We start from the raw sequence: 56858 nt of genomic DNA, 5'->3' as shown, positions 1-56858 counted from the left end.
CTGTGGCCCTATCGTCCCTTCTGGAACCAGCCACAAGAGGACACCACCCGCGACGTCCTGCATGCCGGCGTCAACGAATCCCTGAACATCCTCAGCGTATCCGCCATTCCCTTGATCGCGCCTTTGCTGCCGAACCTGGGCATCTGGCCGAGCCACTGGCCGCTGGCCTGGCAGCTGCTGCTGGCCATCCCCATCGCTGACCTCGGCATCACCCTGGTGCACTACGCCAGCCATCGTTCGGCGCTGCTGTGGCGCCTGCACGCGGTGCACCACAGCGTCACCCGGATGTACGGCTTCAACGGCCTGATGAAGCACCCGCTGCACCAACTGCTCGAAGCCCTCGGCGGCACCCTGCCCCTGCTGCTCTGCGGGCTGCCACAGGAGACCACGGCGCTGCTGGCCTTCGCCATCGCCATCCAGTTGCTGCTGCAGCACAGCAACGTCGATATGCGCCTCGGTGCGCTGCGCCATGTCTTCGCCTGGGCACCGGTGCATCGCCTGCACCACCTGAAGTACGGGCGCAATGGCGATGTCAATTTCGCCCTGTTCTTCAGCGTCTGGGATCGTTTGCTGGGCACGGCTCTGCATCTGCCCGACTACGAGCTGGCCGACGATGACCTCGGTATCGGCGATTGCCCCGACTACCCGGTGGCCTACACCAAGCAGTTGCTGCAGCCCTTCGTCGGGCCCCAGGCCAGCCATCCGCCGGCAGCGCTGCCACCCGGGTTGCGCGATGCGCTAGCCGATCACGCGCAGCTCTAGGTGGCGCAAGGTGTGGTCGCCGCGGATACCGAAGTGCCGGCGGATAGTGCGCGACAGATGGGCGGAATCGGCGAACCCCGCCGTGGCGGCGGCGCGGGTCAGGCTGTGGCCGGACAGCGCCAGTTGCAGGGCCAGGCGCAGGCGCTGCCAGAGCACCAGGCGGCGCACGGAGACGCCCAGTTCGCCACTGAACAGGCGCTCCAGCTGGCTGAGGGACAAGGCGGCCGCACTGGCGAGCTCGGCGGCAGGCAAGGCGTCGGCATCGAGCTCGCGAATGCGCTGCACGGCCTTGGCCAACCGGGGTTGCAGCGTGCGGCGCGGCAGCCGCGACAAGGCGCCGACCAGGCCCTCGACATCCGCGCCGACGCCTTCGCACACCGTGCGCAGCAGGGGCAGTTCGAAGGCCAGCGGCTCGGCGTACAGGCTGAGCAGGGACTGCTCGCCAGTGAGGATGGCATGTTCCCGGCCCGACTCGATCAGCAGCACCGGGCCGCGCTCGGCCTTGCCGTCGACAAGGGCTTCGACCTCCCCGGATCGGGCAATCAGCACCTGGTGAGGATAGTGGGCGTGGCTGCCGGTGTGTCCGGCCTGGCCGACGATCAGGCAATGATCGGGGGCCAGCCAGAGGGTGCCGTGCCAGTGGGGTTGGAGGGGTTGCAAGGTCGGGCTCCGCCTGGGCCATGGGTGGGCAACAGTAGCATTTTCCCAGGCTTGCACGACCTCATCGCGGGCAACGCCCGCTCCCACGGAGTTAGCGGTGCATGCGGTCTCTGTGGGAGCGGGCGTTGCCCACGATGAGGCCGCCAATGTCACGCACAGTCAAACCGGCTGGCGCTGACACTCAAGACAGCCTACCGCTCGTTAGTAAAACTTCCCCCAGTCCCTCCGGACGCCTGCGAAAGCAACGATGCAGAGACGTCGCCCGTCCTCGTCGACCATCCAAAAATGCCCGCCGTACCACGAGATCGCCCCATGACTACAAAAATCGACTTCATCTACCTTTCCGAGCAGGACATGATCCGCGCCGGTGTCACCGACATGCCGGCCTGCGTCGACACCATGGAGGAAATGTTCGGGCTGCTGTACCAGGGCGACTACCGCATGGCCGGGCCGAACAACGATTCCCACGGCGCGATGATCACCTTCCCGGAGAACTCGCCGTTCCCGCACATGCCCAAGCCCACCGCTGACCGGCGCATGATGGCCATGCCCGCCTACCTGGGCGGCAACTTCCGCACCTCCGGCTGCAAGTGGTACGGCTCCAACATCGCCAACCGCGAGAAAGGCCTGCCGCGTTCGATCCTGATGTTCACCCTCAACGACGCCGACAGCGGCGCACCACTGGCCTACATGTCGGCCAACCTGCTCTCGGCCTACCGCACCGGGGCGATTCCCGGCGTCGGCGCCCGCCACCTGGCGCGCAAGGACTCGAAAGTCATCGGCCTGCTCGGCCCCGGCGTGATGGGCAAGACCACCGTCGCCGCGTTCATGGCCGCCTGCCCGCTGGTGGACACCATCAAGATCAAGGGCCGCGGCCAGCGCAGCCTCGACAGCTTCATCACCTGGGTCAAGCAGACCTACCCGCAGATCACCACCATCAAGGTGGTCGACAGCCTGGAAGAAGTGGTGCGCGATTCCGACCTGGTCACCTACTGCAGCACCGGTGAAGTCGGCGACCCGAGCAAGTACCCGCTGGTCCGTCGCGAGTGGGTCAAGCCCGGCGCCTTCCTCGCCATGCCGGCCCCCTGCAGCATCTGCGAGGGCATGGAACAGGACGATATCCGCAAGGTGGTCGACAACACCGGCCTGTACCAGGCCTGGTTCGAAGAGCTGCCCAAGCCCGCGCACAACTACGTGCCGCTGGTGGGCGTGCGCTACATGGACATGATCGCCGAAGGAAAACTTTCGGCCGAGCAGGTCGAGGACATCGGCAAGATCATCGCCGGCGACGCGCCGGGCCGCCTCAACGACGAGGAAATCATCCTGATGTCGGTCGGCGGCATGCCGGTGGAAGACCTGGCCTGGGGCACCGTGGTGTACCGCAAGGCCGTCGAGCTGGGCATCGGCGTCAAGCTCAACCTGTGGGACACCCCGGTCCTCAGCTGATCCCCTTCCTTTACCTAGATACGAGGCAATCCCCATGACCCAGATCGTCAAGGTCAAAAGCGGTTCCATCTTCGAAGAAAAAGCCAGCTACTCGCGGCTGGTGGTGGTCGACAACTGGATCTACGTATCCAACACCGCCGGGCGCAACCCGGACACCAAGCTGATCCCGGAAGACGTGATCGAGCAGGCCGAGCAGGTGTTCCAGAACATCGAGCGGGCGCTGGCCGCGGTCGATGCCAGCCTGGCCGACGTGGTCTGCTCGCGGGTGTTCATCCAGGACCCGGCCGATGTGCCGAAGGTCATGGACTTCATCGGCGGCAAGTTCCGCGGCATCGACCCGGCCAGCACCGTGACCTGCCCACCACTGGGCTCGACGGTCTACAAGGTCGAGCTGGAAGTCACCGCCTACCGCGGTGCCTCCAAGGCCGAGGCCGTGTACATCAACCTCGGCCAGTGATCCCCTGAGCCGTCATCTTCGCGCCAACGCAGAGCACTCCATGTCGCCGACCATCGACCCCGTACAGACCCAGCAGCAACTGCCGCCCGCGACCACCGTGGTGATCATCGGCGGCGGCATCATCGGCCTGACCGCCGCCCTGACCCTTGCCGAGCGCAAGATTCCCGTGGTGGTCCTGGAAAAGGGCCGGATCGCCGGCGAGCAGTCGTCGCGCAACCTCGGCTGGGTGCGCAAGACCAGCCGTCACGCCGACGATATCCCCCTGGCCCTGGCCGCGGATCGCCTGTGGGCGCAGATGCCGGAGCGGGTCGGCGCGGATGTCGGCTACCGCCAGGCCGGGATCATGTTCATCGCGCGCAACGAAGCGCAGATGAACATGCATGCCAACTGGCTGAAGAGTGTCGAGCACCTGGACCTCGATACACGTCTGCTCAGCGCCCGGGAAATCGCCGACAAGGTGCCCGGCGGCAAGGGCGACTGGCTGGGTGGCATCTTCACTCAGTCCGATGCCCGCGCCGAACCGACGCTAGCCTCCAGCGCCATTGCCAGAGCGGCGATGGCCAAGGGCGCGGTGATCCTCGAGAACTGCGCGGTGCGCACCCTGCAGACCAGCGGCGGGCGCGTCAGCGGGGTGGTCACCGAGCGCGGCGAGATTCGCTGCGAGCAGGTGCTGCTGGCCGGCGGCCTGTGGTCGCGGCGCTTTCTCGGCAACCACGGCATCGACCTGCCGACCCTGCCGCTGGTCTGTTCGGTGCTGCGCACCCAGCCCATGGAAGGCCCGACCGAGACCGCCGTCGGCGCCCCGGACTTCTCCTTCCGCAAGCACAAGGACGGCGGCTTCATCATCACCCAGCGCGGCAAGCTGGACGCCTTCCTCACCCTCGATCACCTGCTGCTCGGCCGCCGCTACCTGCCGCAACTGAAAGCGCAGCGCGACTTCCTGAAGATTTCCTTCGGCAAGTACTTCTTCAACGACCTGGCCCTGGCCCGGCGCTGGAGCGCCGACAGCGTGAGTCCGTTCGAACGGGTGCGGGTCACCGACCCGGCAGCCAATGCCACGCTCAACGGTGACGCCCTGCGCAACCTGCGCGCGGCCTGGCCGGTGTTCGAGAAAGCCGAGATCGCCCAGGCCTGGGCCGGGACCATCGACGTGACGCCGGATTCCAACCCGGTGATCGGCCCGGTCGCCGCCCTGCCCGGCCTGACCCTGGCCACCGGCTTCTCCGGCCATGGCTTCGGTACCTCGCCGGCCGCGGGGCACCTGGCGGCGGACCTGGTGTCCGGCGATACGCCGATCATCGACCCCGCGCCCTATCGTTTCGAGCGTCTGGCTTAAGGTTTGCGCAGCCCTGCCCGGGATTCCGGCCAGGGCTTTGGCTTAAGGGGCTGAAACGAATCACTTTTCCGACCCATTCAGTCAACAATTCGCGGTACTCTTGGGAACGATGTCAATACGACATCATCGAACGAAGGCTTCAGCCGTTTCCCAAGGAGTTTCCATGCAGTTCAGGCAAATCAAAATCGGCAAGCGCGCTGCCGCCATGTTTACCTTGCTCGGCCTACTGGTTCTGGCGCTCGGCCTGATATCGCTCTACGAGACCCGGCAGATGGACCGGGCGTCCACTGAAATCCGCATGACCTGGCTGCCTGCCGTGGTGTCCCTCGGCGAGGTCGGCACCGACGTCAACCGCGCCCGCGCCATGACCCTGCGCAGCCTGCTCGAAGAGCAGCCGCAAACCCGCGCCGCGACCCTCAAGCGTGCCGAACAGCTCAACCAGAACCTCAAGGACACCCTGGACGCCTACGAAAGAACCATCTTCGAGGCGCAGGACCGCACCCTGTTCAACACCTTCGTCAGCGCCCGCGAGCACTATGCGCAGATCCAGGCCAGTGTCAGCGACGCGGTGCTGAACAACCGCCTGGACAACGCCCGGCAACTGATCAACGGACCACTGGGCGAAGCCACCGACGCCATGCAGGCGGCGCTGCGTGCCCTGGTCGCGTACAACGCCGAGGGTGCCGAGAAGGCCTCGCAGCGCAGCGCCGATGCCTCGCAGGAGTCGTTCCTGCTGATCATCAGCACCCTGGTGCTGATCATGCTCGCGCTGGCCGTCATCGCCACCTTGCTCACCCGCAGCATCGTGGTGCCGCTGGCCGAGGCGGTGGACGTGGCCGAGCGTATCGCCACCGGCGACCTGACCCGCGACATCGAGGCCGCCGGCAAGGACGAACCCGCCCTGCTGCTGGGCGCCCTCAAGCGCATGCAGGGCAGCCTGCGCTCGACCCTGGCGCGGATCAGCGCCTCGTCCGATCAACTGGCCTCGGCCTCGGAAGAACTGCATTCGGTGACCGAGGACACTAGCCGCGGCCTGCACCAGCAGAGCGCCGAGATCGACCAGGCGGCCACCGCCGTCAACCAGATGACCGCTGCCGTCGAGGACGTGGCGAACAATGCGGTGAGCACCGCCGATGCCTCCAAAGGAGCCGACCAGACCACTCGCGATGGCCGTGAGCGGGTCAACCAGGCGCTGCACTCGATCCAACTGCTGGTGCACGAGGTGACCGGCACCGCGGGGGATATCGAGAAGCTGGCGACCAGTGCCAACGAGATCAGCCGGGTCATGGACGTGATCGGCGCAATTGCCGGGCAGACCAACCTGCTCGCCCTCAATGCCGCCATCGAAGCGGCGCGGGCCGGCGAGGCCGGCCGTGGTTTCGCCGTGGTCGCCGATGAAGTGCGCGCCCTGGCCCATCGCACCCAGCAGTCCACCGGCGAGATCGAGCAGATCGTCGCCGAGATCCAGAGCGGCACCGGCCGCGCCGTTGAAGCCATGCAGAGCAGCCAGGGGCGTGCCAGCGGCACCCTCGACGTGGCCCGCGCCGCCGGCGAGGCGCTGGAACTGATCGCCGCAGCCATCGCCTCGATCAACCAGCGCAACCTGGTGATCGCCAGCGCCTCGGAACAGCAGGCCCAGGTGGCCCGCGAGGTGGATCGCAACCTGGTGAACATCAGGGATCTGTCGCTGCAGACCTCGGCCGGGGCCAACCAGACCAGCGCCGCGGCGCAGGACTTGTCGCGCCTGGCGGTGGAGCTGAACGGGATGGTGGCGCAGTTCAAGGTGTAGGAGCGCAGCTCGCCCGCGAAAGGCCTGCACAGCAGGCCCAATCCAGTCTCCGCCGAATTGGGACCGCTACGCGGTCCTTTCGCGGGCAAGCCACGCTCCTACGGGGATCGCGTCGGTAAAAAGGGCCTGCAGGGATTGCACAAGGCCATGTGATCCGGCTTAATGCCCGCCTCTCGCCTCGGGCTACTCCATGCTTTCACGCCTGCGCACCCACATCATCCTGCTCGCATGCCTCGCAGTGCTGTTCAATCTGCTGGCCATGCCGCTCGACCGTGCCTTGCGCCCGCCCACCGTGGATAACCAGTCACTGATTCTCGGCAGCTTCTGTACCCTCCACGGCGTGCAGAGCCTGCCCAAATCCCTGCTGGCGCAACTCAAGGCGGAACTGCCCGAACTCGACGGCCAGACCAGCAGCAAGGTGCAAAGCGGCGACTGCTGCTGCGGCCATGCCGCCCACGCCGCGCTGCCCGGCGAATACGTCCGGCACCTGTTCCCGCGCTTCTGGCCCGAGACCCTGCTGCTCGACCCCGACCACCTGCTGCCCCTGCCCCGCGAGCAGTGGCCCAGGCTCAACCCGCGCGCCTCCCCCGCTTCCGTCGCTGTGATCTGACATCGCTACGCCTGCCTGCCTTTAACCGGGCGGGTCGCGCGAGCCTATCCAAATCAAGCCAGGAAGCCTTTGCATGTTTCGCCTGACCACCCTGGCGCTGCTGATCAGCAGCGCCACTACCTGCGCCTGGGCGCAGGACGACAGCCTGACCCTGCCCGCCAGCCAAGTGACCGCCAGCGGCGATACGCCCGCCGAGGGCACCCGCCTCGACCTCGATCGCCCCATCGACAGCGGCTCGCGCCTGCACCTGAGCCCGCGGGAAAACCCCGCCTCGGTCAGCGTCGCCGACCGCGCGACCATGCAGAGCATCGGCGCGCGCACCTTCCAGGACGCCGCCAACGCCCTGCCCGGGGTCAACGCCTCGGCACCGCCAGGCTTGGGCGGCTATGTCGCCTATCGCGGTTTCAACGGTGCGCAGATCGCCCAACTGTTCAACGGCATCAACCTGCAATATGGCTCGGCCGCGCGACCGGTCGGGGCCTGGATCTACGACCGGGTCGAACTGCTCGGCGGGCCGTCCTCGTTCCTCAACGGCAGCGGCGCGGTCGGCGGCAGCCTGAACATGGTCACGCGCCTGGCCAGCCGCGAGGCGGACAGCTTCGAAGGCCGGGTCAGCTATGGCCGCTACGACACCCGGGAAACCGCCATCGGCATCAACCAGGCGCTGAACCAGGGTGACGGCCCACGTCACTACGCGCGCCTGGACTACAGCCGCACCGGCAGCAACGGCTATATCGATCGCCAGGAAAACAATGCCGGCAACCTGGCCTTTTCCCTGCTCAGCGACTTCAACGAGCGCCTGTCCCACACCCTGGCCATCGAATACCTGGAAGAACAGGAAGACAGCCCGTACTGGGGCACGCCGGTGCTGCGCCCGCTGTCCGGCACGCTGCACATCGACAAGCACCAGCGTTTCAACAACTACAACGTCGAAGACGGCCGCTACGAGCAGCGCACCCGCTGGCTGCGTTCGATCACCGAGTACCGCTTCAGCGACGACACCCAATTGCGCAACACCTTCTACCACTACGAAGGCCAGCGCGATTACCGCAACCTCGAGGCCTACCGCTACAACGCCGGCAACAGCGCGATACTGCGTTCCAGCGGTTATCGCCAGCGCCACGACCAGGAAGTCAACGGCAACCGCCTCGAGCTGACCCACCTCGGCGAGCTGTTCGGCCTGGCCAGCGACTGGGCCTTCGGCCTCGACTACAACCACAACCGGCAGACCAACTACCCGCTGTCCAAGGGCGCCTTCGACACGGTCGCTCCGGGCGCCTTCGAACCGGGGCACTTCCTCGATATCCCGGGGATGGCCGCGCCACGCGCCAAGGGCCGCAGCACCACCACCGATACCTCGTCGGCCTTCGTCGAGAACCGCACCCGCCTGACCGACCGCCTGGCGCTGGTCAGTGCGCTGCGCTACGACCATATCGACTTCGATGTCGTCGATCATGTCGCGCGCACCGGGCTGGACCGGCGCTGGGATGCGATCACCGGACGCCTTGGCCTGGTCTACGACCTGACGTCGAACCTCAGCCTCTACACCCAATACAGCACCTCGGCGGAACCACCGGGCGGCGCCCTGACCAGTGCGTCGATCAGCCAGGTCGGTGACTTCGACCTGAGCCGCGGCCGGCAGGTCGAGGTGGGCAGCAAGTTCGACTTCCTCGACGGTCGCGGCAGTGCCACCGCGGCGGCCTACCGCATCGTGCGCAAGAACATCTCGGTGCCCTCCTCGACCCGCGCCAACGTCACCGAACAGGCCGGCCAGCAGACCTCCACCGGCATCGAGCTGGCGGCCTCGTTCAAGATCACCGAGCAGTTGCTGGCCTCCGGCAACTTCGCCTGGGTCCGCGCCGAGTACGACGAGTTCAACGAGACCATTGGCGGCGTGGTGTACTCGCGCAAGGGCAAGACCCCGGTGAACATTCCCGAGCGCACCGCCAACCTGTGGCTGACCTATGACGTCGCCCCCGGCTGGCAGGTTGGCGCCGATGCGCGCTACGTCGCCTCGGTGTACGCCGATACCGCCAACAGCATGTGGGTGCCGTCGTACACGCTGTACGGTGTATCCGTGAGCCATGACCTGGACAGGCACACCAAGGTCAGCGCGCGCCTGCGCAACCTGACCGACGAGGTCTATGCGAGCTTCATTCACCAGAGCAATACCCAGTACTACCTGGGCGAGCCGCGCAGCCTGGAAGTGGCGCTGGACTGGAAGTTCTGATCGGCCAGACGCCGGCATAGGCAGGGTGGACGGCGAGACGCTAAACTCGCTGCCACCCCGCATCGGCATAGCCTCTTCGTCCATGAGCAAGATCGACCAGTACCTGCAGGCCGCCGTCCGCGACAACACGCGACGCAGCTACCGTTCTGCCATCGAGCATTTCGAAGTGACCTGGGGCGGCTTCCTGCCCGCCAGCGCCGACAGCATCGCCCGCTACCTGGCGGACTTCGCCGGCGAACACTCCATCAATACCCTGCGCCAGCGCCTCGCCGCGCTGGCGCAGTGGCATCTCAGCCAGGGCTTTCCCGACCCGACCAAGGCGCCGCTGGTGAGGCAGATGCTCAAGGGCATCCGCGCCCTGCACCCGGTGCAGGAACGCCAGGCCGCGGCCCTGAGCCTGGAACACCTGCAACGGACCGTCAGCCATCTCGAACGCTGCGCCGACGAGGCCCGGCGCGAACAGCGCCTGGCCGATCTGCTGCGCGCCCGGCGCGATGCGGCGCTGCTGCTGATCGGCTTCTGGCGCGGTTTTCGTGGCGATGAACTGGCGCGGCTGCGCGTCGAGCATATCCAGGCCCAGGCCGGTGGCGGCATGCAGCTGTACCTGCCGCGCAGCAAGGGCGACCGCCAGGGACACGGGGTCACTCACCGCATGCCGGCGCTGAAGCGCCTGTGCCCGGTACAGGCCTACCTGGAATGGATCAGCATCGCCGGGATTGCCCACGGGCCGCTGTTCCGCAAGCTGGATCGCTGGGGCAACCTGGGCGAGGAGGCGCTGCACAGCGGCAGCCTGATCGCCCTGCTGCGGCGCATCTTCGCCGACGCCGGCGTCCCCGCGGACCTCTACAGCGCCCACTCGCTGCGCCGCGGCTTCGCCACCTGGGCGGCGGCCAGCGGCTGGGACACCAAGGCGCTGATGAGCCATGTCGGCTGGCGCGATGTGAAGTCGGCGCTGCGCTACGTGGACGCCAGCGCCTCGTTCGGCGAACTGGAACTGCTTTCTCCGCTACTGCCGCGTCTGCCGCAGTGAATCAGATGCCCCTGGCGACCTGCCACAACCGCGCGATATCACCGGCGCGGGCCGCCAGCAGTTCGCCGGCATCGCTACAGGCCTGCTGCAGGCTCATCGGCCCGCTGGCGATGGCGAACGCGGCATCGATGCCATGTGCGTACAGTGCCTGGTAGCCCTCGCCCAGGGTCCCGGCCAGGACCAGCACTGGCACGCCATGGCGCTTGGCGATGCGCGCCACGCCGAAAGGCGTCTTGCCGCGCAGGGTCTGGGCGTCGAAGCGGCCTTCGCCGGTGATCACCAGATCGGCGCCCTGTACCGCGCTGTCCAAGCCGGCCAGCTCCGCCACCACCTCGATTCCCGGACGGAACTGCGCGTCGAGAAACGCCTTGGCGGCGAAGCCCATGCCGCCTGCGGCGCCGCAACCGGGGAGGTCGCGCACGTCGCGCCCCAGCAGTTGCGCGCAGTGATCGGCGAAATGGCCCAGGGCATGGTCGAGCAGTTCGACCTGGGCGGGACTGGCGCCCTTCTGCGGACCGAAGATCGCCGAGGCGCCATTGCTGCCGCACAGCGGGTTGTCGACGTCCGCCGCGACTTCCAGGCGCACCCCGGCCAGGCGCGGATCGAGGCCGCTGGCGTCGAGGCGGCCAAGGTTGCACAGGGCCAGGCCGCCCTCCTCCAGTTCCGCGCCCTGGGCATCCAGGGTACGCAGGCCGAGGGCGCGGAGCATGCCGCTGCCGGCATCGTTGGTGGCGCTGCCGCCGATGGCGAGGATGATCCGCTCGGCGCCGGCATCCAGCGCCGCGCCGATCAGTTGGCCGGTACCGTGGCTGCTGGTACGGCAGGCGTCGCGCTGGCTCGGTTCGAGCAGTTGCAGCCCGCTGGCCTGGGCCATTTCGATGATCGCGGTGCGCGACCCGGCGAGCCAGCCCCAGTGGGCGCTGACCTCATGGCCCAGCGGCCCGCGGACCGCCAGCGTGCGCCGCTCGCCGTGACAGGCGGCGACGATGGCTTCCATGGTGCCCTCACCGCCATCGGCCATCGGGCAGCACAGCAGTTGCGCCTCGGGCAGCACGGCGGCGATACCGCTGGCGATGGCCGCGGCCACCCCTTCGGCGCTGAGGCTGTCCTTGAACGAGTCGGGGGCGATGACGATTTTCATGAAGGGCTCCTGTTGCAGATGCCAGCATCCTGCCAGTTGTTGCGCGGGTCGGCTTCTGTCGAGTGCACAAGACGCGGGGGGCTTGTTTGTTCAGTTGGACAAGTACTGCTCTTTGCCGACGCTCCAGCGGCCCGCGGCGGGCCTTCATGAAGCACCGATTAAGATAGTTTCACCCAAACGCCCCCGCTGTTTAATTGAACCGCCGGCGGCCGCCGGAGATCATGAATCGCTCCTTTCATTCCCCCGCAAGCCCGCCGGATACAGGACCCGGCGGCAGAGGGCCGTGCCCGCCAAACCTGTCCGCGGACGCTGCCCCGGCGCCTGAAACGATGCAACTTCTTCGACTATCCCGGTTAATCCAGATGTTCCGGCACAAGGCCATGAACCATGGGCAAGCCACTCTTTCCAGGAAACCTGTGCACATGCAAGCCGCCCCTATCCCCTGCAACGAACGCATCCTGCTGACCGGTGCCACCGGTTTTCTCGGCGGTGCGGTCGCAGCGCAATTGCTCGCCGCGGGCCACGGCGCCAACCTGGCCTTTCTGGTGCGTGCCGAAACCCGCGAACAGGGGCTGCTGCGCGTACGCGACAACCTGCGCCAGCATGGCGTCGGCGAGCCGCGGTGCCTGGCGCTGGAGGCCACGCAGATCATCTGCGGCGACTTCCTCGATACCGCCTGGCTGCCCCGGGAGACACCGCGCCTGATGCAGATCGAACGGGTGATCAACTGCGCCGCCGTAGCGTCCTTTTCGAAGAACCCGAGCATCTGGCCGGTCAACGTCGAAGGCACCTTCGCCTTTGCGGCGCTGATGAGCCGCTCCAAACGCCTGAAGCGCTTCCTGCATGTCGGCACCGCCATGTGCTGCGGCCCGCAACAGACCTCGCCAATCAGCGAATCCTGGGATTTTCCGCAGGAAGACGAACAACTGGTGGACTACACCGCGTCCAAGGCGGAAATCGAGCGTCGCCTGAGCGAGGAATTACCCAGCCTGCCGCTGGTGGTGGCGCGCCCTTCCATCGTGGTCGGGCACCGCACCCTGGGTTGCCAGGCGTCCGGCAGCATCTTCTGGGTGTTCCGCATGGGCTTCGCCCTGGAGAGCTTCACCTGCGGGCTGGATGAACGGATCGACGTGATCCCGGTGGACTACTGCGCCGAAGCGCTGATCGGCCTGGCACTGAAACCCGGGCTGGAGCACAACCTCTATCACATCTCCGCCGGCCATCATGCCGCCTGCACCTTCGCCGAGATCGACAGCGCCTTTGCCCAGGCCAATGGCGCGGCACCGGTGGGCGAGCGTTATCGCAAGATCGGCGTGGACGATCTCAAGTCCCTCGCCGGCAGCTTCGCCTCGCGCATCGGCCCGGCCAATCCACGCCTGGTCCTGCGTGCGCTGCGCCTGTACAGCGGTTTCGCCGACCTCAACTATCTGTTCGACAACAGCCGCCTGCTGCAGGAAGGCATCGCCCTGCCGCCACGCTTCACCGACTACCTCGATGTCTGCGTGCGTTCCTCCAGCGGCGTCAGCATCGCCACGCAAATGCAGTGGGATTTCAAATAGATAGGTCGCGGATATTTCCGCCGGACGGATGGGACGGACGTGCAATAGCGAGTGAATTCGGCCATGCCCTGCGGTACCCTAGCCGGCGAATTTCGCCAGATACCCGCCCATCTTGAATACCCGATCCCTGACACCCCGCGAGGCCTACCAGATTCTTCGTGACATCGCCCAGGGCATCCGCCCGATGCGACGCATCGGTGAGCAGAACTGGACGCAGGTGCGCAACGGCCTGCTCACCGTGGAAGTGGATGGCTGGGTCTTCACCCTCTACAACGATGGCGATGCCCTGGGGCACTGCGACCGCTGCTACAGCCCCGCGGGCGAGGCCTATATCTTCGATGCCGCGCATCCCTACGGGAGCAACCCGGTGGAGTTCATGAGCCAGTGGGAGCGGCAGCAGGTCGAGGGCATGCTCAGGCATCTCTGAGTACACCCTCGACTGCCAGGCCGCGAGCACGCCGCGGCCTGTTTCGTCTAGCCGGCGACGGCCTCGTAGGACACCACCCGGTTGCGCCCGCCCTGCTTGGCCTGGTACATCGCCTGGTCGGCCTGGCGCAGCAGGTGCTGGTAGTCCGGGTGACCGTTGTAGGTGGCCACGCCGATGCTCACCGTCACCGGGTGCCGGCGGCCTTCGGTGAGATTGAGCGGTTCCGCCTCGACCTGGCGGCGCAGCTTTTCCGCGACCTTCAGTGCGTTGGCGTGGTTGATGTCGACCAGGATCATCAGGAACTCCTCGCCGCCCATGCGGAACACGTAGTCGCCGGCACGGCTGTGGCTGCTGAGGATTTCCGCGGTCTGCTGCAGGATCAGGTCGCCGGCATCGTGGCCGAAGGTGTCGTTGATGTACTTGAAGCGGTCGATGTCCACCGCCAGCACCGAGAAGCCCTGGGCACTCTTCTGCGCGATGGTGATCTCGTTGCCGATCACCACCGGCAGGAACTTGCGGTTGAGCATGCGGGTCAGCACGTCGCGGCCACTTTCCAGCTCGTTCGCCGTGTTGAACAGGCTGTCGAGGTTGAACATCAGGCTCTTGGTCTGGTCGCGGATCTCGCGCAGCAGGGCCATGCGCAGTTCCTCCCCGGCGGCGAGGAACTGCGGCAGCAGCTCGTCGTCCATGTTGCGCACGATGCCCAGGATCTGCTCGCTCTGCGGAGTGTTCTGGAAGGCATAGGCGCCCTTGTGGCGGAACCACAGGCCGAAGTCCGAGGTGGCCAGGCGCGGCAGGTTGACGCCGCTGGAGCCCATCGCCAGGTCGAACATCAGGCTGTTCTCCCAGTCGAGCAAGGCACCGCGCTGACGCTCGCGCTCGGTGGTGATGTTCTGCAGCACCGAGAACAGTCGATAGCCTTCCTCGTTGCGCGAGTTGCGGTCATGGGAGCGGCTGTAGGCATGGCTCATGATCTCCATGGCCAGGTCCATGGTTTCGCTGGACAGGCGCAGGATCTGCGCATGTTCCTCGGCCGCCCAGCCCTGCTCGACGATCAGCTGGAACAACTGCTTTTTCAGGTGGCGCGCGCCGCTCAGCACCAGGTGCAGCGGCACGTCGATGCGCGCGTGCACCTCGCCGACCTGCTTCTGCAGGGCCACCAGGGGCAGGAAGTCGTCCTCGGCGCTGGCGGAGTAGACCTTCACCAGCCAGGCCTGCATCGAGCTGCCCAGGCGGCTTTTGACTTCATCGTGGGAAAGGATCAGCGAAGCGTTCGGGTCCGCCAGCATATGTTCGTAGAAGCGCGCGGCGAGCGTGGCCTTGTGGCTTTCGACCAGGCTTTGCAGGGCTCGGGTCAGGGCGCGGGGGAATTGCGCAACCAGGCTGTGCCATTCCCTGGCTTGTAGTTCTGGAGAAACGCTGGGCATGTCTGGCCTATTTTCAGTTCAGCAGCCGCGCATTCTATTGCACGACGAACATGAAAGTCTTTGAAGTACCTCGCGGTATTCGATCAACGCCCTTCATGCAGGCAGCCGCAACGCGGGCTGCCCTGGGTCTGCGCGAGCCTTTCCGCCGCCACCGCCTCACGCCACCAGCGCTGGCCCGGCTGCGGCGCATAGAGGTCGAGGCGCTCGCCCATGCCCGGGGTGGTCACGCTGAGCGCGTGTTCGGCGGCGTGCTCCAGCACCGCCTCGAAGGGCTCGTACCAGGCGTGCATGGCCAGGTCGAAGGTGCCGTTGTGGATCGGCAGCAGCCAGTGGCCGCCGAGGTCGAGATGGGCCTGCACGGTCTGCCGCGGGTGCATGTGCACATAGGGCCAGTGCTCGTTCCAGGCGCCGGTTTCCATCAGGGTCAGGTCGAACCGGCCGAAGCGCCGGCCGATCTCGGCGAAACCGTCGAAATAGCCGGTGTCGCCACTGAAGAACAGGCGCAGGCGCGGCGCTTCGATCACCCACGAGCACCACAGGGTGCGGTTGCCGTCGCGCAGACCGCGTCCCGAGAAGTGCTGCGCCGGGGTCGCGGTGAGGCGCAGGCCGCCGGCGTCGATGCCCTGCCACCAGTCGAACTGGCGTACCTTGGCCGCCGGCACGCCCCAGGCCAGGAGGCGGTCGCCGACGCCCAGCGGGGTTACGAACAACTCCACCTTGGGCGCGAGCACCCGGATGGTGGCGCGGTCTAGGTGGTCGTAGTGGTCGTGGGAGAGGATCACCCCGCGGATCGGCGGCAGCTCGGCGAGGCTGATCGGCGGCTCGTGGAAGCGCTTGGGCCCGGCGAAGGAAAACGGCGAGGCGCGCTTGGAGAACACCGGGTCGGTCAACCACCAGCCGCCTTCCAGCTTGAACAGCACGGTGGAATGGCCGAGGCGGAACAGGCTGCCATCGGCGGCGGCGTCCAGCGCCGCGCGGCTCAGCGGTTGCACCGGCAAGGCGACACGCGGCACGGTGGCGCGCGGCTTGTTGAACAGCAGGTTCCAGATCACCCGGGCATTGGGTTCGGGCGAGTCGGCCGGGCGCGGCGTGAGGTTGTGAAAGCGTCCCTGCCGGGCCTGGGGCGAATGGTCATGATTGGCGATCGGCGCACGCAGCAGCGGGGGGAGTTTCAAGATCGGGTGTCCTGGGGGGAAGGATTGCCCAATCTACGCCGGTTGTGCGCTGATTCAAGTGAACCGGGATGAATTGCGCGGATCGGACAAGGACGCTGGAGGAATAGGCAATTTAGCGCGCATCAAGACTTCCAGGTGCCTGGCTTGAGGCTTGCAGCGGTCTCCAGATCGAGCGCCGCCCGCGCGGCGCATCGCGGGCTCCGCCCGCTCCCACATTTGTTGCAACGCGCCATGGCCTGTGGGATTTGAGTTGTCAGCCTTTGTTTTTTCGGCGATGCATCGCGGGGAGGCTGTTGGACTCGACTGGGTATCGCGTCGAACCAACAAGGCGGTCAACCATGGCCTGTCAGGCATAGGTACGTTGCAACAAATGTGGGAGCGGATTCATCCGCGATGCGCCGCGCGGGCGGCGCTCGATCTCAAGGGCGCTGCAGGACTCAAGACAGGCACCTGGAAGTCTTGACGCAGTTTCCCGCCAGACTAAGCTCCACGGCCTTCATGACACTGCCGGATGTTCTTCCCCCCACACCTCGCGTACAGTTTTCCCCACGCTCCCCAGGTACCCCCGACCTTGCCGACCGACAAATACGCCCCACGCCAGTGGCTCCCCCACGAAAAGCCGACACTGCCCGGCTCGCCCTCGACGCCGCTGCACGCGCCGGGCAAGCGTCTGGCCTACGGCGCGGTGGGCCTGCTGGTGGCGATCACCGGCGGCCTGGGCAACGCCCTGGTCACCGCCAACCTGCCCTTCCTCCAGGGCGCGCTCGGCGCCACCAGCGCGGAAATGGCCTGGCTGCCGGCAGCCTTCGTCATGACCAACGTGTCGATGAACCTGCTGCTGGTGAAGTTCCGCCAGGAGTTCGGCCTGCGCGCCTTCACCGAGGTGTTCCTGGTGCTCTACGCCCTGGTCACCTTCGCCCACCTGTTCGTCAACGACCTCAACTCCGCGATCGCCGTGCGCGCCGCCCACGGCATGGTCGGCGCGGCCCTCAGTTCGCTGGGCCTGTACTACATGATCCAGGCCTTCCCGGCGCAGTGGCGGCTCAAGGCCATGGTCCTCGGCCTCGGCGCCTCGCAACTGGCGGTGCCGCTGGCCCGGGTGTTTTCCGAAGACCTGCTGCAGATCGCCGAATGGCGCGGCCTGTACCTGTTCGAGCTGGGCCTGGCCCTGGCCGCGCTGGGCTGCGTGCTGCTGCTCAAGCTGCCGCCGGGCGATCGCTTCAAGACCTTCGAACCGCTGGACTTCCTCACCTTCTCCCTGATGGCCAGCGGCACCGCCCTGCTCTGCGCCGTGCTGTCCCTGGGGCGCATCGACTGGTGGCTGGACGCGCCCTGGATCGGCGTGGCCCTGGCCGCCTCCATCGCCCTGGTGTGCAGCGGCCTGGCCATCGAGCACAACCGCGTCAACCCGCTGCTGATGACCCGCTGGCTGGGCAGTGGCGCGATCGTCCGTCTGGCCCTGTGCGTGGTGCTGATCCGCATGGTCACCTCGGAGCAGTCCACCGGCGCCGTGGGTTTTCTCCAGGCGCTGAACCTGGGCAGCGAGCAGATGCGCAACCTGTACTGGGTCATGCTCCTGGGCGCGGCGGCGGGTCTGGCCAGCAGCGCCCTGACCATCAACCCGCAGCACCTCGTGCTGCCGCTGTTCATCTCCCTCGCGGCGATGGCCTGCGGGGCCTTCATGGACAGCGCGTCGAGCAACCTGACCCGTCCGGCGCAGATGTATTTCAGCCAGTTCCTCCTGGCCTTCGGCAGTACCTTCTTCCTCGGCCCGTGCATGGCCATGGGCATCGGCCATGTGCGCGCCAATCCGCGCAACCTGGTCAGCTTCTCGGTGATGTTCGGGATCTGCAACAACCTCGGCGGCCTGCTCGGCGCGGCCCTGCTCGGGACCTTCCAGACGGTGCGGGAGAAATTCCACTCCAGCCACCTGGTGGAACAGCTCAGTTACCTGGAGCCCCTGGTCAACGCCCGGGTCCAGGGGGGTGGCGGCGGTTACGCCGGGGTCATCGCCGACCCGGCACTGCGTGGCGAGGTGGGCCTGCGCCTGCTGGCCAACGCCGCCACCCGCGAAGCCAACATCCTCGCCTATAACGATGTATTCATGCTGATCGGCGCCATCGCCGTGCTGACCATGCTCTGGATCTTCATCCGCAGCCTGCGCTTGCGCTACCTTGCGCGCCAGGCCGCGATCACCACCACCCCAAGCGACGCGCCGAGCCGATGACCCAGGAAATGCCCTCGACCACCACCACCGCCATCGCCGAAACCCCGGAAGGCGTCACTCCGCCCAGTGAACCGGACAGCCCGCTGCGCTCGCGCCGGGTGCGCTGGCTGTCGACCCTGAGCTTCGCCGCCGTGGCCATCGTCGGCATTCTCGTGGTGCTCTACGCCTGGCGCCTGCCGCCGTTCGGCAGCGCCATCGAAAGCACGGAAAACGCCCTGGTGCGTGGCCAGGTGACGATCATCGGCCCGCAACTGGCCGGCTATATCGTCGAAGTGCCGGTGCATGACTTCCAGTTCGTCAAGGCCGGCGACCTGCTGGTGCGCCTCGACGATCGCATCTACACCCAGCGCCTGGCCCAGGCCAGGGCGCAGTTGCAACAGCAGCAGGCGGCGCTGGCCAACAACCTGCAGCAGCGCAACAGTGCCGAGGCGGTGATCGCCCAGCGCCAGGCGGCGATCGACGATGCCGCGGCCCAGGCGGCGAGAAGCGCCGCCGATCTGCGACGCAACCAGGACCTGGTCAGCGATGGTTCGGTGTCCCGGCGCGAATTCGATGTCAGCCGCGCCAGCCATGCCGCCGCGGTGGCCAGCCTGGCCCAGGCCAGGGCGGCCCTGGAGATCGCCCGCCAGGACCGCGAAAGCGTGATCGTCAACCGCGCCGCCCTCGACGCCGCGGTGGAGAATGCCAAGGCGGCGCTGGAACTGGCCCGCATCGACCTCGACAACACCCGCGTCACCGCCCCCCGCGACGGCCAGCTCGGGCAGATCGGCACCCGCCTCGGTGCCTGGGTCAATTCCGGTGCGCAGTTGATGGCGCTGGTGCCGGATACCCTGTGGGTGATCGCCAACCTCAAGGAAACCCAGATGGCCAATGTGCGCATCGGCCAGCCGGTGACGTTCAGCGTGGATGCCCTGAACCACCTGAAACTGCACGGCCATGTGCAGCAGATCTCCCCGGCCACCGGCTCGGAGTTCGCCCTGTTGCAGGCGGACAACGCCACCGGCAACTTCGTCAAGATCGCCCAGCGCATTCCGGTGCGGATCATCGTGGATGCCGACCAGCCGGAGGCCAGGCGCCTGCGGCCGGGGATGTCGGTGGTGGTGAGTATCGATACGCGGGAGTGAATCTTTGTGCTTGCCGTGACAGGTGCAGCAGCGCACTCGGCCGTTTCCCGCCCTGCATGTTCCACCGCACCGCGAGCCGGCGTAACCTCGGCCATTCCCAGCCCATTCAGGACGAACCCCCATGGCCGAAAAATCCCACCACTACGCCGTCACCGTCACCTGGACCGGCAACCAGGGCAGCGGCACCGCGTCCTACCGCGGCTACAGCCGCGATCACCTGATCCAGGCCGAAGGCAAGCCGGCGATCGAAGGCTCCTCCGACCCGGCCTTTCGCGGCGACCCGGCGCGCTGGAACCCGGAAGACCTGCTGCTCGCCTCGCTGTCGGCCTGCCACAAGCTCTGGTACATCGGCCTGTGCGCCGAGGCCGGGATCGTGGTGCTGGGCTATGAAGACCATGCCGAAGGCGAGATGGTCGAGGAGCCCAACGGTGCCGGGCAGTTCACCTCGGTGGTACTGCGGCCGAAGGTGACCCTGGCGGCGGGTGCGGACCTGGAAAAGGCCCGTACCCTGCACCAGCTGGCGCACCAGAAGTGCTTCATCGCGCGCTCGGTGAACTTCCCGGTCGAGCACCAACCGCAGTTCGCCCTGGCCTGACAGCCTCGAGCGCTGCGCCTCAGTATTCTTCTTCGGCCACCTCACGAGACTCCCGCAAGGCTCTCAGGTTTCCCAGGTAGCCCTTCAAGGACCAGCGCGACAGGGCGAACTCGATGTAACGATGTTCCTGCCGGTTGTTCAGCGCGTCATGCAGTTCGAGGTAGTAGTTGAGGGTCCGACGACGCTTCTCCAGGCTCTGCAAGACCTCCGAGGCGTCGCGTCCCATCTTGCGCACCTGCTGAAGGTCGGTCGGTGGCTCCTCCCCCGCCCCGAACAGGTAGCGCGGCAACTTGCTCTCCAGGTCGGCGTTGCAGCCCTGGATATTCAGACGCAGTTCCAACAGCGCGAAATTCCCCAGTCGCCGCCGCTGATACCAATCCTGGGCGCGGTCGTTCATACCGGGCGCGGCGCGGTTTTCCGTGGCCCACAGATGTTCGACCGAGAGATAGTCCGCCGTTTTCCTTTCCTGCACGCCGAGCAGGATCTTGTCGATCTGGATGGTCTTCTTCGGTTGCAGCCTGGCTTCGTAGCTCATCAGGAAATAGCGCAACCCGGGCCAGCGATAGAAATCGTCGGGGCTGTCCGCGTCCAGCAGGAACGACGCCCTGAAACGACTCTCCGAAGCATGGAGGTGAACGAAGCGAACCAGCAGCAGTTCCAGCGCATCCTCGTCATCCTCGACCGTGGCCTTGCCGATCCTGCGCTCGCTCTCGTCGATCTGGTCGAGCAGCGCACCGTGGTAGTACTGCGCCGCCAGCCGATAGAGATCGCCTTGGCCGCGGTCGTTGCGCGCCATGATGCCCCGCGCCATGTAGACCCTGAAGTTGAGGATCTCGAGCAGACGCAGCAACTTCGACAACCGCTCGCCCTTGCCGTCCAGCTTGATCACCAGGGCCAGGAACAGCGGCATGATCGAGGCGTGGCGCCCCTGCGCCCTGATCTGGTCGAGGGTCTCCACCAGGCTGGCATCGACCTCGCGATGGTCCGGGGCATACAGTCGCTGGTACCACAGGGCAGCGGCCTGCATGAAATCGACGAACGCCTTGATGCGTTCTATCGCCAGCTCCCTGGAGGCTTGCGAGCCGGACACCTGGTCGAGGTCGATGCGTTTCTTCAATTCGTCGTAGCCGTACTGGCTGTCGGTCTTGTTCAGTTTGAAATGGACCACCATGCAGTAACGCAGGAAGCCACCTTCGTCACCGCTGGAGGTCTTGCCCGCAGCATTCAACGCCTGGAGAATGGCCGACCAGTCTCGATCGATGTCCTGGCGCAGGCTCCTGGCACTCAGCTTGACGCTGCAGTAGATCAGGTAGTTCTTGACCTTCTCCAGTTCGCTGAGCGCTTTGCCACGGTTGTTGATGACCTCGAACATGATGCCGGTTTCGGCATCTTCGTCAGGGGCATACACCAGGAACCCCAGGCGTTTTTCCACTACCTGACGCAGCGTGTCGAGCGGGATGCCGTCCAGCTGCCGGGCATCCAGCCAGGCAGCGACCAGCTCCCTGGCGGCGAGCAGGCGCTGATGGGCCTCCAGCGTCGCCGGGCACTTCTGCGTGTTGCCTTCCTCCAGCACCACCCGCTCGAAGAACGTCCGCGTATCGGCGTTCAGCCGGAGGACATAGCGCTCGTTGCCGAGACCGCCGCGGCGCAGGTAGCGCTCCATGAACGCCGCTCGCTCGGCGGGTTGCAGGCGTTTGCCCAACTGCTGCAGAACGATCACCAGGGTCGTCAGGCGCTGCTGGCCGTCGACCACATTGAACTCCTCGGTGCTGCCCTCGGGACGACTCAGCACCAGGGTGCCGGTGTAGTGGCGCAACGTCGAACGATCACGCACAAGGTGATCGATGTCCTTGAGCAGTTCCTCGACCTGTCTCTTGTCCCAGGAGTAGCCACGCTGGTAGTCGGGAATGGTGAAGAAATGGCCCGAGAAGATATCCGGCAGAGCAAGCAGCTGCATGCCAAATCCATTTTTCGACATTACGTCTCCTTGTCATCCATAAGTCATGCACTGCGCGTGGCGCAGCAGGTGCGCGAACAAAAAATCAAATGGCCATCACGCCCGGTGCGCCACTCTGCATGACCGAAAATGCCAAGTCCAGCGAGACTTAAGGACGAAACTCGACGCTGTGCCTGGCCCGCTCGTCCACCACCAGCGAGAACACGTCCGGCCGCGCATAGTGGCCGACCACGTCGAAGTCGTAGCGCGCCCGCACCAGTTCCTCCAGATCGATCTGCGCGGTGAGCAGCCCTTCCTCGCCACGCAGCGGTCCGGCCAGGACCTCGCCCAGTGGCCCGACGATCACGCTGTTGCCCTGGATCAGCGGGCGGTCGGCGTCCCAGTGCGGCACCTCGATGCCCAGCGCATTCGGCGACGCCTGCACCTGGCAGGCACTGACCAGGAACAGCCGGCCTTCATGGGCGATATGACGCATCGATGCCTGCCACACATCGCGCTCGTCCACCGTCGGCGCGCACCAGACCTGCACGCCCTTGGCGTACATCGCCGTGCGCAGCAGCGGCATATGGTTTTCCCAGCAGATCGCCGCGCCGAGCTTGCCCACCGGGGTGTCCAGCACCGGCAGGGTCGAGCCGTCGCCCTGGCCCCAGATCAAGCGTTCGGTACCGGTAGGCATCAGCTTGCGGTGTTTGGCGATGAGCCCGTCCTGCGGCGAGAAGAACAACGCGGTGCAGTACAGGGTATTGCCGGCCCGCTCGATCACCCCGAGCACCAGGTGGGCACCGGTGCGCTGGGCCAGCGCGGCCAGTGCGTCGGTCTCGGCGCCGGGGACGTCGATGGCGTTTTCGTAGTAGCGCTGGAAGGCTTCGCGGCCCTCGGGCAGGCGGTAGCCCAGATAGGTGCCGAAGGTCTCGCCCTTGGGATAGCCGCCGAGCAGGGCTTCGGGCATGACCACCAGCCCGGCACCGGCGGCCTTGATCCGGGCCTCGTAGGTAAGGATCGCGTCGAGGGTAGCGGCCTTGCCCTCTGGGCGGGAACCGATCTGCAGGGCGGCAACGATGGAGGTAGGCATGGGTCTGTCTCGCGTGTCGTGGGTGGATTGAGGCATAGTCGCGGGCGTCGCGTTATCAATCAATTCAGTGCGCACCCCATCTGATATGAGCCAAATCGATATCTGGTCGCTGGACCTCAACCTGCTGAAAGTCTTCGAAGCCCTGTACGAGGAAGGCGGCGCCGGGCGTGCCGCGATCCGCCTGGGCGTCACCCAGTCGGCGGTCAGCGCCGCCCTCGCCCGCCTGCGCCAGGTCTATGGCGATCACCTGTTCGAACGCACCGGCCGCGGCCTGCGGCCGACGGCGAAGAGCGAGGAACTGCGCCCGGTGATCGCCGCGGCGCTGGAGAAATGCCGGCAGAGCCTGCTGCTGGTCAGCGCCCGGGACGTCGCCTTCAACGGCCGCACCGTGGCCCTGGGCCTGTCCGACGACCATGAGCTGGCCATCGGCCGCCGCCTCATCGATCGCGCGAAGGAACGCGCGCCCGGGCTGCGCCTGCTGTTTCGGCAAACCCACAGCATGCTCGCCGCGGATGCCCTGATGAGCCGCCAGATCGACCTGGCACTGACCGCCGGCGCCATCGCCTCCCGCAGCCTGAGCCGACAGCTGCTGGCCAGCGGCGGCTACAGCTGCGTCAGTGCCTTGCCGGGCAGCCTCGATCGCGCCGACTATCTGCGCCGGGGCCATGTGCTGGTGTCGTCCGGCGGCTATGTCGGGGTGGTCGACGAGGTGCTGGCGGCACAGTCGCTGAGCCGGCGGGTCGAGGCCTCGACCACGCATTTCGCCGCGCTGCCGGCCCTGCTGCTCGGCAGCGATTGCATCGCCACCCTGCCGACCCACGCCGCCCGGACCCTGGCGCGCTTCGGTCAGCTGCATTGCCTGCCCTGCCCGTTCGACCTGCCGCGCTACGCCGTGGAGCTGGGCTGGCGCGCTGACAGTGCGCGGGACCCGGCGATCCAATTGGTCCTGGAGCTGGTACGCGAGGTGATCGCCGACCTCAAGGACAGCGACCTGCTCGCGCCAGGTTGAGCGTCACCGCGAACCCGCGCCAAGGGCCTGGCCCAGGCGCACGCAGCGCGGATCGGCGGAGCCCGCGCAATAACCCAGCGCTTCGCCGGGTCGTCCGGCCTTGGCGCTGAGCCAGGCCAGGGTGTAGCGCAGGTCGGCATTGCCCGGCTCCTCTTCCAGCCCCTTCAGCAGCACGCTGCTAGCGTCGTCAAGCTGGCCCTGGCGAACCAGCAGCAGGCCGAGGTTGTACGCGGCCCGGCCGCCACGGGCCTGGCGCAACCAGGCGATCGCTTCGTCGTTACGGCCTTGCTGGGCCAGAACCAGGCCCAGCGCCATGGCCAGTTCAGGTTCACCCTTCTGCAAATCCAGCCCGGCGCGCAGCCACTGCTCGGCCTCGCCGACCTGCCCCTGTGCCATCAGCAGGCGCGCCAGTGCGCTGCGGGCCGGCACGTAGCGGGCGTCCTGGCGCAGTGCCTGGCGATAGTTGTCGATCGCCGCGGCCGCCCGCCCCTGGCGCTCCTGCAGCAGCGCGAGGTTCAGCCGCGTCGCGGGCAGATCGGCATTGGCCAGCAGACGCTGTTCGTGATCGGCCAATTGCGCGCCCAGTCGCTGGTTGTCCGCTGCCGCGAGCCCGCCATCGCGCAGATCGGCCAGGCCCCGGGCGGCCTGGTCGCGCACGGCGAGGCTGGGGTCGCGCAGCAGCGGCAGGAGCCACTGCGCCCGCCGCGCCGGCGCTTCACCCTCCACGGCACGCGCGGCCTGCAGGCGCACCAACGCGCTGCCATCCTGCAGCGCGCCGGGCAGGTTGCCCTGGCCGCCACCCAGCTCAACGGCGGTAGCACGGACGATGTCGGGCCGGGTGGTGTCTTCGATCAGTTGCGCCAGGTCCCGGATCACGGCGGGATCATGGCGGCGGGCCCGGGCGAAGGTTTCCCCGTAGTGGGCATCGCGCGCTGGCGAGCCATACCAGCCCTCGATGGCCTGCGCCGCCCAGTCCGCGCGCCGGTCCTGGTGGCAGGTGGTGCAGGCGTCAGGGGCAGCTGTCCTGCCGTCCAGGTCGGGCCGCGGAATGCGCAAGGCGTGATCGCGGCGGGCATCCACGCCCATGTACGTGCGCGGCGGCATATGGCAGTCGACGCACTGCGAACCGGGCGCGCCGGCCTGATGGAAATGGTGCCGTGGGCTGCCGTAGTCGTTCTTGCGCAGGCTGGGGAACTGCGGATTGCCCGCGGGGTTGTGGCAAGCCTTGCACAGGTCGTTGCCTTCGGCGCGCAGTTGCGTCGAGTGGGGTTCGTGGCAATTGCTGCAGGTCACGCCCTTCTCGAACATTCTGCTCTGGGTGAAGGAGCCGTATTCGAAGACCTCGTCGAGCATCTGCCCGTCGGCGTGATACAGCCCCGGTGACAGCACCACCGGGCGCACGGCGTCGAGCAGCGGTTTGCCCGGCTGGCTGCCGGCGCCCAGGGTTTCGCGGCGGCTGTGGCAGCGCGCGCATTGTTCGACTTGGTAGCCCTTGGCAGGATCGTGAAAGTCGACCGCCAGGCCCTTGTTGGCGGCATCGTTCGCCGTGCCAGCGGCCCAGTCGAGATGACGCTGGCCCGGGCCGTGGCAGCTCTGGCAGCCCACGGCCATTTCGCTCCAGGTGGTCTGGAAGGTATCGCTGGCGGCGTCGTAACCCTTGCGCAGGTTGCCGGAGTGGCAGTCGGCGCACATGGCGTTCCAGTTCTGGTAGCGCCCGGTCCAGTGCAGGGCGTCGTCGGGGCTGAAGCGCTGGCCGGGGTACAGGGAGAACCAGCGCTGGCCGCCGGCCTCGCGGGGACGGCTGTCCCAGGCCACGGTCAGGCTCTGCAGGCGACCGCCCGGGCGTTCGATCAGGTACTGCTGGAGCGGGTCGAAGCCGAAGGTGTAGGCGATGGGGAAATCGGCGCGCTGGCCGTCCTCGCCTTCAGTGTTGACCACATAGTGCTCGCCCTGGCGCAGGAAACGCATGCGCACGCCGCTGGGGTCGGCGAACTCGACGTTGTCGAAGTTGCCCAGGACATTGCCCTCGCGGGCCTCACGCAGCGACCAGCTGTGGTGGGAGGTGGCCCAGGCGGCGGCCTCCCGGGTGTGGCAGGCCGTGCAACGGTCCTGGGAAACATAACCGCCGTCATAGCGAAGTCCCGGTGGACGAGGCTCGGCTTCGGCCAGGGTCGCCAGAAACAGGAGTATCGGGATGAGATATTTCATGGGCATCTGCATGCTGGCCTGCCTGCGAAAAGGACCTGTAGGAGCTGGCTTGCCTGCGAAATGCCCCGTAGGAGCTGGCTTGCCTGCGAAAGGACCGCGCAGCGGTCCCCGGTGACACTGCAATCGGGACCGCGTTGCGGTCCTTTCGCAGGCAAGCCAGCTCCTACAGTGGTGTGCCAGGCTCAGTAACCACTCACCTGGTCCGGCAGGATCACCTGGTTGGCCCTGGCGTAGTCGTCCCAGGCCTTCTTCAGCTCCGCGACCTTCTGTGGCTGTTGCCCGCTCAGGTCATGCCGCTCGGCCAGGTCGTGGCCCAGGTCGAACAGCTGCCACTCGCCATTGCCCCACGGCTTGGGCATGTGCACCAGCTTCCAGTCACCCTTGCGCACGAAGCGCTTGCCGAACAGCTCGCCGCCGGTGGTGCGCTCCGCGGCCCTGGCCCCCTTGAGCAAGGGCAGGAACGAGGTGCCGGTCATCGGCACCACCTCGCGGCCCTTGTACTGTTCGCCCGGATGCCTGACCCCCGCCAGCTCCAGCAGGGTCGGGGCGAAGTCCTTGACGCTGACCAGCTGATCGAGCTGCTTGCCATGGGCATCGACCCCCGGGATGCGCACGATCCCCGCCGTGCGCGTGCCGCCCTCGCTGGGGAAGCCCTTGAACAGGCTCAGGCTCGGTGCCGCCACCCGCGACCAGTTGGGGCCGAGGAAGGTGTAGGAACCCGGCTTGCCCATGTGCTCGTAGCTGAAGTCGTTGGTCTCGTCGATCACCTTGCGGATCTTCGGGAACAGGTCTGCCGGCCAGGTTTCGTCGAGGTCGTGGCCTTCGGCACCGTTGTCGGAAATGAAGATGACGATGGTGTTGTCGTACAGGCCGTTCTTGCGCAGGTAATCGAAGACCCGGCCGCTGTTGGCGTCCATCTGGTCGACCATCGCCGCGTAGATCTCCATGGCCCGCGCCTCGCGCTGGCGTTCCTGCGGGCTCAGGCTGTCCCAGGCCTTGCCTTTGGGCGAGCGCGCCGCCGCCTCGGCATCGGCCGGGATGATGCCCAGTTCCTTCTGTTTCTTCAGGCGCGCGTCGAGCAGCACGTCGTAGCCGGCGTCATAGCGGCCGCGGTACTTCTCGATGGCCGCGTCCGGCGCCTGCAGCGGCCAGTGCGGCGCGGTGAAGGCGAGCATGCCGAAGAACGGCCGGCCGCTGTCCTTGTCGGCGGCGATGTAGTCGATCATGCGGTCGGCGTAGTACTGCGAGGAATAGCTGAAGTCCGCCGGCAGCCTGTCCAGGCGCTTGCCGTCCTCGGCATAGGGCGCCTTGGCGTCCGGGGTCGGTGCATAGGCCGGCTTCATGTCCGGGTAATGGCTGGCGCCGCCGCTGAGCAGGCTGAATGAATGCTCGAAGCCGCGCTGGTCCGGCCCGGTCTGCGCGCTGCTGCCCAGGTGCCACTTGCCCGCCAGGTAGGTGTCGTAGCCGGCATCGCGCAGCAGCGAGGCGATGGTCACCGCGCGGTCGTTGAGGTAACCCTCGTAGCCCTTCTTGCCTTCCTGGTTCGGCGCGGTTTCCTCGGCCATGTTGCCCAGGCCGACCTGGTGCGGGTCGGCGCCGGTGAGCAGTGCCGCGCGGGTCGGCGAACAGGCCGGCATGGCCTGGAAGTTGGTCAGTTGCACGCCGGAGGCGGCCAGGGAGTCCAGGTTCGGCGTGTCGATCTCGCTGCCGAAGCTGCCGAGGTCGCCGTAGCCCATGTCATCGGCCACCACCAGGAGGATGTTCGGCCTGGCCGGATCCACGGACGCCGCCTGGGCCGCGGTCAGCCCCAGGGCGGTGGCCAGGCCGACGGCGCTGGCGAGGGTCGCAGGCAGGAAGGGAATACGCATCAGGTATGTCCTTGTTGTAATTGGAATAAGAGTGGGAAGTCGCTCACCCGGGAAAAGTCATCAGAAAGCGAAGGAAACCACCATCTGGCTGTACAGGTTCAGGTCGTCGCTGCCCTGCTGCGAGCCGCCCTGCTCCGCGCTTTTCTGCGGTTTGTACAGGCCGAGCAGCGGGCTGATGGTGAACTGACCGACGGTCCAGTCCAGGTACAGGTTGAGTTCCCTGGCCGCCAAGTCGCCCTGGCTGCGGTCGAGGCTGGAGAAGTCGAAGTACAGCACGCCCATGGCCACGTCCGGGTGCGGCGTCAGGCCCAGGCTGAGCATGTGAATGGCCGCGTTGCGCTGGAACGGCCCGGCATAGTTGGCCGCCACCTCGCCCTGGAACCAGGTGCCGTAGCCGCGGCTGAAACCGCTGAACAACGGGTCGTAGTCCTCGGAGTAGCGGCTGTAGCGATAGCCGAGGCGCGGTTGCCAGGCGACCTCGGAGAAGGTCCAGCCGGCTTCGGCGTACCAGGCGTGTTCGTCGCCCAGGCGTTTGTCCTCGCGGGCGTATTCGAAGGACAGGAACAGGTCCTTGACCCCGGCATTGCCCTGGGCGCGCAGGCTGGTGATCTCCAGGCCGTCGCGCTGGGCGCTGAAGGGGTTGGCGAGTTTCTCGTCGACACCCAGGCCCTTGACGTAGGTGAGGCCGACGGTGCCCTGCGGGGCGACATGCTCCAGCACGCCGATGCCCAGCTCCGGTTTGGCCTTCAGTTCGTTGTCCGACTTCACCCAGATCAGTTCGCCGCGCCAGCCCTGCTGGCCGCCGAGCTTGAGCCAGGCGGTCCGGTCGAAGGCGTTGCGCGCGGTGAGGTAGTAGGCGCCACCGCGATCGACGCTGCCGTCGGCGATGTTGTTGCCGACGCTGAGGCCATCGCCGTTGATGATGAAGCCATCGCCCACCTTGACCTTCTGGCTGCCGGCGGAGAAGTCCACGCCGTCCTTGCCCAGCGCCGGGAACAGGTCGCCGGAGCGCCAGCCGGCGTAGGCGCGGTCCACTGCGGTGCGGCGCTCGCTGCCATCGGTGTAGCCGGCGGCATCGCCGTCGCCCCAGGTGCCGTTGCTGACCAGGTTGAACTCGCCGTACAGCGAGGCATTGCCGGCGGCCGGGAAGCCCGTGCTGCCGCTCAGGCCGTAGCGCAGGAAGGCTTCCTGCCAGGCCACCGAACCCGGCGCGATGGGCCCGCCCTGGTTGTAGCTTTCGTCGCTGTGGAAGAAACCGAGGGCGCCCTGGACGTTCAGCTTCAGCGTGGTGTCCGCGGTGGAGTACAGCTCGTAGGCCGACGCGCCGGAAGAAACGGCGCCGAGGGCCGCGACCAGTAATGAGCCGTGGCGAAACCTTTTCACATCAATCCCCTTTAGTTCTTGTCGTAAGGATCTGATCCATCTGGATCGAGGGGGATTAACTCATTCGAGTGGTCAGGTTTTCTTGTCTCTCAGTGCCGGGAAGTTGCAGGTCCCTGCCAGCGCGCGTCGTCAGATGGCCTCGCCCCAGGCCCGTTCGAGCAGGAACAGGAACATCTCCTCGGCACTGGCGAACTGCTCCCACACCGGCAGGCCGACCATCTCGATCGCCTGGTATTCCCGGGAACGGGTGTCGTACACGTAGAGTTCCTCGTCCAGTTGCGCCAGGTAGATCAGGTCTTCGTCGAAGCTGTCGCGCAGGTCGCGGTTGGCTTCGAACAGGTTCTGGCGAAACGGCAAGCCACGGTGATTCACGGGCCAGAGGGTCAGGCCGTTGTGGTCGACGCCATCGGCCACCCGCAGCACCCGCAGGCAGGCTTGCGGGAGTTCGCTGCCGAACTCCCGGCGAAACTGCTGCGCTGCCCGCTCCAGCAGTGCCGGGGCACAGCCTTGCGGTCGCTGGTTGGCCGGCAGGTAGTCGGTCATCAGGCGGACATAGCGCTCGATGCGGTCATCGCTCACAGGGTTATCGCTCATTGGTAGATCTCGTAAAGGTCAAGGCTGGGAACGCGCTCGGCCACCCATTGCCGGGACGGGTCCGGGTAGATCACCGCACCCTGCGGCGGAATCGGCATCGCCACGCTTACCGTCTGGCCGTGGCTGGTCTTGTGGATCAGGTTCTCGCCAGGGTTGTAGCGACCATGCACCGCGCGATGCTCCACATCGTTGCGCATGAGGATCAGGTTCTGCGCATCGTTGGTGCCACCGTCGTCCAGCGGCAAGCGATGGTGCAACTGGTAACCGCTCGGCGGCTTGCCATCCTTTGCCATGGCATCGACCTGGGCGGCAGTGAGACCGGCGGCCAGCAGTTCCTGGCGGCGATTGACCGCGACATCGCGGATCCACACCGGTTTGATCTTGTTGAAGTCCTTGCGCTCGCGCCGGTACTGGGCCCGGTTGGCCTTGCGCGTATAGGTGACCTCGGCAATGGTGAAGCCATTGAGCATGCGCACCCCGGAGCAGTGGTAGACGATGGCGGCATCGGGCTTGCCGCTGGCCTGACGATCCTTGAACCAGCTCAGCAGCTTGCGGTTGGCCTGGGGCAGCACGCCGGGGTTGGCCGGCTTCTTCAGATAGGCGCGGAGAAACTGGACGATGTTGACCCTGGCCTTCTGCTGGCGAATCAGGTCGAGTGCGGCGTCGTAGCCGTTGGCCAGGAACGCGGCCAGTTCGGCGGGAGTACGTGGGTAGGAAATCATGCCGGCAGCTCCTCGTCATGCAGCGGTGGCAGGGCCAGCGCCCGCACGACGCCCGCGACCAGTTCGGCCAGGGTCTGCCGATCGCCTGCCGACGGCGCCGGACAGCCACTCACCTCCTCTTCGAGCAGCGCCCGCTCCTGCGGAGCCAGGTCGATCCACCAGCGCAGCAACAGGTCACGCGCCGCCGTTTCGAGCCAGGCTCGCAGTGAACCGCCGAGGCTCAGCAGGTGCAGGCGCCTGGCCGCACGCTGGCGATTGTTCAAGGCCTTCCAGCCCGGCATGTCGGCATCGGCCAGCAGCCGATCAAGCTGTTCGCGGGCGCTCAGCAGCGCCTCTGGCTCCTTGCACAGCAGTTGCGGCGCCAGGCCCACGGGCAGCGTCTGCGCGTCCCAGCTGTCGGCCGCCGGCAGGCTGTTGGCAGCTCGGGCCATGGCGGCATCCAGGCTCTCGCCGTCGATCTGCAGATCATCCAGCCACGCTGCCAGCGCCGTTGCATCGATACCCAGGGCGCGCTGGGCAAAGCGCAGCAGGGTTGCCCCGGCCAGGCTCGGGTCGTCTTCGATCGCCGACAGCGCCAGCCCCAGGTCGCGACTGAACTCGGCATCGACCCGCTGCGCGCCGGATTCCCGTGCCGCGAGCTCATCGATCCGCGCCAGCAACTGCGCGCCGCCTTGCTCCACCTGCAACGCCTCGCCCGCGCTCAGCAGGTCGTTCTTCAAGGTCCGCTCGATCCCGTCGGCATAGGTCGAGGGGCGTCCGACATCGCCGCTCGCCATATCGCGCAGCAAGCGATCGAAGCCATACGCCGGCTCATCGACGACAGTCGACACCCGCCACGTCGCCGGCGCCGGCAACAGCGGACGCAGTGCCATGCAGGCGGCATCGTCGTGGCAACGCCAGCCGTCGCCATCGAGCAGACCCGGGCCCAGCGCCTCGATGGCGTCACGCAACGCATCCGGCAACGGATTGCCGCGCAGGCCCTCCTGGCGGGCCATGGGCAGGACTTCTTCCGGCAGCAAGCGGGCCCAGCTGGCATCGTCTTCTGCGCTGCACAGCAGATCCAGGCCGTGGATTCGCAGGCGCACATCGGCAGCACCCGGGGTAGCCGCAGGCCCTGCCACCAGGTCGATCACCGTGCTGACCAGCACCGGCCCCTCGACCTGCGTGGCCAGGGCACCGCGCCAGATCAGCGAATACAGGGCCAGAGGGTCGCCGGACAAGTGCTCGGCGGCACGTTGCGGGGTCATCGCGTAGTCCAGCGGTTCGATCATCGGATGCGCGGATTCATTCATCCCGGTCATGTTCAGGCGTCTCCCTGCCCGGGCTCATCGCCCGTGGTCACTTTGCTTTCATACAGGTGCTGCAGTCCGTCCATGGCCAGCGCCGGCTCCAGCTTTTGCGCACGCCAGGCCAGTTCCAGCACCCGCGCCGTGTTCAGCACCGGATAGGCCGGCAGTTGGCGTATCTCGCGGCGGATGCTCAGGGAACGGATATGCGCGTCCTTCAGGCGCTCCTGACAGGTGCTGGCGTAGCTGCGGGCTTTGTCCGCGGACACCGCGGGAATCTCTTCGCGCGCCGGATCGTCGCCCTTGGGCAGCAAACCGCCTTCGAGACGCTGCCCCTCGTCCACAACGATCTCCACCCGCACCCGCTGCGCAGGAGAGTCCGCGGCATGCTGGCGAACCAGGTCGAGAATCCCCAGTTGCAAGCGTCCCACGCCCTTGGCGTAGCCCGCCTCGCCGCGCTCGACAGCGAGGCGCCCGGGGTACTCGATGGCGATCAGTTCGTCGAGCAGCGCACGGGTCAACGCACTCTTCACCAACCCGGCATCCAGGCCATCTCCGGCCTCGTCCCGCGCCCGTCGGATTTCCGCTTCGTCGAGGGCATGGAAGCGCATGCGCCGGATCGCCGGCGAACCCTGCAGCGACGCACTGGCGACTTTCTCCTTGAGCAGGCGCAGCAGTTGCCAGGCGATCTGCTCGCCCTCGGCGTCCGGATCGGTGCCCAGGTACAGGCTCTGCAGCCCGGGCCACAGCTGCGCAACGCGGGCCAGGGTGTTCTCCGCCACCGGCGTCGGTTCCTGCCATTGCGGCTCCCGCGCCGCGGCGATCGACCAGCTGGAAGCTGCGGCGAGCGAGGTGATGTTGCCCTGTGTCGCGGCCACTACCCATTCTATGGAGCCCCCCAGGGCACGGTGGATGACCTCGCACTTGTTCGCCGACTCCACCAGCACCAGATGCCGCGCGTTCAGGCGCGAGCCGTGCTGGACGCTGGCCTGCCACAGGTAGTCGCTGGCCTTGAGCGGTGTTTTCAGGTTACGCGCATGGTGTTCCGCCGCCTGGCTCATGGCCGTGATGAACAGATCCCTGGCCCGGGAAATAGCGACGTTGATCAGGTTGCTGCCACGGTCGTAGAACTGCGCCTCGGCCGGCTGGCTGGATTCGACCATGGAAAACAGCACCACCGGTTTTTCCGCGCCCTGCAGCGAATGCACGGTATCGATGGTCATCTCGTGCCACGGCTGCGTCGTGTCCTTGGGATCGAAATGCGCTGCGCCGAAGGCCAGCGCGATGGCGTGCTGCACTTCCTTGATCTGTCCGGTGAACGGCGTGACCACGGCGACCACGTCCTTCAGGCGCAGGCCCTTTTCGCCGTGCGGATCGTAGTGGCGCAGCAGGCCCTGGGTGTTTTCCTTGATCCAGGCCGCGATCAGCTGCGCCTCCTGGCGGTTGCGCCGCGAACCGCCGGGGTTGCGGCTGTCCACAACCTCCTCGACCACCAGGTAGCCAAGGCGCCGCAACTCCGGGCGGAACAGGCTTTCCGGCGCCGGCTCCTTGCGCGCGGGTACCAGCGCGCCGTGGTAGACCAGGCTGTTGCAGACCTCGATGATCGGCTTCAGGCAGCGATAGTGGTTGGTCAGGGTCAGGCCAGACACCTCGAAACGCGGGTCGCGCCAGGATGACGCGCGCTGTGCCATGCGCATCACGCTGCCGTTGGACATCAGGTTGCCCGACTCGCCGAGGCGCTGCAGGGCGCCCTGCCCGGCGCTGTCGGACGCCGGGAGCTCGGCGTCGAGGCGGTAATGGCTGGCGTGCACGCCGTCGGCTCCGGCACTGATCGACCATACCGGTTCCAATTGCTCGACGTCGCCGACGACGATCGCGCGGCGGGCGAACAGAAACGGCGCGGCACCGATTTCCGGACTGCCTTGCCCGGCTTCATCGACAATCAGCAGGTCGGCCTCGCCGAACAGGTAGCCACTGCTGCCCGCTGCGCCCGCAGACACCCGGCTACGCATCAACTTGGGCACGGAAAAGGCGGTGACCACGAACACCGGGGCGAGCATGGCCAGGGTCCGCAACTGTTGCGCGCTGGACGGCCGCCAGGCGGCATCGTCCCGGGCCTGGCGTTGCTCGTCGCGACGCTGGAGCAGGTAACGGCCCTCCCAGTAGCGCGCCGCCAGATGGAACAGCTGCGAACGGACCTCGGTGTCGAGCAGGTCCTGAATGCGCTTGAGCAACGCGCGCTGGCAAGCCTGCTGCCCCGCCGCGTCTTCCGCGGCCTGCAGGCTGGCCTTGAGGGGGCTGTCGTCAAGGTTGCTGCCGACGCTGGCGACAATCTTCGCCGGCGCGATGGCGAGCGCGAGCAGACTCGAATGCAGACCCTCGTGCGCCTGCACGGCGGCTTCGCGCCGTTCCAGCCAGGCCGTGCGACGCTGCTCCAGCGCGCTGTGCTCGCGCTGAATCTGCTCCCGCAGTGCTTCGAGCGGCGCCTGCTCGCGCAACTGCGCCTGCAGGAGACTCTGCACCCGCACGCTGCAGGCATCCAGCAGCGCTGGTTCTGGCAGGGCGTCGGGAGCGCCTGCAAGCAGGTCCGCGCAGCTGTCCGCCAGCAGCAATGGCAGCTCCAGCGCGATGACCCGCGTCGCCAGCGCTTGCAGGCTCGCTGTTTCGCTGCCCAGACGGGCGACGACATGCAACTGGCACTGCTGCAGGTCTGCGTCGTCGGCGACCGCGATGCCCCAGCTTCGCAACGACTGGCGCAGCTCCTGCAGTTCTTTGCTCTCGCTGTCCAGGCCAAGGCTGCGCAATACCCGCCGCGCGAACGCCTCCGGCGGACGTTGCAGCCACTGGCCGATGCGCGCATTGGCCTGCTGCAAGGCCACGACCCGCCCGCGGGCCTGCTCGAACAGCACGACCGCCTCCAGCAGTTGCGGCGGGCGCGGCGCGTCGGTTTCGACGACCCGCGCCAGATCGTCGCGCTGGCGGCTGATGCTGGCCAGGCGCGCGGCCTGCTGGCGCAGGCTGTCGATGCTGTGCAGCAGCCGTTGCCAGGCCAGCCCGGTACTGCTCAGGCGGGTGTCGAGGCTGTGCAGTTGGCGCTCCTGCCCGTCATCCCAGGCCGGTTCGGCATACAGCGGTGGCACGTTCTGCAACCAGGCCCGGGCGGCCTTCTCCACCTCACCCATGGCGACGATCCGCTTCAGCACCGAGCGGCGCAGCAGCTCGATGGCCTTGTCGACAGCATGGGCTTTGCCCAGGTACTCGCTGGCGCAGCGCAACCAGGCGTCTTCCAGCAGATCGAGGTCGAAACCCTGCAGGCCCGCACTGCGTCCATGGAAGGACCAGGCATCGTTGGGGCGCGCGCGGTGAATGACCTGGTAGTTGTCGAGGCTCGGCTTGCCGGCTTTTTCCTCGTTGCCATCGCTCTTCAGGCTGGCGGGCGCATACCAGCCATAGGAGCTCAGTGCGGGCAGCCAGCGGCTCTCCACGGACACCTGGCTGCCGGGCAGGCGCTGGCCCTCGGCGTCGAACAGCCCGATGCCCGGGGTCTCGTCGAAGCTGGAAATGACATTGGTGACCGCCTGGTTGGTCGCCGCGCAGGCGATGATGACCGGACACTGCGGCGCGGTGCCACGGGGAGCCATGAGCAGCGGCTGCACCCAGGCACTGGCGATGACGCCTCGCAGCAGGCTGGTCTTGCCGGTGCCGGGCGGCCCATTGACAGCCAGGACCTCGCCATTCCCGGTCTCTGCCAGTCCCAGCAGCGCATCGCGCTGCGCCGGGTCCAGCGGGTAGGCGCTGCGCTGGCCGGGCCGCTGCTCGTCGCGCGAATCCATGTGGCCGAAGTAGGCGATGATCCGCCGCGTATCCGCGGCGACCTCGTCGATCACGAAACTGCGCTGGCGACCCGGCGCCAGCGTAGCGATGCTGTCGAACAGGGCGCGGCGCGGCGCTGGCAGGTCATTGCCGGCGTCGAGGAAATGCCGGTAGGCATTGCACACCGCGGCACTGGCGCCGGAGACCGCGCTGCCGTCGACCAGGGTAAAGACGGCCTGCCACCTGGCCACTTGCCAGACATAATCCGGATTGTCGCCCTCCTGGCCCTCCCGCCCGGGCCGGCGCCGCGCTTGCCCGGCCAGCGTACGGAAATGCGCCAGCCACCCCTCCAGGCCCGCTCCGCCCTTGCGCGGCCAGCGCTCCACCAGCGTGTCGAAGGCATGGTCCCAGAGCTTCAGCGCGCCCTGCAGATCGACCGACTCGGGCGCCTCGGCAAGGTGCCGGCGCACCATGGCATCGAAGCCCTCGACATCCTCCAGCAGCAGGCCCGGAATACGTGCCGCAGGCCCCAGTTGTTCGCGATTGAACGCCGGTGCGCCCCTGGCCGCCAGTTCCCAGCGATGGCCCGGCCCGTCCTTGTCGGCCTGTTCCAGGGCGGCAAGGGGCAAGGTGGCGATGACCACCGGGTCCTTGCCGTCCTTGACGAGCTTGAGCACCAGGGTGCGCACCGGCGGGTTGCGGTCATCGAGTTTGAGGCGCGACACCGGCATATGCCGCAGGGCCTCCAGCAAGGCCCCGAGGCTGTTGAAGTCAGGCTGCTTGCCCAGGCAGTTTTCCAGTTTGCCGAGGGCATCGAACGCGGTGCTCTGCAGGCCCTCGATCCAGTAGGCGAGAAACTTTTCCTGGACGCTGTCCAGGCTGTCGGGGTGGATACGGGCGAAGCCGATCCGGTTCCTGGTCTGCTCGCGCAGATGCCGCAAGCGCGCCTCGGGATCGTCAAGGGCGAGGGTTTGCGCGAGCAGTCCGGGCGGCACCTGGGGCATGTCGTCGATCAGGGCGGCGAGCAACGTCGGGGAATGCTCTTCGACACAGCGTCGGCGCAACTCCCGGGCGAAGACGATCGAGCCTTGTGCCTTGCGCCGGTCCGCGCTGTCGACGAGCCCCGGCAGATGGTCGCAGAGCGCGTCGAGCTCCTTCTTCAGCGCACGCCACTCCTTCTCCGTCACGCCTTTCCACTCGTCGATGAAGGCGCTGCAGGCGGCGTGGGTTGCCTGTACCTCGGCACTCAGTTGCAGATCGTGTTTCTTCGCCAGTTGACTCGCATACTTCAACGAGTTTTCCGCTGGCGCCTTGCTTTTGCTGTTAGACATTGCTGTTCCCGGGCAAAACCTCTCCTGCACCAGCCGGGAGACCTGGAGTCCGCGCGGCAGCCGGCGCCCCGCTCAACGACGCGGGGCGCGAATGATATCACCTAGCCATGCCAGCGTATCGCCAAGGTGCGGACCAGGATCCGAAGAGGCGCCTGCGACACTGCGCCGCACCCTCCGGCAGCTGTCGGCGGCCCCCACAAACCCAGTAGAATTCGCCGCCCCTTTTCGCCTCATCGCATCGAGCAGCGACAACCCCAACAAGATGAGCAGCCCCGGTCCGCAACGGTCCGGCTGACATGCGCGCGCGTCCCGAGGGTGTCTGTCCGCTGTTCAATCGACTTTTGAGGTACGTATGTCTCCGCGTTTGCTGGCGATGGCGCTGGCACCCCTGCTCGGCCTGTTCATCATGGCCCTGGGCAATGGCTTCCTGTCTTCCCTGACCACCCTGCGCCTGGACGAAGCCGGCGAGTCGGCCACCATGATCGGCTTCGTCTCCTCGGCCTATTTCATCGGCCTGACCCTCGGCGCGATCTTCAATGATCGCCTGATCCTGCGCATCGGCCATATCCGCGCCTACAGCAGCTTCGCCTCGCTGATCGCGGTGACCATCCTCGCCCAGGGCCTGTTCGTCGACACCTGGGGCTGGATGGTGCTGCGCCTGATCAACGGCTGGGCCACGGTGGGGGTGTTCCTGGTGATCGAGAGCTGGCTGCTGATGGCCGGCGATACCAAGGCCCGCGGCCGCCTGCTGGCGCTGTACATGATTTCCTTCTACGGCGCCGGCGTGCTCAGCCAGGCGGCCCTCGGCGAAATCGCCGGCTGGGGCGGCACCGCACCGTTCATGGTCGCCGGCATGCTGGCGGCGCTGTCGGTGCTGCCGATCGTCATCCTGCCGCGGGTCTCGCCGCTGCTGGAGCACGTCGAGCCGCTGCGACCACGGCAACTGCTCAGCGTCACCCCGACCGGCCTGGTCGGCTGCTTCGGCTCCGGCGTGGCCATCGCCGCGGTGTACACCCTGCTGCCGCTGTACCTGCAACGGATCGGCCTGGACGTCGGCGAAGTGGGCAACATGATGGCCTGGGTCATCCTCGGCGCCATGCTCCTGCAATACCCGGTGGGCCGCTGGTCGGACCGCAAGGACCGCCAGGATGTGCTGATCGCCCTCGGTCTGCTCTGCGTGGTGCTGTCGGTGATCATCCTGCTGCTGCCGCCGAGCTCGGTGCTGCTGCCGGCGATGCTGTTCCTGCTCGGCGGTGGCGTGTTCGCCGTCTATCCGGTGTCGGTCAGCCACGCCGCCGACCGCGCGCCGGTGGAAGCGCTGGTGCCGATGATCCAGGGCATGCTGCTGATCAACTCGCTGGGCTCGGCGCTCAGCCCGCTGGCGATTTCGCCGGCGATGAACAGCTACGGCCAGGACGGTCTGTTCTGGGCCTTCGCCCTGATCAACCTGAGCATGGTCGGCTTCTTCCTGTGGCGCCGCGGCAAGCGTCCGGTGCCGGCCAATCCGGCGCCGTTCGTGCCTTCGGCGACCTTCTCGCCGACCGGTGCCGAACTGCGCGTGACCGACGACCTGCGTCATGCCGCCCAGGAGCATCCGCCGGTGGACATGGGCGAGCACGCGGTCAACCCGCCGACGCCTCGCGCCGGCGTCGACTGAGGCGTCTACACTGCGGTTCCCGGAGATCATTCGAAGGAGAACCGCCGTGCGCAACAGATTCCCTTCGCTGGCAGGCGCGGTCGCGCTGCTGGCCCTGGCCGGCGCCGTGAAGGCGGCGCCGCTGTCGATCCACTCCACCTCGTTCAACGACGGTGGCCGCATTGCGCTCTCGCAGATCGGTCCCGATGCCCATTGCGGCAAGGGCAAGCAGATGTCGCCACAGGTGAGCTGGTCGAACCTGCCGCAGGGCACCCGCTCGGTGGCCTTGCTCATGTTCGATCCCGACGGGGCCAAGGGCCTGGGCGTGTCGCACTGGGTGGCCTACAACATCGATCCGGCCAAGGGGCAACTGGTCGAGGGTGCCAGCGAGGGCTTCAGCACTGGCAAGAACGTGCGCGGCGATGCCGCCTACCGTGGTCCCTGCCCGCCCGCCGGGGACAATCCGCATCACTATGCACTGACCCTGATCGCCACCGACCTGGCGCCCGGCAGCCTGCCCGAGGGGCTGGACCGGGAGGGGTTGCTGAAGGCGTTGCAGGGGCATGCGCTGGGCGGGATGAGTATTGTCGGGGTGTATGGGCACTGAGGGTTGGCGACGCAGATGTAACCAGGCATTGCAATTTGCCACCGCTATATACAATCCTGTACAGCGAAACACTCCACCTCGAGCCCCTCACAGAAGAGAGCCCCATGACCACCGCCGTGTATCCCAAGGAAGCCACCGGCGCGAACTACGCGCTGGACCTGATGAAATACGCCCAGGCCCGTACCTGGGAAGCCGTGGACGCGATCGCCGCGCTGATCCGTCCGGGCATGACCGAAAGCGAAGCGAACCGCCTCGGCAAGCAGCGCCTTGCCGACCTGGGCATGGAACGCATCTGGCACCCGCTGCTGGTGCGTTTCGGCGCCAATACCCTGAAAGGCTTCAACCAGCGCTCCGACGGCGATCCGCAACTGGGCGAGAACGATATCTTCTTCATCGACGTGGGCATCGTCTGGAAAGGCCATGAAGGCGACGCCGGGGCAACCTTCACCGTCGGCGACGATCCGGAGATGATCGCCTGCGCGGCGGCGGCGAAAACCCTGTACCAGCGTGTCGAGGCGCACTGGCGGGCCAGCGGCTGCAGCGGTGTCGAGCTGTACGACTACGCCTATCACCAGGCCGAAGCGATGGGCTGGACCCTCAACCTCGACATCAAGGGCCACCGCGTCAGCGACTTCCCCCATGCCCTCTACCGCGCCGGCGACCTCGGCGATTTCGCCGGGCAGCCCAATGAAGGCCTGTGGATCCTGGAAATCCAGATCGCCCATCCGGGCAAACCTTACGGGGCATTCTACGAAGACCTGCTGGCCTGACGGCAGGCGGTCGCGGAGGACACCATGGCGAACGAAGACGCACGCATTCTTGCCAGCTGGCAGACCAACGCCGATCCGTGGATCAGCGCCGTGCGCGAGGCGCAGATCGAAAGCCGGCGCCTGGTCACCGACCGCGCCCTGCTCGCTGCCATCGACGCCCGGCGGCCGCGCACGGTACTCGACCTGGGCTGTGGCGAGGGCTGGCTGTGTCGCGCCCTGCTCGCCTGGGGCATCCGTGCCTGGGGCGTGGATGCCACCGCCAGCCTGGTGGACGCCGCACGGGCCGTCGACCCGGCGGGAGACTACGACTGCCTGGACTACGCCACGTTCAGCCGGCAAGCGCCGGCGCGCAAGGTGGACCTGGTGGCGTGCAACTTTTCCCTGTTCGGCGCCGAAGCACTGAATCACCTGCTCGCCAGCCTGCCGCGGGTGCTGAACCCCGGCGGCCATCTGCTGATCCAGACCCTGCATCCCCACGTCGCCTGTGGCGATGACCCCTACGCCGATGGCTGGCGCGAGGGTTCCTGGGCCGGTTTCGACACAGCCTTCAGCGATCCGGCGCCCTGGTACTTCCGTACCCTGGAAAGCTGGGTGACGCTGCTCGGCGACAGTGGTTTTCGTCTGCAAGGCCTCGGCGAACCGCTGCACCCGATAACGGGCAGGCCGGCCTCGCTGTTGCTCGTTGCCAGCGTCGCCTGAGCGGGCCACGAACGCCGGATTTCATCGCTTGCCGGGCCCCAGCTCGATCCACGCCGGGGCATGGTCGCTGGCCTTGGCCTCGTTGCGCACCCAGGCGTCGACCCCGCCACTCTTCAGGTACGGCGCCAGGACCGGGTTGAGCAACAGGTGGTCGATGCGCAGGCCCGAGTTCTTCGGCCAGTGCTCGCGGAAGTAATCCCAGAAGGTGTAGAGGCGCTCGTCGGGATACAGATGGCGCAGCGAGTCGGTCCAGCCCTGGTCCAGCAGGCGCTGGTAGCAGGCACGGCTCTGCGGCTGCAGCAGCGCATCCTTGAGCCAGGAGCGCGGGTTGTAGATGTCGAGATCGGTGGGCACCACGTTGTAGTCGCCGGCGAGGACCACCGGGTGCTCGCTGTCCAGCAGCACCTGGGCGTGCTCGATGAAGCGTTCGAACCAGGCCAGCTTGTAGTCGAACTTCGGTCCCGGCTGTGGATTGCCGTTGGGCAGGTACAGGCAGCCGACCACCACGCCATGGGCGGCGGCTTCCAGGTAGCGGCTCTGGCTGTCGTCTTCCAGGCCCGGCAGGCCGCGGCGGATCTCCAGCGGTTCGGCGCCCCTGGCCAGGATCGCCACGCCGTTCCACGCGGCCTGGCCGACATGCAGGCTGCCGTAGCCGGCGTCCGCCAGCTGCTGCGTGGGGAAATCCACGGACTTGAGCTCCTGCAGGCAGGCGATGTCGGGGCGTTCCCGCTCCAGCCAGGCCAGCAGGTTGGGCAGTCGGGCGCGGATGCCGTTGATGTTGAAGGTGGCGATCTTCAGGGCTTTCATGCGTCAGGGTCCGACAGGCGTGCGTCGAGGGCGTCTTCCAGGGCGCGGGCATGAGCGCTGTTGGCCAGCGCCTTGAGTGCCATGTACTCGTCCCAGTCCACCACGCCGCTGCTGAGCAGTTCCTCGGCACCGCGCAGCAGGCTGGCGTGCCAGGCGTCCGGCGAGTCGAGGCGGTAGCCGTCGTCCAGCAGCATGTCGTGCCAGGCCTTGAGTTGCGGGCGCTGCGCTTTGTCGTTCATGGCTGTGTGTCCGGTTGGGTGCTTATCGGTTCAGAGCCTTTTTGGGGGATGGCGTTCAATCTGCCATTTGTCGGGCCAAGAACCTTGTGGGGGTTGGCTGGCCAGCGACAGGCAGGAAATCGGATGGTCTGGCGGGGAGCCACATCAAGGCGGCCAGGTGCCTGTCTTGGGCCTTGTAGTGCCCTCCAGATCGAGCGCCGCCCGCGCGGCGCATCGCGGATGAATCCGCTCCCACATTTGTTGCAACGTACCTATGCCTGACAGGCCATGGTTGTTCGCCTTGTCGGTACGACGCGATACCGAGCCGAACCTGACTGAGCTGGTCAACTTTTTCCGGACACCGCAATGTGGGAGCTCAGGCTATTTGCCGCTCATACTGGTTGGGCGGTAGATAGCCCAGGGTCGAATGCAGTCGATCCTGGTTGTAAAACTTCACGATATAGTCGGTAACATCCTTGATCCAGTTGCATGGCGCTGCACACCAGCTCGGCACGCATGTGAGGCGCCATGGACCAGCCTACGATCTTGCGTGAAAACAGATCCATGACGGCCGCCAGGTACACCCATCCGCTGCGCGTTCGGATGTAAGTGATATCTGCGACCCAGGACTGGTTGATGCCTTCTGGCATGAACTGACGGTTGAGCAGGTTTTCAGCTATCGGCAAGTCGTGATTACTGGTGGTGGTATGAACAAACTTGCGCTTCCAGGCGCAGCGCAAGTCGTACTGCTTCATCAAGCGGCGAACTTTGAACCGGCCTACGGACATTCCCTCCTGACGCAACGCGCCCACCAGACGGCGGCTGCCATAGCAGTCTCCAGATGACGCAAAAGCGGCTTTAAGCTTGACGCCCATCGGGCAGACGGACTCGGGCTTCGCTTGTCGCTGGCGGGCCTCATAGAAGCCCGAACGACTGATCCGCAGCACCCGGCAGACATGCGTCACCGGGAACGCCTTGCTTTGTAGCTGGCGAACCAGTTCATGGATCACTTCAACTCGCGGGCAAAGAAGGCCGTAGCTTTTTTTAGTATGTCGTTGTCCATCTTCAGCTCTCGGACTTGCTGCTCAAGCTGGCGAATTCGCTGCTGTTCACTGGTCAGCGGATTGCCTATCCCAGCTCCGCACGCTCAGGCCTTGATCAACAATCATCTTGCAGACCTGGAGTTTGAACTCGGTGGTGAATCTTCTGTACTTCTTGGTCATCGGGGGTACTCCTCAGTAGGGGGATTCTCCCTAATTGAGGTGTCCGGAGCCATTAGACCAGCACAGAGTGACCCTCCTTATCCTGGGAGCGAGCTTGCTCGCTCCCACAAAAGAACTCGCAACGCTTCAACCCCGCGCGAACGCCACCGCCCGCTCCACCTGTTCCCGCGTCGGCCGCACCCCGGTGTACAGCACGAACTGCTCCAGCGCCTGCAAGGCAATCACTTCCAACCCGCTGATCACCTGCTTGCCCCGCGCCTCGGCGGCCACGATCAGCGGCGTGCGCGCCGGCATCGCCACCACATCGAACACCACCCGCGCCGCCTCGATCGCCTCCTCGGCAAAGGCCAGTTGCTGCGCCTCGGCGCCACCGGCCATGCCGATCGGCGTGACGTTCACCAGCAACGCCGGACGCAGCTCGCCCAACTCCGCCCGCCATTGATAACCACAGTTCCCGGCCAGACGCCGCCCCGCGTCCTCGTTGCGCGCGACGATGGTGCCCTGGGCAAAACCGGCGTCCCTGAACGCACAGGCCACCGCCTTGGCCATCCCGCCACTGCCGCGCAGGGCGAACGTCGCCTGGGGGTCCAGTCGGTGCTCGTCGATCAGCTGGCGCACCGCGAGGTAGTCGGTGTTGTAGGCCTTCAGCTGGCCATCGCTGTTGACGATGGTATTCAGCGAATCGATCGCCGCCACCGACGGATCCAGTTCATCCACCAGGGCGATGCTGGCTTCCTTGTAGGGCATCGACACCCCGCAGCCACGAATGCCCAGGGCGCGTATCCCGCCGATCGCGGCCGCCAGGTCGGCGGTGCTCATGGCCTTGTAGTAGTAGTCCAGCCCCAGTTGCGCGTAGAGGTGATTGTGGAAGCGCACGCCGAAGGTGCCGGGGCGCCCGGCCAGGGAGATGCACAGGACGGTGTCTTTGCTGGGGGTCATGACGGACTCCTGGAAACCACGAAAGCCCCCAGTATGCCCAAGCCGGCCAACGACCGCTGATCGGCCCTTACAAAACCTTTACCCAGCGCCCTGGCGAAACCTTTTGAAATACTGGTCATAGTGGTATCCCCGACCCGTCATGCGGGCGGTGTTATGCCCTGCAAGGAGTCCACATGAACCGTCATATCCCCGGTATCGCCCTGCTGATCGGTGCCATGGCCCTGTCCGGACAAGCCTCCGCCCATGGTGGTGGCTGGGGACCGGGCCCGGTGCTCGGCGCGGCTGTCGTGGGTGCCGTGGTCGGTGCCGCGGTATCCGGTGGCCACGACCGCACCGTGGTCGTCGAACGCCAGCCCTACTACTACCCGCCACCCCCGCCGCCGCCGGTGTATTACCAGCCGCCGCCGGCACCGGTGGTGTACTACCAGCCGTACCCCGTGGTGGAACGCTATGTGCCGGCGCCGCCACCGCACTACCGCCGCTACTACGGCCCGCCGCCGGTCTATTACGGACCTGCGCGCTGGTAGTGGATTTCATCAATGACCACTATTGAGAACACTGATTTCACGCAGGCCGCATCGACGTTTAAGGTACGAGCCATGAGTCCCGCAGGAGTAAGCAACATGGCCACGATCAGCATCATGTCCGTTGTCGGCAGCGCAGTTCCGCCCGCCTTGAGAGAAGTCGGCCTGCTGGTCTGCTGGTACCTGGTGCGCGATGGCGAAAAGGTCGGCGGCCCGATCACTTCGCTGCCGGCTGCCCAGGCCCGGGTGCGCGATATCGCCCCTGAGTCCTTCGAAGCCTGACTCGACCCTCTTTCCTTGTGCGTTGCTCCGCACACCTCCCCTTGCCCCGCCTTCATGGCGGGGCTTTTTATTGGGTGCACGCAACGCAACGGCGGTTGTTTAGGCTCGCAGCGGTGAACGGCAATTAAAGATTATTCATATTCGAACTAAGCCCCGGACGGCAATCGACAGGTTCCCAGCCATACTCCAGAATGTCACGCTTAGAAAAATAAAAATCCTTGCACTGCCAACGACATACCCTCTTTTAGTGAGCACCTACGTGAAAACCTCTCTTTCGATTCTCAGTCTGCTGCTGTTGCTCACTGGCACCGTCGGCGTTACCTCGACCGCTGTTGCCCAACCCGCCGTCCAGGCCCAACGTGACCCGTCCAAGCTGCACCTGGCCTCCGGCAGCGCCATGCTGGTCGACCTGCAGACCAACCAGGTGCTCTATTCCAGCCATCCCGACATGGTTCGCCCGATCGCTTCGGTGACCAAGCTGATGACCGCCATGGTGGTGCTCGACGCCAAGCAGTCCATGGACGAGACGCTGACCATGACCATCGCCCAGACCAAGGAAATGAAGGGTGTCTATTCGCGCGTGCGCCTGGGCAGCGAACTGAGCCGCCGCGAGACCCTGCTGATCACCCTGATGTCCTCGGAGAACCGTGCCGCGGCGACCCTGGCCCACCACTATCCGGGCGGCTACGGCGCCTTCATCAAGGCGATGAACGCCAAGGCCAGGGCGCTGGGCATGACCAGCACCCGCTACGTCGAGCCGACCGGCCTGTCGCCGAACAACGTGTCCACCGCCCGCGACCTGACCAAACTGCTCCTGGCGGCGCGCAACTACCCGCTGCTGGGCGAGCTGAGCACCACCCGCGAGAAGACCGTGGCCTTCCGCAAGCCGAACTACACCCTGGGCTTTCGCAACACCGACCACTTGGTGAACAAGCCGAACTGGGACATCAAGCTGACCAAGACCGGCTTCACCAACGATGCCGGGCACTGCCTGGTGCTGCTGACCCGGATGGACAACCGTCCGGTGGCGATGGTGATCCTCGACGCCTTCGGCAAGTACACCCACTTCGCCGATGCCTCGCGCATGCGCCAATGGCTGGAGACCGGCGCCACCAAGCCGGCGCCGGCGGTGGCGGTGCGCTACAAGGCCGAGCGCAGCCAGAACCGGCCGCAGGTGGATTGAGAAAAGCAAAAGGCCCGGCGTGACAGCCGGGCCTTTTCTTTTGCCTGCGGAAAACTCAGGCAGTGGTGCTCACCGAACCACCGGCGGTGGTGTTACCGGCTTCGGTCAGCGCCTGCATCAGCGCCGACGTCGCCTGCAACAACTGGCCGGTGACGGTCGCCACGGCAGCCTGGGCCGCGGCCACGCGCACCGCCTTGGCCTGTTCGTCTCCCTTGCTCGCCATCGCGGCCTGCAGCTGCTTCTGCTGCTCGGCCAACTGCTGCTGCAGCTGTTTGACCTGCTCACGCAGTTGCTTGATTTCCTGCGACTCGCTGGACTCGGCGGTGGACGCCTTGGTCGCTGCCGGCGCGCCTTCGCTGCGCAGCTTCGACATGTCGCCGCGCACCGTGCCTTCCGGTACCGCCGAAGGATCGGAGGCGACATTGGTCTTGTTGGTGACGTTGCTGAGGGTGCCGGCCACCGACAAATTCGATGCCAGCGCCTTGAGGTAATCGGCCATGAGAAAAAACGTCCTGAAATATGGGATCCAAACAGGCCATCGGCCGTCAGCGAGGGATCTTTAATGGTCCTGCACAAAACGCCTCCTTGCTCGCGAAGCGGCCGCAAAGGCGCTATCCCGGCTGTGTCAGGCCTGCTCGGGATGGCAGTGTCACGACGGCTGCGCCGCCGTTCGCTCCCACAAGGGTCTCCACAACGGCCGAACCAGCGGTAAATTTCCCCCCACCCACTTCGTCCTTCCCCTGACACCCGACCACTGCCCACCTGAATCGCGACCGAGATGGCAATGACCAGACCCCGCTCCCGCAAAGCCCTGTACTTCGGCCTGCCGCTGGCCCTCGCCGTGGGCATCGGCGCCGCTGCCGCCGGCTGGCTGTACTGGCAGGAAGACACCGGCTACCCGCGCAAGATCGTCGAGCAGGCCAATGCCTTGCACGAGCACATGATTTCCTTCGACAGCCACATCACCGTGCCCCTGGACTTCGGCAGCGCCGGCCACGAGGCCGACAAGGACGGTCCGGGCCAGTTCGACCTGGTCAAGGCCGGCCGCGGACGCCTGTCCGGCGCAGCCCTGACCATCTTCGGCTGGCCGGAGCTGTGGAACGGCCCCAACGCCCCGCACCGGCCAACCCCGGGCTTCGTCGACGAGGCGCGCAAGCAGCAGGAAGTGCGCTACCAGATCATCAGCGGCATGGTCCGCGACTTCCCCAACCAGGTCGGCATCGCCTACACCCCGGACGATTTCCGCCGCCTGCACGGCGAAGGCAAGTTCGCCATCTTCATCAGCATGCTCAACGCCTACCCGCTGGGCAGCGACCTGTCCCAGCTGGACCTGTGGACCGCCCGCGGCATGCGCATGTTCGGCTTCAACTACGTGGGCAACAACGCCTGGTCGGATTCGTCGCGGCCGCTGCCATTCTTCAACGACACCGCCGATGCCCTCGGCGGCCTGTCGCCGATCGGCGAACAGGCGGTGACCCGGCTCAACGACCTGGGGGTGATCATCGACGTCTCGCAGATGTCGACCCTGGCCCTGGAAGAGGTCGCCCGCCTCAGCCGCGCGCCGCTGGTAGCCTCGCATTCGGCGCCGCGAGCGCTGGTGGATATCCCGCGCAACCTCAGCGACAAGGAACTGCAACTGATCAAGGACAGCGGCGGCGTGGTGCAGATCGTCGGTTTCCCCACCTACATCAAGCCCCTGAGCAAGCCGAGCCTGGAACAGCTCGAGGCCCTGCGCGCGCGCTTCGACCTGCAGCCCCTGCAGGGCCTGGCCAATGCGCTGATGCCGGGCGACGCGGTGATCGCCATCTGGCCCGAGGCGCGCTTCGGCGAATACGCCAGCAGCCTGTACGGCATCGTCGAGGCCGAGCCCAAGGCCGGCCTCAAGGAATTCGGCGACGCCATCGACTACGCGGTGAAGAAGGTCGGCATCGACCATGTCGGCATCGCCTCGGACTTCAACGACGGTGGCGGCCTGGCCGGCTGGAAGGATGTCAGCGAGATTCGCAACATCACCGCCGAACTGCTGACCCGCGGCTACAGCGAGGCGGACATCGCCAAGCTATGGGGCGGCAACTTCCTGCGGGTCTGGGAACAGGTGCAGAAAAGCGCCCGCCCTGTCGCCACCCTCACGCCTTGAACCGGACCGCTCGCGCCATGACCGACCGCCGTACCTTTCTCAAGCAGGCCGCCATTCTCGGTGCCGGCCTGCCCTTGGCCAGCACCCTGGCCAACGCCGCCGAACACACCGCGCCGGCCGCCGCCAGCACAGCGTTCAGCGGCCCGGACAAGTGGCGCCAGCTGCGCGCCCTGTTCCCGCTGGACCCGGATACCGCGCACTTCGCCAACTTCCTCGTCACCGCCCACCCGCGCCCGGTGCAGGACGCCATCGACCACTACCGCCGCGAACTGGACCACAACCCCGCGGCGCTGATGGACTGGGAAAGCCAGTACGAGTGGAATCGCGAAGGCGAGGTCCGCGAGTGGGCCGCGCGCTACCTGGCGGTACGCCCGCGGCAGATCGCCCTGACCGGCAGTACCACCGAGGGCCTGGGCATGATCTACGGCGGTCTGAACGTCGCCGCCGACCAGGAAATCCTCACCACCGAGCACGAGCACTATTCCACCCACAGGAGCCTGGCGTTCCGCAGCCAGCGCCAGGGCACCCAGGTGCGCAAGCTGCGCCTGTTCGACAACCCCTGGGACATTTCCAGGGACCAGGTGCTGACCACCATCGACCAGGCCATCCGCCCGCAAACCCGCGTGCTGGGCATGACCTGGGTGCACTCCGGCAGTGGCGTCAAGCTGCCGGTGGGCGAGATCGGCGAGATCGTCCGCCGCCACAACCGCGACCGCGACGAAGCGCGGCGGATCATCTACGTGGTCGATGGCGTGCACGGCTTCGGCGTCGACGACATGAACTTCGCCGACTTCAACTGCGACTACTTCATTTCCGGCACCCACAAGTGGATGTTCGGCCCACGCGGCACCGGGATCATCTGCGCCGCCTCGGAGAAGCTCGGGCCGCTGACCCCGACCATCGCCACCTTCTCCCAGGAAGAAGACTTCGCCACCATCATGACCCCCGGCGGCTACCACGCCTTCGAGCACCGCTGGGCCGCCGGCAAGGCCTTCGAGCTGCACCTGCAACTGGGCAAGGCCGAGGTGCAGGCGCGCATCCACCAGCTCAACGACCGGCTCAAGGAACGCCTGCTCGAACACAAGCGGATCCAGCTGGTCACCCCGCGCAGCGGCGAGTTTTCCGCCGGCTTCACCTTCTTCCGGATCCAGGACCGCGACGCCGATGCCATCGCCGCCTACCTGGTGGACAACCGGGTCATGTCCGATGCCGTGGACCGCGATGTCGGCCCGGTGATCCGCATGGCCCCGGGCCTGCTCAACGACGAGCAGGAAATCGATCGGGCCACGGCCCTGCTGATCAAGAAACTCTGAATAAGGCCCTGCCCATGACGCTTACCCTTCCCCGCCTGACCCTGGCCGCGCTGCTGGCCGCCACCAGCCTGTCGGCCATGGCCGCCGAGCAGAAGCCCGGCACGGTGTTTCGCGACTGCAAGAGCGCCTGCCCGGAAATGGTCGTGCTGCCCGCCGGCACCTTCACCATGGGCACGCCGGACGACGAACTGGGCCGCCAGGCGGATGAAGGCCCGCTGCACCCGGTGACCTTCGCCAGGCCGTTCGCCATCAGCCGCTTCCAGGTCACCGCGGGCGAGTGGGACGCCTATGTCCGCGAATCCGGAGTGAAGATCGCCGACGGCGACACCCGCCCGGGCCGCGAGTGCAAGGCCAGCAAGCCGCGCTACAAGCAGGGTCCGAAGCAGCCGGCGGTGTGCATGAGCTGGTACGACGCCCAGGCCTACGCCGCCTGGCTGTCGAAGAAGACCGGCAAGCACTACCGCATGGTCAGCGAGGCGCAGCGCGAGTACGCCGCCCGCGCCGGCAGCAGCGGGCCGTTCCCGTTCCCGCTGGACCCGGACGCCGAGTACGAGATCAGCCGCAACGCCAACGTCTACGGACCGAAGGATGGCTACAGCTACACCTCGCCGGCGGGCAGCTACCCGGCCAACGCCTTCGGCGTGCATGACATGCACGGCAACGTCTACGAATGGGTCGCCGACTGCTACCACGACAGCTACGCCGGCGCCCCCGCCGACGGCAGCGCCTGGACCGAGGCGAACTGCGAGAACGTCAGCATCCGCGGCAACGACTGGGGCGAGGCGCCGATCTTCTCGCGCTCGGGCAACCGCAACAACGCGGGACCGGAGGCGCGCGGGGACTGGCTGGGCTTCCGGGTGGCGCGGGAGCTTTGAGGGGCCGGGGGTAAATTTTTTCCCGCAGGATTCGTTCGAACAAGAAATGGGGCCGCTTTGCGGCCCTGGCTACTGAAACCTGGAGGACCGCAGTTAGCACATCAGTCATTCGGGAGCTGCCGGACGGCTCCGCAAATGAGTATGAAAAACCGTCTCTGAAGCATTTTCTTACATTTCCTCTGACGGTTTTCCGTTTCTCATCCGTCCTTATAAGTGCAGCCACCAGGTTGAGCGTTGGCTCGACCCCACTTTTTACGAACAAGACTGATGCAATGGCCCAACAATCGAAAAAGTCCAAATCCAGGTTGTGGTTCCTGATCCACAGCTGGCTCGCCCTGCCGATCTGGTTCTTCGTGCTGATCGTCTGTGTCACCGGCACCCTCGCCGTGGTCAGCCAGGAAATCGTCTGGCTGGCCAACCCCGACGTGCGCGCCAGCCAGCCCGACGACGCCGCCGAACGCCTGAGTTTCCAGCAGGTGCTCGACGCCCTGCACAAGGCCGAACCGGACATGGCCGTGCGCTACATCAGCCAGCCCGACGGTTCGCACTTCGCCCTCAACGTCGCCGTGACCTTCCCCGACGGCACCGCGCCGATCCTCTACGTCAACCCGTACACCGGGGCGATCCAGGGCAAGAGTCCGGACTTCAACTTCGAGAGTTTCACCCGCGCCCTGCACGGCTGGTGGCTGGTGCCGTTCACCAACGGCTACAGCTGGGGCTGGTACCTGGTGTCGCTGCTCGGCCTGCCGATGCTGGCCTCGCTGGTCACCGGCCTGGTGGTGTACAAGCGCTTCTGGAAGGGCTTCTTCAAGCCGACCCTGCGCTTCAACCATGGCCCGCGGATCTTCTGGGGCGACTTCCACCGCCTAAGCGGCATCTGGTCGATCTGGTTCATCGCGGTGATCTCGATCACCGGCACCTGGTTCCTGATCCAGGCGATCCTCGCCGACAACCACATCAGCATCTCCACCGAGCCCGTGGTGCCGGTGATCGCCCGCGAGGACGTGCCGCGCTCCGAGAGCCGCGCGCCAGTGGCGCGGATCGATGTCGACGAGGCCACGCGCATCGCCACGTCGCAGATTTCCGGCCTGGACGTGAGCTTCGTGCAGATGCCCGGCAACGCCTATGGCCACCTCTACCTGGGCGGTCGCGGCTGGTATCCGCTGATGTTCCAGACGGTCAACGTCAACCCGTACACCAGAAACATCGACACCGCGTTCCTGGTCTCCGACCGCTCGGCCCTGGAGTTCGTCACCGAATCCATGCGCCCGCTGCACACCGGTGACTTCGGCGGCCTGACGATCAAGCTGATCTGGGCCTTCTTCGGCCTGCTCCTGTCGATGATGGTCCTCAGCGGCCTGCTCATCTGGAGCAAGCGCACCGCCCAGGCCACCGCCGCCGCGCTCAAGCGCGCGGACAGACCGGCGCGAGCACGCAAGCTCGGCCAGGACAGCGCCACGGAGGTGCAGCCATGAGCCAGGTACACAACGCCGTCGCCGCCCCCTCGCCCCTGAAGCAGTGGTGGCTGAAGTGGCGCTTCCACCTGAACATCCTGCTGTTGCTGATCCCGCTCGGCTTCATGCCCAGTTACTTCGCCGACATGAAGATGTTCCGCGGCGAGGCCGGCCTCGGCGCGACGCCGATCGACAACATCCAGGTCGGCCCGTGGCAGGTGAGCCTGGCCGAACTGTTCGACGAAGCGCCGCGCCCGAACGGCCCGGCCGGGTATTTCAAGAGTTTCAACCTGGCGCTGTGCCAGGCCTGCATCGGCGAGGTCAAGGCCGCTTACCTGCGCATCGGCAAGCCACGCAGCCTGCGCGCCGCCGGCACGATCTTCTTCGGCACGCCGTACCGCATGGGCACCAGCCTGCCGGTACCGCCGCGCACCCGCAGCGACGCCGAACTGTGGATCACCCTCGAAGGCTGGGACGGCAGCATGCACCAGGCGGCGGTACCGCTGGCCAAGGCATCCCCCGCGACCCTCGCCTGGCTCGACAAACAAGGAGGCAAACCATGACGTTCAAGGCCGGCAGGCTCGCCCTGCCGCTGTTCCTGCTGGGCCTGGCCGGTCCGGCCCTGGCGCACAACCCGATGTGCCAGTGCGAGCCGCTGGCGGGCGACCAGATCAAGTGCACCGGCGGTTTCTCCGACGGCAGCGGCGCGCCGGGGGTGACCCTCGACGTGATCGGCTACGACGAGACCATCCTGGTCCCGGGCAAGCTCGGCGAGGACTCGACCCTGACCTTCAAGCGCCCCGCCGGCGAGTTCTACGTACTGTTCGACGCCGGCCCCGGCCACGTCGTGGAAATCGACCATGCCGACATCGGTGAGCCATGAGCCGGGTCCAGGTCGTGCGCCCGGCCGGCGCCGGGCATGAAACCCTCTATGTGGCCCTGGTCGCCCTGCTGATCCTGGTGCTGGCCGCCACGGTGGTCAGCCTGCGCGGCGAGCGCGAGGACGAACCGTCCATCGCGGCCCACCAGCTGGATGCCCGGCGCGACCTGAATGCCGCCGAGCAAGGCATCTACACCGACCTGCGGGTGGCCTTCGACGAGATCCAGGCGCGCCGTGCCGAAGAGCCCGGCCTGGTCAGCGTCGAGCTGCTCGCCGCGGAAGGCTTCGCGCCGTTTCTCGCCGACGCCAGCAGCGTGACCCGCGGCGGCCACCAGTGGCGCCAGGTCGACGCCGTCTACCTCGGCCTGAGCCCGCACCCGGAGATCGCCGGCAGCTTCCTCCTGCTGGTGCCCGCGGCCCACGACGGCGTTGCCGATGTGTGGCTCAACCGCGACGCCAACCCTGTCCTCCCCGCCGAACACTCCGCCGACGCCCTGCAGGCCGCCGGCTGGAAGCAGATCGCCGCCCACTATGACGCCGGTGTGACCCGCCAGCATCAGCACTGACCCGCCAAGGAATGCCCATGCTTCGCTCCGTCCTCGTCCGTGTTTTCAGCCTGTTCGTCGCCCTTGCCCTGCCCGCCCTGGCCATCGCCGACAATGGCAAGCCGCTGCGCATCGGCATCACCCTGCACCCGTACTACAGCTACGTCAGCAATATCGTCGGCGACCGCGCCGAGGTGGTGCCGCTGATTCCGGCCGGTTTCAACCCCCATGCCTACGAGCCGCGCGCCGAGGACATCAAGCGCATCGGCTCGCTGGACGTGGTGGTGCTCAACGGCATCGGCCACGACGACTTCGCCGACCGCATGATCGCCGCCAGCGAGAAGCCGAACATCGCCACCATCGAGTCCAACGCCAACGTACCGCTGCTGGCCGCCACCGGCATTGCCGCCCGCGGCGCCGGCAAGGTGGTCAACCCGCATACCTTCCTGTCGATCAGCGCCAGCATCGCGCAGATCAACAACATCGCCCGCGAACTGGGCAAGCTCGACCCGGACAATGCCAGGTACTACAGCCAGAACGCCCGCGAGTACGCCAAGCGCCTGCGCAAGCTGCGCGCCGACGCCCTGGCGCAGTTGACCGAGGCGCCCAACCCGTCGTTCAAGGTCGCCACCATCCACGCCGCCTACGACTACCTGGTGCGCGAGTTCGGCCTGGAAGTCACCGCCGTGGTGGAACCGGCCCACGGCATCGAACCGAGCCCGGCGCAGTTGAAGAAGACCATCGACCAGCTGCATGCGCTGAACGTCAAGGTGATCTTCTCGGAGATGGACTTCCCCTCCGCCTACGTCGAGACCATCCAGCGCGAGGCGGGGGTGAAGCTCTATCCGCTGACGCACATTTCCTACGGCGAATACACCCGGGAGAAATACGAGGTGGAAATGAAGCGCAACCTCGACACCGTGGTCCGCGCGATCAAGGAGAACCAGGCATGACCGTCGCCGAAGCCGTGGTCGCCGCGCCCTGCGGCCCGTCCATCGAGTTCGATGGCATCGACCTGACCCTCGGGCGCACGCGCATCCTCGACCAGGTGCGTTTCCAGGTCGCTGCCGGCAGCGTGCACGCCATCGTCGGGCCCAACGGCGGCGGCAAGAGCTCGCTGATCAAGACCCTGCTCGGGCAGATGCCGCACCAGGGCCGCCTGGCCCTGGGCTGGCCGGACGAGCGCCAGGTGATCGGCTACGTGCCGCAGGCCCTGGAGTTCGACCGCGGCCTGCCGATGACCGTCGACGACTTCATGGCCGCCATGTGCCAGCAGCGCCCGGCCTTCCTCGGCCTGTCGCGCCACGCGGCGCCGGCCATCGACGCGGCGCTGGCGCGGGTCGGCATGCAGGACAAGCGCAAGCGACGCATGGGCGCGCTGTCCGGCGGCGAGCGCCAGCGCGTGCTGCTGGCCCAGGGCCTGATCCCCGCCCCGCAGTTGCTGGTGCTGGACGAGCCCATGTCGGCACTGGACGAAGCCGGTGTCCAGGTGTTCGAGCGCCTGCTCGGCGAATGGCGCCAGGCCGGGACCACGGTGCTGTGGATCGAGCACGACCTGGAAGCCGTGGCGCGCCTCGCCGACCGGGTCACCGGCCTCAGCCGGCGGGTGCTGTTCGACGCCACACCGAAGGAAGCGCTGACCCCCGAGCGCCTGCTCGGGCTGTTTTCCATCCACCCGCGCAGCGAGAGCACCGCCCGATGAGCTACGAAGAATTCCGCCTGCTGATCCAGGGCTGGGCCGCCGCCGGTTACCTGCCAGCGGCGCTGGCCTACGGTTTCGTGATCAACGCCCTGCTCGCCGGCCTGATGATCGGCCCGGTGCTCGGCGGCCTCGGCACCCTGGTGGTGGTCAAGCGCTTCGCCTTCTTCTCCGAGGCGGTGGGCCATGCCGCGCTGACCGGCGTGGCCATCGGCATCCTCCTCGGCGAACCCTATACCGGCCCTTATGGCAGCCTGTTCGGCTACTGCCTGCTGTTCGGCATCCTGCTCAACTACCTGCGCAATCGCACCGGGCTGTCGCCGGACACCCTGATCGGCGTGTTCCTCTCGGTGTCCCTGGCCCTGGGCGCCAGCCTGCTGCTGATGCTGGCCGGCAAGATCAACGTGCACATCCTCGAGAACGTGCTGTTCGGCTCGGTGCTGACCGTCAGCGGCCACGACCTGGTGGTGCTGGGCATCGTCGGCACGCTGGTCCTGGGCCTGGCCCTGCCGCTGTACAACCGCATCATCCTGGCCAGCTTCAACCCGCAGCTGGCGGCGGTGCGCGGCGTCGCGGTGAAGAGCCTGGACTACCTGTTCGTGGTCCTGGTGACCCTGGTCACGGTGGCCGCGGTGAAGGTCATCGGCGCGATCCTGGTCGGCGCCCTGCTGGTGATTCCGGCCGCCGCGGCGCGCCTGGTCAGCCAGTCGCTGAAGGGCTTCTTCTTCACCTCGGTGCTGATCGCCACCTGCAGCACCCTGATCGGCATCCTCCTGCCCATCGTCTTCGACCTGCCGGTGCCTTCGGGCGCTGCGATCATCCTGGTCGCCGGCAGCTTCTTCGCCCTTGCCGCGCTGGCCCGCGGCCTGGTTCCACGCCTGCAAGGAAACCCGGCATGAACTCGACCCTCAAGCACCTGAGCCTGGCCCTGCTGCTGGCCGGCCTGCCCCTCGCCGCGCAGGCCGCACCCGCCGCACAAGCAGCGGCGCAGCAAGGCGCCGGCATCACCGTCCTGGCCTCGCTGCCGGTGACCTATGCCCTGGGCAGCCTGCTGCTGGACGGCACCTCGGTGAAGCTGCAGCGCGCAGCGCCGGACAACCTCCCGGCCAGCCGCCAGCCCTCGTATTTCAGCGGGCGCGGCGCGGCCAGCCTGCAGAAGGCCGCGGGCAAGGCCGACGCGGTGATCGGCCTGCGCTCGATCTGGAGCGACGACCCGCTGTACCCGGTGGCGCGGCGCAGCAATATCCGCATCGTCGAGATCGACGCCGCGCGCCCGGTGGACGGTGCCCTGCCGGGCATCGCGGTGCAGGGCAACAACGTCATCGCCGCCTACCCCTGGCTGAACCCGACCAACATGGGGCGCATGGCCGATGTCCTGGCCAGCGACCTCGGGCGCCTGTCGCCGGCCGACCAGGCGAAGATCCAGGCCAACCTGGCCGGGCTCAAACGCCAGTTGCTCGACCTCAGCGCCGGCAGCGAAGCGAAACTGGCCGCGGCGGACAACCTCAGCGTGGTCAACCTGTCGGATCGCCTGGGCTACCTGATCGGCGGGCTGAACCTGGACCTGATCGATCACCCGCAGGTGGCGGACGAACAGTGGAGCGCCGAACAGCTCAAGCACCTGGGCGATGAACTGAAAGGCCAGGACGTGGCGCTGGTGCTGCACCACAAGCAGCCGCCGCAGGCGGTGGCCGAGGTGATCGCGGCGTCCGGGGCGAAGCTGGTGGTGGTGGATACCGATGCGGCGGACAGCGTGGCGGGGTTGAAGGCCGGGGTGGCGCAGGTGGTGGAAGCGCTGGTGGCGGCCAAGGGCTGATGCGCGATGGCCG

At 66.8% G+C, this 56858-nt stretch carries 49 protein-coding genes and 1 pseudogene (1 of these 50 only partly in view); 32 read left to right on the top strand and 18 right to left on the bottom strand.

The annotated features are described in order from the left end of the window. Positions 1-762, top strand: the 3' portion of a protein-coding gene (locus RTI28_RS15700) for a sterol desaturase family protein (RefSeq protein WP_316921292.1). It extends 138 nt beyond the left edge of the window; the window shows 762 of its 900 coding nt (coding positions 139-900); its start codon lies beyond the left edge, outside the window; the stop codon is at positions 760-762. Here the strand turns inward: RTI28_RS15700 and RTI28_RS15695 are convergent. Beyond that, positions 739-1422 (bottom strand): helix-turn-helix domain-containing protein, encoded by a 684-nt coding sequence (locus RTI28_RS15695; RefSeq protein WP_316921291.1) that lies wholly within the window; start codon positions 1420-1422, stop codon positions 739-741. The genes RTI28_RS15700 and RTI28_RS15695 overlap by 24 nt on opposite strands. Positions 1423-1734: 312 nt before the next feature. Here RTI28_RS15695 and RTI28_RS15690 point away from each other — a divergent pair, with 312 nt between their 5' ends. The 7 genes from RTI28_RS15690 (at position 1735) to RTI28_RS15660 (ending at position 10320) form a co-directional block, all read left to right on the top strand. After that, positions 1735-2868 (top strand): tyramine oxidase subunit B, encoded by a 1134-nt coding sequence (locus tag RTI28_RS15690; RefSeq protein WP_316921290.1) that lies wholly within the window; start codon positions 1735-1737, stop codon positions 2866-2868. Between the two features lie 34 nt (positions 2869-2902). Beyond that, on the top strand, positions 2903-3325 hold the full coding sequence (locus RTI28_RS15685; RefSeq protein WP_042130184.1) for a RidA family protein: 423 nt from the start codon (positions 2903-2905) through the stop codon (positions 3323-3325). 40 nt (positions 3326-3365) lie between these two features. After that, entirely contained in the window at positions 3366-4661 is a 1296-nt protein-coding gene (locus RTI28_RS15680) for an FAD-binding oxidoreductase (RefSeq protein ID WP_316921289.1), read from the top strand. Positions 4662-4824: 163 nt separating this feature from the next. Continuing rightward, on the top strand, positions 4825-6450 hold the full coding sequence (locus RTI28_RS15675) for a methyl-accepting chemotaxis protein (protein WP_316921288.1): 1626 nt from the start codon (positions 4825-4827) through the stop codon (positions 6448-6450). 190 nt (positions 6451-6640) lie between these two features. After that, positions 6641-7060: a DUF2946 domain-containing protein gene (locus tag RTI28_RS15670; RefSeq protein ID WP_316921287.1), complete on the top strand. Its 420-nt coding sequence runs from the start codon at positions 6641-6643 to the stop codon at positions 7058-7060. Between the two features lie 73 nt (positions 7061-7133). Continuing rightward, positions 7134-9290 (top strand): TonB-dependent receptor, encoded by a 2157-nt coding sequence (locus RTI28_RS15665; RefSeq protein WP_316921286.1) that lies wholly within the window; start codon positions 7134-7136, stop codon positions 9288-9290. An 82-nt stretch (positions 9291-9372) separates the two neighbouring features. Next, positions 9373-10320 carry a site-specific integrase gene (locus RTI28_RS15660; RefSeq protein ID WP_316921285.1) on the top strand — a complete coding sequence of 316 codons (948 nt, stop codon included), beginning with the start codon at positions 9373-9375 and terminating at the stop codon, positions 10318-10320. Position 10321: 1 nt separating this feature from the next. Here RTI28_RS15660 and RTI28_RS15655 read toward each other — a convergent pair whose 3' ends face one another. Then, positions 10322-11461, bottom strand: coding sequence for a glycerate kinase (locus RTI28_RS15655; RefSeq protein ID WP_316921284.1), 1140 nt, complete (start codon positions 11459-11461; stop codon positions 10322-10324). Positions 11462-11883: 422 nt separating this feature from the next. Here RTI28_RS15655 and cprA point away from each other — a divergent pair, with 422 nt between their 5' ends. Both cprA and RTI28_RS15645 read left to right on the top strand, forming a co-directional pair. Beyond that, positions 11884-13020 (top strand): cationic peptide resistance protein CprA, encoded by a 1137-nt coding sequence (gene cprA, locus RTI28_RS15650; protein ID WP_316921283.1) that lies wholly within the window; start codon positions 11884-11886, stop codon positions 13018-13020. Positions 13021-13132: 112 nt separating this feature from the next. Next, the gene (locus RTI28_RS15645; RefSeq protein ID WP_316921282.1) at positions 13133-13447 is read left to right on the top strand and encodes a hypothetical protein; all 315 of its coding nucleotides are present in this window, start codon (positions 13133-13135) and stop codon (positions 13445-13447) included. Between the two features lie 47 nt (positions 13448-13494). Here RTI28_RS15645 and RTI28_RS15640 read toward each other — a convergent pair whose 3' ends face one another. Beyond that, the gene (locus RTI28_RS15640) at positions 13495-14874 is read right to left on the bottom strand and encodes a diguanylate cyclase (RefSeq protein ID WP_316921281.1); all 1380 of its coding nucleotides are present in this window, start codon (positions 14872-14874) and stop codon (positions 13495-13497) included. A gap of 83 nt (positions 14875-14957) precedes the next feature. Beyond that, positions 14958-16049 carry an MBL fold metallo-hydrolase gene (locus RTI28_RS15635; RefSeq protein WP_316921280.1) on the bottom strand — a complete coding sequence of 364 codons (1092 nt, stop codon included), beginning with the start codon at positions 16047-16049 and terminating at the stop codon, positions 14958-14960. Between the two features lie 571 nt (positions 16050-16620). Here RTI28_RS15635 and RTI28_RS15630 point away from each other — a divergent pair. The 3 genes from RTI28_RS15630 to RTI28_RS15620 all read left to right on the top strand — a co-directional run bounded on the left by RTI28_RS15630 (position 16621) and on the right by RTI28_RS15620 (position 19995). Further along, positions 16621-18276, top strand: coding sequence for an MFS transporter (locus tag RTI28_RS15630; RefSeq protein ID WP_316921279.1), 1656 nt, complete (start codon positions 16621-16623; stop codon positions 18274-18276). Further along, positions 18273-19400: an HlyD family secretion protein gene (locus RTI28_RS15625; RefSeq protein ID WP_316921278.1), complete on the top strand. Its 1128-nt coding sequence runs from the start codon at positions 18273-18275 to the stop codon at positions 19398-19400. The genes RTI28_RS15630 and RTI28_RS15625 overlap by 4 nt, the downstream gene beginning before the upstream one ends. Positions 19401-19521: 121 nt before the next feature. Continuing rightward, positions 19522-19995: an OsmC family protein gene (locus tag RTI28_RS15620; RefSeq protein ID WP_316921277.1), complete on the top strand. Its 474-nt coding sequence runs from the start codon at positions 19522-19524 to the stop codon at positions 19993-19995. A gap of 19 nt (positions 19996-20014) precedes the next feature. On the opposite strand, the gene RTI28_RS15615 is transcribed toward RTI28_RS15620, so the two are convergent. Both RTI28_RS15615 and RTI28_RS15610 read right to left on the bottom strand, forming a co-directional pair. Then, on the bottom strand, positions 20015-21952 hold the full coding sequence (locus tag RTI28_RS15615; RefSeq protein WP_316921276.1) for a DUF262 domain-containing protein: 1938 nt from the start codon (positions 21950-21952) through the stop codon (positions 20015-20017). Positions 21953-22100: 148 nt separating this feature from the next. Then, complete coding sequence (locus RTI28_RS15610) at positions 22101-23024, bottom strand: carbon-nitrogen hydrolase family protein (RefSeq protein ID WP_316921275.1); 924 nt, start codon at positions 23022-23024, stop codon at positions 22101-22103. 85 nt (positions 23025-23109) lie between these two features. Here RTI28_RS15610 and RTI28_RS15605 point away from each other — a divergent pair, with 85 nt between their 5' ends. Beyond that, positions 23110-24033, top strand: coding sequence for a LysR family transcriptional regulator (locus tag RTI28_RS15605; RefSeq protein WP_316921274.1), 924 nt, complete (start codon positions 23110-23112; stop codon positions 24031-24033). Positions 24034-24036: 3 nt separating this feature from the next. On the opposite strand, the gene RTI28_RS15600 is transcribed toward RTI28_RS15605, so the two are convergent. The 7 genes from RTI28_RS15600 to RTI28_RS15570 all read right to left on the bottom strand — a co-directional run bounded on the left by RTI28_RS15600 (position 24037) and on the right by RTI28_RS15570 (position 37238). Then, complete coding sequence (locus tag RTI28_RS15600) at positions 24037-26241, bottom strand: tetratricopeptide repeat protein (RefSeq protein WP_316921273.1); 2205 nt, start codon at positions 26239-26241, stop codon at positions 24037-24039. A 182-nt stretch (positions 26242-26423) separates the two neighbouring features. Then, positions 26424-28109, bottom strand: a complete 1686-nt coding sequence (locus tag RTI28_RS15595) for an arylsulfatase (protein ID WP_316921272.1) — start codon at positions 28107-28109, stop codon at positions 26424-26426. A gap of 60 nt (positions 28110-28169) precedes the next feature. Beyond that, positions 28170-29492: a hypothetical protein gene (locus tag RTI28_RS15590; protein ID WP_316921271.1), complete on the bottom strand. Its 1323-nt coding sequence runs from the start codon at positions 29490-29492 to the stop codon at positions 28170-28172. 129 nt (positions 29493-29621) lie between these two features. Next, a complete protein-coding gene (locus tag RTI28_RS15585) occupies positions 29622-30086 on the bottom strand; it encodes a hypothetical protein (RefSeq protein ID WP_316921270.1) in 465 nt (154 codons plus the stop codon). Next, entirely contained in the window at positions 30083-30808 is a 726-nt protein-coding gene (locus tag RTI28_RS15580) for an HNH endonuclease signature motif containing protein (RefSeq protein ID WP_316921269.1), read from the bottom strand. Before RTI28_RS15580 ends, RTI28_RS15585 begins: the two co-directional genes overlap by 4 nt. Further along, positions 30805-32109: a hypothetical protein gene (locus RTI28_RS15575; protein WP_316921268.1), complete on the bottom strand. Its 1305-nt coding sequence runs from the start codon at positions 32107-32109 to the stop codon at positions 30805-30807. The genes RTI28_RS15580 and RTI28_RS15575 overlap by 4 nt, the downstream gene beginning before the upstream one ends. Before the next feature lie 2 nt (positions 32110-32111). Continuing rightward, positions 32112-37238, bottom strand: a complete 5127-nt coding sequence (locus tag RTI28_RS15570) for an AAA domain-containing protein (protein WP_316921267.1) — start codon at positions 37236-37238, stop codon at positions 32112-32114. A gap of 352 nt (positions 37239-37590) precedes the next feature. Between RTI28_RS15570 and RTI28_RS15565 the strand changes: the two genes are divergently transcribed. The 4 genes from RTI28_RS15565 (at position 37591) to RTI28_RS15550 (ending at position 40950) form a co-directional block, all read left to right on the top strand. After that, positions 37591-38895 carry an MFS transporter gene (locus RTI28_RS15565; RefSeq protein ID WP_316921266.1) on the top strand — a complete coding sequence of 435 codons (1305 nt, stop codon included), beginning with the start codon at positions 37591-37593 and terminating at the stop codon, positions 38893-38895. 46 nt (positions 38896-38941) lie between these two features. Beyond that, entirely contained in the window at positions 38942-39481 is a 540-nt protein-coding gene (locus RTI28_RS15560) for a YbhB/YbcL family Raf kinase inhibitor-like protein (RefSeq protein WP_410478996.1), read from the top strand. Positions 39482-39585: 104 nt separating this feature from the next. Beyond that, complete coding sequence (locus RTI28_RS15555) at positions 39586-40251, top strand: M24 family metallopeptidase (RefSeq protein ID WP_316921265.1); 666 nt, start codon at positions 39586-39588, stop codon at positions 40249-40251. 24 nt (positions 40252-40275) lie between these two features. Further along, positions 40276-40950, top strand: a complete 675-nt coding sequence (locus RTI28_RS15550) for a class I SAM-dependent methyltransferase (protein ID WP_316921264.1) — start codon at positions 40276-40278, stop codon at positions 40948-40950. Positions 40951-40971: 21 nt separating this feature from the next. On the opposite strand, the gene RTI28_RS15545 is transcribed toward RTI28_RS15550, so the two are convergent. The 4 genes and pseudogenes from RTI28_RS15545 to RTI28_RS15530 all read right to left on the bottom strand — a co-directional run bounded on the left by RTI28_RS15545 (position 40972) and on the right by RTI28_RS15530 (position 44137). Further along, entirely contained in the window at positions 40972-41757 is a 786-nt protein-coding gene (locus RTI28_RS15545) for an exodeoxyribonuclease III (protein ID WP_316921263.1), read from the bottom strand. Further along, positions 41754-41996 (bottom strand): hypothetical protein, encoded by a 243-nt coding sequence (locus tag RTI28_RS15540; protein ID WP_316921262.1) that lies wholly within the window; start codon positions 41994-41996, stop codon positions 41754-41756. The genes RTI28_RS15545 and RTI28_RS15540 overlap by 4 nt, the downstream gene beginning before the upstream one ends. Positions 41997-42351: 355 nt before the next feature. Then, a pseudogene (locus tag RTI28_RS15535) lies at positions 42352-43198 on the bottom strand (IS3 family transposase). A gap of 126 nt (positions 43199-43324) precedes the next feature. Next, positions 43325-44137: a shikimate 5-dehydrogenase gene (locus tag RTI28_RS15530; RefSeq protein WP_316921261.1), complete on the bottom strand. Its 813-nt coding sequence runs from the start codon at positions 44135-44137 to the stop codon at positions 43325-43327. A 173-nt stretch (positions 44138-44310) separates the two neighbouring features. Here RTI28_RS15530 and RTI28_RS15525 point away from each other — a divergent pair, with 173 nt between their 5' ends. The 3 genes from RTI28_RS15525 to pbpG all read left to right on the top strand — a co-directional run bounded on the left by RTI28_RS15525 (position 44311) and on the right by pbpG (position 46126). Beyond that, positions 44311-44664: a hypothetical protein gene (locus tag RTI28_RS15525; protein WP_316921260.1), complete on the top strand. Its 354-nt coding sequence runs from the start codon at positions 44311-44313 to the stop codon at positions 44662-44664. Positions 44665-44760: 96 nt separating this feature from the next. Continuing rightward, entirely contained in the window at positions 44761-44943 is a 183-nt protein-coding gene (locus RTI28_RS15520; RefSeq protein WP_316921259.1) for a hypothetical protein, read from the top strand. A 259-nt stretch (positions 44944-45202) separates the two neighbouring features. Then, complete coding sequence (pbpG, locus tag RTI28_RS15515) at positions 45203-46126, top strand: D-alanyl-D-alanine endopeptidase (RefSeq protein WP_316921258.1); 924 nt, start codon at positions 45203-45205, stop codon at positions 46124-46126. 55 nt (positions 46127-46181) lie between these two features. Here the strand turns inward: pbpG and RTI28_RS15510 are convergent, their stop codons facing one another. Further along, a complete protein-coding gene (locus tag RTI28_RS15510; RefSeq protein ID WP_316921257.1) occupies positions 46182-46625 on the bottom strand; it encodes a hypothetical protein in 444 nt (147 codons plus the stop codon). 285 nt (positions 46626-46910) lie between these two features. On the opposite strand from RTI28_RS15510, the gene pvdM reads away from it, so the two are divergent. From pvdM to RTI28_RS15455, 11 genes are all read left to right on the top strand, one after another. Continuing rightward, positions 46911-48263 carry a pyoverdine-tailoring dipeptidase-like protein PvdM gene (gene pvdM, locus RTI28_RS15505; RefSeq protein ID WP_316921256.1) on the top strand — a complete coding sequence of 451 codons (1353 nt, stop codon included), beginning with the start codon at positions 46911-46913 and terminating at the stop codon, positions 48261-48263. 17 nt (positions 48264-48280) lie between these two features. Then, positions 48281-49576, top strand: coding sequence for an aminotransferase class V-fold PLP-dependent enzyme (locus RTI28_RS15500; RefSeq protein WP_316921255.1), 1296 nt, complete (start codon positions 48281-48283; stop codon positions 49574-49576). Positions 49577-49590: 14 nt separating this feature from the next. Next, entirely contained in the window at positions 49591-50451 is an 861-nt protein-coding gene (locus tag RTI28_RS15495; protein ID WP_316921254.1) for a formylglycine-generating enzyme family protein, read from the top strand. A gap of 272 nt (positions 50452-50723) precedes the next feature. Then, on the top strand, positions 50724-51926 hold the full coding sequence (locus RTI28_RS15490) for a PepSY domain-containing protein (protein WP_316921253.1): 1203 nt from the start codon (positions 50724-50726) through the stop codon (positions 51924-51926). Beyond that, positions 51923-52468: a thiamine pyrophosphate-binding protein gene (locus RTI28_RS15485; protein ID WP_316921252.1), complete on the top strand. Its 546-nt coding sequence runs from the start codon at positions 51923-51925 to the stop codon at positions 52466-52468. Before RTI28_RS15490 ends, RTI28_RS15485 begins: the two co-directional genes overlap by 4 nt. Next, the gene (locus RTI28_RS15480; protein ID WP_316921251.1) at positions 52465-52788 is read left to right on the top strand and encodes a hypothetical protein; all 324 of its coding nucleotides are present in this window, start codon (positions 52465-52467) and stop codon (positions 52786-52788) included. The genes RTI28_RS15485 and RTI28_RS15480 overlap by 4 nt, the downstream gene beginning before the upstream one ends. Next, on the top strand, positions 52785-53351 hold the full coding sequence (locus RTI28_RS15475; RefSeq protein ID WP_316921250.1) for a DUF6162 family protein: 567 nt from the start codon (positions 52785-52787) through the stop codon (positions 53349-53351). Before RTI28_RS15480 ends, RTI28_RS15475 begins: the two co-directional genes overlap by 4 nt. Positions 53352-53368: 17 nt before the next feature. Next, positions 53369-54283, top strand: coding sequence for a metal ABC transporter solute-binding protein, Zn/Mn family (locus RTI28_RS15470; protein WP_316921249.1), 915 nt, complete (start codon positions 53369-53371; stop codon positions 54281-54283). Next, positions 54280-55032, top strand: coding sequence for a metal ABC transporter ATP-binding protein (locus tag RTI28_RS15465; RefSeq protein ID WP_316921248.1), 753 nt, complete (start codon positions 54280-54282; stop codon positions 55030-55032). Before RTI28_RS15470 ends, RTI28_RS15465 begins: the two co-directional genes overlap by 4 nt. Next, complete coding sequence (locus RTI28_RS15460) at positions 55029-55928, top strand: metal ABC transporter permease (RefSeq protein ID WP_316921247.1); 900 nt, start codon at positions 55029-55031, stop codon at positions 55926-55928. Before RTI28_RS15465 ends, RTI28_RS15460 begins: the two co-directional genes overlap by 4 nt. Next, positions 55925-56845 (top strand): metal ABC transporter solute-binding protein, Zn/Mn family, encoded by a 921-nt coding sequence (locus RTI28_RS15455; RefSeq protein WP_316921246.1) that lies wholly within the window; start codon positions 55925-55927, stop codon positions 56843-56845. The genes RTI28_RS15460 and RTI28_RS15455 overlap by 4 nt, the downstream gene beginning before the upstream one ends. Positions 56846-56858: the final 13 nt, after the last annotated feature.

The organism is Pseudomonas sp. zfem002 (assembly GCF_032621685.1).
GTDB lineage: Bacteria > Pseudomonadota > Gammaproteobacteria > Pseudomonadales > Pseudomonadaceae > Aquipseudomonas > Aquipseudomonas japonica.
This window is presented reverse-complemented; position numbering and strand designations above follow the sequence as displayed.

What these genes read in the sequence shown, in the direction of transcription:
- RTI28_RS15685 (WP_042130184.1), top strand. Translation starts at nt 2,903, where the DNA reads ATGACCCAGATCGTCAAGGTCAAAAGCGGTTCCATCTTCGAAGAAAAA.
- RTI28_RS15510 (WP_316921257.1), bottom strand. Translation starts at nt 46,625, where the DNA reads ATGGCCGATTACCTCAAGGCGCTGGCATCGAATTTGTCGGTGGCCGGC.
- RTI28_RS15595 (WP_316921272.1), bottom strand. Translation starts at nt 28,109, where the DNA reads ATGCGTATTCCCTTCCTGCCTGCGACCCTCGCCAGCGCCGTCGGCCTG.
- RTI28_RS15495 (WP_316921254.1), top strand. Translation starts at nt 49,591, where the DNA reads ATGACGCTTACCCTTCCCCGCCTGACCCTGGCCGCGCTGCTGGCCGCC.
- RTI28_RS15480 (WP_316921251.1), top strand. Translation starts at nt 52,465, where the DNA reads ATGACGTTCAAGGCCGGCAGGCTCGCCCTGCCGCTGTTCCTGCTGGGC.
- RTI28_RS15455 (WP_316921246.1), top strand. Translation starts at nt 55,925, where the DNA reads ATGAACTCGACCCTCAAGCACCTGAGCCTGGCCCTGCTGCTGGCCGGC.
- RTI28_RS15555 (WP_316921265.1), top strand. Translation starts at nt 39,586, where the DNA reads ATGACCACCGCCGTGTATCCCAAGGAAGCCACCGGCGCGAACTACGCG.
- RTI28_RS15640 (WP_316921281.1), bottom strand. Translation starts at nt 14,874, where the DNA reads ATGCCCAGCGTTTCTCCAGAACTACAAGCCAGGGAATGGCACAGCCTG.
- cprA (WP_316921283.1), top strand. Translation starts at nt 11,884, where the DNA reads ATGCAAGCCGCCCCTATCCCCTGCAACGAACGCATCCTGCTGACCGGT.
- RTI28_RS15660 (WP_316921285.1), top strand. Translation starts at nt 9,373, where the DNA reads ATGAGCAAGATCGACCAGTACCTGCAGGCCGCCGTCCGCGACAACACG.
- RTI28_RS15600 (WP_316921273.1), bottom strand. Translation starts at nt 26,241, where the DNA reads ATGAAATATCTCATCCCGATACTCCTGTTTCTGGCGACCCTGGCCGAA.
- RTI28_RS15625 (WP_316921278.1), top strand. Translation starts at nt 18,273, where the DNA reads ATGACCCAGGAAATGCCCTCGACCACCACCACCGCCATCGCCGAAACC.
- RTI28_RS15610 (WP_316921275.1), bottom strand. Translation starts at nt 23,024, where the DNA reads ATGCCTACCTCCATCGTTGCCGCCCTGCAGATCGGTTCCCGCCCAGAG.
- RTI28_RS15520 (WP_316921259.1), top strand. Translation starts at nt 44,761, where the DNA reads ATGGCCACGATCAGCATCATGTCCGTTGTCGGCAGCGCAGTTCCGCCC.
- RTI28_RS15475 (WP_316921250.1), top strand. Translation starts at nt 52,785, where the DNA reads ATGAGCCGGGTCCAGGTCGTGCGCCCGGCCGGCGCCGGGCATGAAACC.
- pvdM (WP_316921256.1), top strand. Translation starts at nt 46,911, where the DNA reads ATGACCAGACCCCGCTCCCGCAAAGCCCTGTACTTCGGCCTGCCGCTG.
- RTI28_RS15690 (WP_316921290.1), top strand. Translation starts at nt 1,735, where the DNA reads ATGACTACAAAAATCGACTTCATCTACCTTTCCGAGCAGGACATGATC.
- RTI28_RS15540 (WP_316921262.1), bottom strand. Translation starts at nt 41,996, where the DNA reads ATGAACGACAAAGCGCAGCGCCCGCAACTCAAGGCCTGGCACGACATG.
- RTI28_RS15530 (WP_316921261.1), bottom strand. Translation starts at nt 44,137, where the DNA reads ATGACCCCCAGCAAAGACACCGTCCTGTGCATCTCCCTGGCCGGGCGC.
- RTI28_RS15680 (WP_316921289.1), top strand. Translation starts at nt 3,366, where the DNA reads ATGTCGCCGACCATCGACCCCGTACAGACCCAGCAGCAACTGCCGCCC.
- RTI28_RS15490 (WP_316921253.1), top strand. Translation starts at nt 50,724, where the DNA reads ATGGCCCAACAATCGAAAAAGTCCAAATCCAGGTTGTGGTTCCTGATC.
- RTI28_RS15675 (WP_316921288.1), top strand. Translation starts at nt 4,825, where the DNA reads ATGCAGTTCAGGCAAATCAAAATCGGCAAGCGCGCTGCCGCCATGTTT.
- RTI28_RS15670 (WP_316921287.1), top strand. Translation starts at nt 6,641, where the DNA reads ATGCTTTCACGCCTGCGCACCCACATCATCCTGCTCGCATGCCTCGCA.
- RTI28_RS15550 (WP_316921264.1), top strand. Translation starts at nt 40,276, where the DNA reads ATGGCGAACGAAGACGCACGCATTCTTGCCAGCTGGCAGACCAACGCC.
- RTI28_RS15620 (WP_316921277.1), top strand. Translation starts at nt 19,522, where the DNA reads ATGGCCGAAAAATCCCACCACTACGCCGTCACCGTCACCTGGACCGGC.
- RTI28_RS15565 (WP_316921266.1), top strand. Translation starts at nt 37,591, where the DNA reads ATGTCTCCGCGTTTGCTGGCGATGGCGCTGGCACCCCTGCTCGGCCTG.
- RTI28_RS15580 (WP_316921269.1), bottom strand. Translation starts at nt 30,808, where the DNA reads ATGATTTCCTACCCACGTACTCCCGCCGAACTGGCCGCGTTCCTGGCC.
- RTI28_RS15500 (WP_316921255.1), top strand. Translation starts at nt 48,281, where the DNA reads ATGACCGACCGCCGTACCTTTCTCAAGCAGGCCGCCATTCTCGGTGCC.
- RTI28_RS15570 (WP_316921267.1), bottom strand. Translation starts at nt 37,238, where the DNA reads ATGTCTAACAGCAAAAGCAAGGCGCCAGCGGAAAACTCGTTGAAGTAT.
- RTI28_RS15605 (WP_316921274.1), top strand. Translation starts at nt 23,110, where the DNA reads ATGAGCCAAATCGATATCTGGTCGCTGGACCTCAACCTGCTGAAAGTC.
- RTI28_RS15460 (WP_316921247.1), top strand. Translation starts at nt 55,029, where the DNA reads ATGAGCTACGAAGAATTCCGCCTGCTGATCCAGGGCTGGGCCGCCGCC.
- RTI28_RS15470 (WP_316921249.1), top strand. Translation starts at nt 53,369, where the DNA reads ATGCTTCGCTCCGTCCTCGTCCGTGTTTTCAGCCTGTTCGTCGCCCTT.
- RTI28_RS15525 (WP_316921260.1), top strand. Translation starts at nt 44,311, where the DNA reads ATGAACCGTCATATCCCCGGTATCGCCCTGCTGATCGGTGCCATGGCC.
- RTI28_RS15485 (WP_316921252.1), top strand. Translation starts at nt 51,923, where the DNA reads ATGAGCCAGGTACACAACGCCGTCGCCGCCCCCTCGCCCCTGAAGCAG.
- RTI28_RS15575 (WP_316921268.1), bottom strand. Translation starts at nt 32,109, where the DNA reads ATGACCGGGATGAATGAATCCGCGCATCCGATGATCGAACCGCTGGAC.
- RTI28_RS15545 (WP_316921263.1), bottom strand. Translation starts at nt 41,757, where the DNA reads ATGAAAGCCCTGAAGATCGCCACCTTCAACATCAACGGCATCCGCGCC.
- RTI28_RS15465 (WP_316921248.1), top strand. Translation starts at nt 54,280, where the DNA reads ATGACCGTCGCCGAAGCCGTGGTCGCCGCGCCCTGCGGCCCGTCCATC.
- RTI28_RS15665 (WP_316921286.1), top strand. Translation starts at nt 7,134, where the DNA reads ATGTTTCGCCTGACCACCCTGGCGCTGCTGATCAGCAGCGCCACTACC.
- RTI28_RS15615 (WP_316921276.1), bottom strand. Translation starts at nt 21,952, where the DNA reads ATGCAGCTGCTTGCTCTGCCGGATATCTTCTCGGGCCATTTCTTCACC.
- RTI28_RS15585 (WP_316921270.1), bottom strand. Translation starts at nt 30,086, where the DNA reads ATGAGCGATAACCCTGTGAGCGATGACCGCATCGAGCGCTATGTCCGC.
- RTI28_RS15655 (WP_316921284.1), bottom strand. Translation starts at nt 11,461, where the DNA reads ATGAAAATCGTCATCGCCCCCGACTCGTTCAAGGACAGCCTCAGCGCC.